This is a genomic window from Bradyrhizobium sp. Ses1 (assembly GCF_059512365.1).
The window spans coordinates 1-55,673 of sequence record NZ_JCAMOQ010000037.1 but is presented as its reverse complement, the minus strand read 5'-3'; the positions used below and the strand labels follow the sequence as shown (position 1 = coordinate 55,673).

53 protein-coding genes and 3 pseudogenes (1 of these 56 running past the window's edge) are annotated in these 55,673 nt (G+C 63.2%); 20 read left to right on the top strand and 36 right to left on the bottom strand.

Annotation, left to right across the window (positions count from 1 at the left end; genetic code table 11):
* Positions 1-329, bottom strand: the 5' portion of a protein-coding gene (locus tag AC5ZG5_RS31585; protein WP_456645113.1) for an SDR family oxidoreductase. The gene continues 517 nt to the left of window position 1, outside the view; 329 of the gene's 846 nt are visible here — the first part of the coding sequence; it begins with the start codon at positions 327-329; its stop codon lies beyond the left edge, outside the window.
* A 320-nt stretch (positions 330-649) separates the two neighbouring features.
* Here AC5ZG5_RS31585 and AC5ZG5_RS31580 point away from each other — a divergent pair, with 320 nt between their 5' ends.
* The 3 genes from AC5ZG5_RS31580 to AC5ZG5_RS31570 all read left to right on the top strand — a co-directional run bounded on the left by AC5ZG5_RS31580 (position 650) and on the right by AC5ZG5_RS31570 (position 2,401).
* Positions 650-1,129 (top strand): helix-turn-helix transcriptional regulator, encoded by a 480-nt coding sequence (locus AC5ZG5_RS31580; protein WP_456645112.1) that lies wholly within the window; start codon positions 650-652, stop codon positions 1,127-1,129.
* 579 nt (positions 1,130-1,708) lie between these two features.
* Positions 1,709-1,873 carry a hypothetical protein gene (locus AC5ZG5_RS31575; RefSeq protein ID WP_456645111.1) on the top strand — a complete coding sequence of 55 codons (165 nt, stop codon included), beginning with the start codon at positions 1,709-1,711 and terminating at the stop codon, positions 1,871-1,873.
* A 39-nt stretch (positions 1,874-1,912) separates the two neighbouring features.
* Positions 1,913-2,401 carry an integrase core domain-containing protein gene (locus AC5ZG5_RS31570; RefSeq protein ID WP_496165485.1) on the top strand — a complete coding sequence of 163 codons (489 nt, stop codon included), beginning with the start codon at positions 1,913-1,915 and terminating at the stop codon, positions 2,399-2,401.
* A 57-nt stretch (positions 2,402-2,458) separates the two neighbouring features.
* Here the strand turns inward: AC5ZG5_RS31570 and AC5ZG5_RS31565 are convergent, their stop codons facing one another.
* Entirely contained in the window at positions 2,459-3,094 is a 636-nt protein-coding gene (locus AC5ZG5_RS31565) for a TetR/AcrR family transcriptional regulator (protein ID WP_456645109.1), read from the bottom strand.
* 369 nt (positions 3,095-3,463) lie between these two features.
* Here AC5ZG5_RS31565 and AC5ZG5_RS31560 point away from each other — a divergent pair, with 369 nt between their 5' ends.
* Genes AC5ZG5_RS31560 through AC5ZG5_RS31545 form a run of 4 tightly spaced genes read left to right on the top strand, consistent with a single transcriptional unit; the run spans position 3,464 to position 6,577 of the window.
* Complete coding sequence (locus AC5ZG5_RS31560; RefSeq protein WP_456645108.1) at positions 3,464-4,312, top strand: ABC transporter ATP-binding protein; 849 nt, start codon at positions 3,464-3,466, stop codon at positions 4,310-4,312.
* Positions 4,313-4,318: 6 nt separating this feature from the next.
* Positions 4,319-5,116: an ABC transporter ATP-binding protein gene (locus tag AC5ZG5_RS31555; RefSeq protein ID WP_456645143.1), complete on the top strand. Its 798-nt coding sequence runs from the start codon at positions 4,319-4,321 to the stop codon at positions 5,114-5,116.
* A complete protein-coding gene (locus AC5ZG5_RS31550; RefSeq protein WP_456645107.1) occupies positions 5,103-6,215 on the top strand; it encodes an AMP-binding protein in 1,113 nt (370 codons plus the stop codon). Before AC5ZG5_RS31555 ends, AC5ZG5_RS31550 begins: the two co-directional genes overlap by 14 nt.
* Positions 6,209-6,577 (top strand): type 1 periplasmic-binding domain-containing protein, encoded by a 369-nt coding sequence (locus AC5ZG5_RS31545; protein ID WP_456645106.1) that lies wholly within the window; start codon positions 6,209-6,211, stop codon positions 6,575-6,577. Before AC5ZG5_RS31550 ends, AC5ZG5_RS31545 begins: the two co-directional genes overlap by 7 nt.
* 24 nt (positions 6,578-6,601) lie before the next feature.
* On the opposite strand, the gene AC5ZG5_RS31540 is transcribed toward AC5ZG5_RS31545, so the two are convergent.
* The 7 genes from AC5ZG5_RS31540 to AC5ZG5_RS31510 all read right to left on the bottom strand — a co-directional run bounded on the left by AC5ZG5_RS31540 (position 6,602) and on the right by AC5ZG5_RS31510 (position 14,828).
* A complete protein-coding gene (locus AC5ZG5_RS31540) occupies positions 6,602-7,789 on the bottom strand; it encodes an enoyl-CoA hydratase-related protein (protein WP_456645105.1) in 1,188 nt (395 codons plus the stop codon).
* 49 nt (positions 7,790-7,838) lie between these two features.
* Positions 7,839-9,149, bottom strand: a complete 1,311-nt coding sequence (locus tag AC5ZG5_RS31535) for a TRAP transporter large permease (protein WP_130226829.1) — start codon at positions 9,147-9,149, stop codon at positions 7,839-7,841.
* Positions 9,146-9,646 (bottom strand): TRAP transporter small permease, encoded by a 501-nt coding sequence (locus AC5ZG5_RS31530; RefSeq protein ID WP_456645104.1) that lies wholly within the window; start codon positions 9,644-9,646, stop codon positions 9,146-9,148. The genes AC5ZG5_RS31535 and AC5ZG5_RS31530 overlap by 4 nt, the downstream gene beginning before the upstream one ends.
* A 7-nt stretch (positions 9,647-9,653) precedes the next feature.
* On the bottom strand, positions 9,654-10,688 hold the full coding sequence (locus AC5ZG5_RS31525; protein WP_456645103.1) for a TRAP transporter substrate-binding protein: 1,035 nt from the start codon (positions 10,686-10,688) through the stop codon (positions 9,654-9,656).
* Between the two features lie 416 nt (positions 10,689-11,104).
* Positions 11,105-12,673 (bottom strand): acyl-CoA synthetase, encoded by a 1,569-nt coding sequence (locus tag AC5ZG5_RS31520; RefSeq protein WP_456645102.1) that lies wholly within the window; start codon positions 12,671-12,673, stop codon positions 11,105-11,107.
* A gap of 339 nt (positions 12,674-13,012) precedes the next feature.
* Positions 13,013-13,570, bottom strand: coding sequence for an aromatic-ring-hydroxylating dioxygenase subunit beta (locus AC5ZG5_RS31515; RefSeq protein ID WP_245474780.1), 558 nt, complete (start codon positions 13,568-13,570; stop codon positions 13,013-13,015).
* Position 13,571: 1 nt separating this feature from the next.
* Positions 13,572-14,828 carry an aromatic ring-hydroxylating oxygenase subunit alpha gene (locus tag AC5ZG5_RS31510; protein ID WP_456645101.1) on the bottom strand — a complete coding sequence of 419 codons (1,257 nt, stop codon included), beginning with the start codon at positions 14,826-14,828 and terminating at the stop codon, positions 13,572-13,574.
* A gap of 170 nt (positions 14,829-14,998) precedes the next feature.
* Here AC5ZG5_RS31510 and AC5ZG5_RS31505 point away from each other — a divergent pair, with 170 nt between their 5' ends.
* The gene (locus tag AC5ZG5_RS31505; RefSeq protein ID WP_456645100.1) at positions 14,999-16,210 is read left to right on the top strand and encodes an NAD(P)/FAD-dependent oxidoreductase; all 1,212 of its coding nucleotides are present in this window, start codon (positions 14,999-15,001) and stop codon (positions 16,208-16,210) included.
* 31 nt (positions 16,211-16,241) lie between these two features.
* Here AC5ZG5_RS31505 and AC5ZG5_RS31500 read toward each other — a convergent pair whose 3' ends face one another.
* Positions 16,242-16,946 (bottom strand): TetR/AcrR family transcriptional regulator, encoded by a 705-nt coding sequence (locus AC5ZG5_RS31500; RefSeq protein ID WP_456645099.1) that lies wholly within the window; start codon positions 16,944-16,946, stop codon positions 16,242-16,244.
* 426 nt (positions 16,947-17,372) lie between these two features.
* Here AC5ZG5_RS31500 and AC5ZG5_RS31495 point away from each other — a divergent pair, with 426 nt between their 5' ends.
* On the top strand, positions 17,373-18,449 hold the full coding sequence (locus tag AC5ZG5_RS31495) for an MBL fold metallo-hydrolase (protein ID WP_456645098.1): 1,077 nt from the start codon (positions 17,373-17,375) through the stop codon (positions 18,447-18,449).
* Here the strand turns inward: AC5ZG5_RS31495 and AC5ZG5_RS31490 are convergent, their stop codons facing one another.
* The 16 genes from AC5ZG5_RS31490 to AC5ZG5_RS31415 all read right to left on the bottom strand — a co-directional run bounded on the left by AC5ZG5_RS31490 (position 18,450) and on the right by AC5ZG5_RS31415 (position 36,258).
* Positions 18,450-19,670: a CoA transferase gene (locus tag AC5ZG5_RS31490; protein WP_456645097.1), complete on the bottom strand. Its 1,221-nt coding sequence runs from the start codon at positions 19,668-19,670 to the stop codon at positions 18,450-18,452.
* A gap of 1 nt (position 19,671) precedes the next feature.
* Entirely contained in the window at positions 19,672-21,375 is a 1,704-nt protein-coding gene (locus AC5ZG5_RS31485; protein ID WP_456645096.1) for an acyl-CoA dehydrogenase family protein, read from the bottom strand.
* Between the two features lie 53 nt (positions 21,376-21,428).
* A complete protein-coding gene (locus tag AC5ZG5_RS31480) occupies positions 21,429-22,688 on the bottom strand; it encodes a phytoene desaturase family protein (protein WP_456645095.1) in 1,260 nt (419 codons plus the stop codon).
* A gap of 144 nt (positions 22,689-22,832) precedes the next feature.
* Positions 22,833-23,066: a 3-hydroxyacyl-CoA dehydrogenase family protein gene (locus AC5ZG5_RS31475; RefSeq protein WP_456645142.1), complete on the bottom strand. Its 234-nt coding sequence runs from the start codon at positions 23,064-23,066 to the stop codon at positions 22,833-22,835.
* Positions 23,044-24,372 (bottom strand): 3-hydroxyacyl-CoA dehydrogenase NAD-binding domain-containing protein, encoded by a 1,329-nt coding sequence (locus AC5ZG5_RS31470; RefSeq protein ID WP_456645094.1) that lies wholly within the window; start codon positions 24,370-24,372, stop codon positions 23,044-23,046. Before AC5ZG5_RS31470 ends, AC5ZG5_RS31475 begins: the two co-directional genes overlap by 23 nt.
* Positions 24,369-25,163: an enoyl-CoA hydratase/isomerase family protein gene (locus AC5ZG5_RS31465; RefSeq protein WP_456645093.1), complete on the bottom strand. Its 795-nt coding sequence runs from the start codon at positions 25,161-25,163 to the stop codon at positions 24,369-24,371. Before AC5ZG5_RS31465 ends, AC5ZG5_RS31470 begins: the two co-directional genes overlap by 4 nt.
* Before the next feature lie 4 nt (positions 25,164-25,167).
* Positions 25,168-26,370 carry an acetyl-CoA acetyltransferase gene (locus AC5ZG5_RS31460; protein ID WP_456645092.1) on the bottom strand — a complete coding sequence of 401 codons (1,203 nt, stop codon included), beginning with the start codon at positions 26,368-26,370 and terminating at the stop codon, positions 25,168-25,170.
* Positions 26,371-26,384: 14 nt separating this feature from the next.
* Positions 26,385-27,860 (bottom strand): 3-oxoacyl-[acyl-carrier-protein] synthase III C-terminal domain-containing protein, encoded by a 1,476-nt coding sequence (locus AC5ZG5_RS31455; protein ID WP_456645091.1) that lies wholly within the window; start codon positions 27,858-27,860, stop codon positions 26,385-26,387.
* Positions 27,857-28,783, bottom strand: coding sequence for an alpha/beta hydrolase (locus AC5ZG5_RS31450; RefSeq protein ID WP_456645090.1), 927 nt, complete (start codon positions 28,781-28,783; stop codon positions 27,857-27,859). The genes AC5ZG5_RS31455 and AC5ZG5_RS31450 overlap by 4 nt, the downstream gene beginning before the upstream one ends.
* Complete coding sequence (locus AC5ZG5_RS31445) at positions 28,780-29,520, bottom strand: SDR family NAD(P)-dependent oxidoreductase (RefSeq protein WP_456645089.1); 741 nt, start codon at positions 29,518-29,520, stop codon at positions 28,780-28,782. The genes AC5ZG5_RS31450 and AC5ZG5_RS31445 overlap by 4 nt, the downstream gene beginning before the upstream one ends.
* Positions 29,521-29,524: 4 nt before the next feature.
* On the bottom strand, positions 29,525-30,349 hold the full coding sequence (locus tag AC5ZG5_RS31440; protein WP_130226815.1) for an enoyl-CoA hydratase/isomerase family protein: 825 nt from the start codon (positions 30,347-30,349) through the stop codon (positions 29,525-29,527).
* Between the two features lie 248 nt (positions 30,350-30,597).
* On the bottom strand, positions 30,598-31,764 hold the full coding sequence (locus AC5ZG5_RS31435; RefSeq protein WP_456645088.1) for a CaiB/BaiF CoA transferase family protein: 1,167 nt from the start codon (positions 31,762-31,764) through the stop codon (positions 30,598-30,600).
* 72 nt (positions 31,765-31,836) lie between these two features.
* Positions 31,837-32,991 carry an acyl-CoA dehydrogenase family protein gene (locus tag AC5ZG5_RS31430; RefSeq protein WP_130226813.1) on the bottom strand — a complete coding sequence of 385 codons (1,155 nt, stop codon included), beginning with the start codon at positions 32,989-32,991 and terminating at the stop codon, positions 31,837-31,839.
* A gap of 146 nt (positions 32,992-33,137) precedes the next feature.
* Entirely contained in the window at positions 33,138-33,632 is a 495-nt protein-coding gene (locus AC5ZG5_RS31425) for a hypothetical protein (RefSeq protein ID WP_130226812.1), read from the bottom strand.
* A complete protein-coding gene (locus AC5ZG5_RS31420) occupies positions 33,629-34,735 on the bottom strand; it encodes a phosphotransferase family protein (protein WP_456645087.1) in 1,107 nt (368 codons plus the stop codon). Before AC5ZG5_RS31420 ends, AC5ZG5_RS31425 begins: the two co-directional genes overlap by 4 nt.
* Entirely contained in the window at positions 34,705-36,258 is a 1,554-nt protein-coding gene (locus AC5ZG5_RS31415; RefSeq protein ID WP_456645086.1) for an acyl-CoA synthetase, read from the bottom strand. The genes AC5ZG5_RS31420 and AC5ZG5_RS31415 overlap by 31 nt, the downstream gene beginning before the upstream one ends.
* Before the next feature lie 262 nt (positions 36,259-36,520).
* On the opposite strand from AC5ZG5_RS31415, the gene AC5ZG5_RS31410 reads away from it, so the two are divergent.
* The 3 genes from AC5ZG5_RS31410 to AC5ZG5_RS31400 all read left to right on the top strand — a co-directional run bounded on the left by AC5ZG5_RS31410 (position 36,521) and on the right by AC5ZG5_RS31400 (position 39,941).
* A complete protein-coding gene (locus tag AC5ZG5_RS31410; RefSeq protein ID WP_456645085.1) occupies positions 36,521-37,750 on the top strand; it encodes an ABC transporter substrate-binding protein in 1,230 nt (409 codons plus the stop codon).
* Between the two features lie 46 nt (positions 37,751-37,796).
* Entirely contained in the window at positions 37,797-38,912 is a 1,116-nt protein-coding gene (locus AC5ZG5_RS31405) for an Rv3169 family protein (protein ID WP_130226808.1), read from the top strand.
* A gap of 132 nt (positions 38,913-39,044) precedes the next feature.
* Positions 39,045-39,941 carry an acyl-CoA thioesterase gene (locus AC5ZG5_RS31400; protein ID WP_456645084.1) on the top strand — a complete coding sequence of 299 codons (897 nt, stop codon included), beginning with the start codon at positions 39,045-39,047 and terminating at the stop codon, positions 39,939-39,941.
* 968 nt (positions 39,942-40,909) lie between these two features.
* On the opposite strand, the gene AC5ZG5_RS31395 is transcribed toward AC5ZG5_RS31400, so the two are convergent.
* The 3 genes from AC5ZG5_RS31395 to AC5ZG5_RS31385 form a co-directional block, all read right to left on the bottom strand.
* Positions 40,910-41,899: a tripartite tricarboxylate transporter substrate-binding protein gene (locus tag AC5ZG5_RS31395; RefSeq protein WP_456671244.1), complete on the bottom strand. Its 990-nt coding sequence runs from the start codon at positions 41,897-41,899 to the stop codon at positions 40,910-40,912.
* Positions 41,900-42,074: 175 nt separating this feature from the next.
* Positions 42,075-43,187 carry an isocitrate/isopropylmalate dehydrogenase family protein gene (locus AC5ZG5_RS31390; RefSeq protein ID WP_456645082.1) on the bottom strand — a complete coding sequence of 371 codons (1,113 nt, stop codon included), beginning with the start codon at positions 43,185-43,187 and terminating at the stop codon, positions 42,075-42,077.
* A 23-nt stretch (positions 43,188-43,210) separates the two neighbouring features.
* Positions 43,211-43,834: a GntR family transcriptional regulator gene (locus AC5ZG5_RS31385; RefSeq protein ID WP_245474778.1), complete on the bottom strand. Its 624-nt coding sequence runs from the start codon at positions 43,832-43,834 to the stop codon at positions 43,211-43,213.
* Positions 43,835-44,199: 365 nt separating this feature from the next.
* On the opposite strand from AC5ZG5_RS31385, the gene AC5ZG5_RS31380 reads away from it, so the two are divergent.
* The 4 genes and pseudogenes from AC5ZG5_RS31380 (at position 44,200) to AC5ZG5_RS31365 (ending at position 48,000) form a co-directional block, all read left to right on the top strand.
* Entirely contained in the window at positions 44,200-45,102 is a 903-nt protein-coding gene (locus AC5ZG5_RS31380; RefSeq protein ID WP_456645081.1) for a LysR family transcriptional regulator, read from the top strand.
* 101 nt (positions 45,103-45,203) lie between these two features.
* Positions 45,204-45,455, top strand: a pseudogene (locus AC5ZG5_RS31375) (NAD(P)-binding domain-containing protein); the annotation flags it as partial.
* 49 nt (positions 45,456-45,504) lie between these two features.
* Positions 45,505-46,491 (top strand): annotated as a pseudogene (locus AC5ZG5_RS31370) (NAD-binding protein); the annotation flags it as partial.
* 153 nt (positions 46,492-46,644) lie between these two features.
* The gene (locus AC5ZG5_RS31365) at positions 46,645-48,000 is read left to right on the top strand and encodes an NAD(P)H-dependent oxidoreductase (protein WP_456645141.1); all 1,356 of its coding nucleotides are present in this window, start codon (positions 46,645-46,647) and stop codon (positions 47,998-48,000) included.
* A gap of 278 nt (positions 48,001-48,278) precedes the next feature.
* On the opposite strand, the pseudogene AC5ZG5_RS31360 reads toward AC5ZG5_RS31365, so the two are convergent.
* Both AC5ZG5_RS31360 and AC5ZG5_RS31355 read right to left on the bottom strand, forming a co-directional pair.
* Positions 48,279-48,592: pseudogene (locus AC5ZG5_RS31360) on the bottom strand (ISL3 family transposase); the annotation flags it as partial.
* Between the two features lie 330 nt (positions 48,593-48,922).
* A complete protein-coding gene (locus tag AC5ZG5_RS31355) occupies positions 48,923-49,354 on the bottom strand; it encodes a hypothetical protein (protein ID WP_456645080.1) in 432 nt (143 codons plus the stop codon).
* Between the two features lie 230 nt (positions 49,355-49,584).
* On the opposite strand from AC5ZG5_RS31355, the gene AC5ZG5_RS31350 reads away from it, so the two are divergent.
* Positions 49,585-49,854, top strand: a complete 270-nt coding sequence (locus AC5ZG5_RS31350; protein ID WP_456645140.1) for a TRAP transporter small permease — start codon at positions 49,585-49,587, stop codon at positions 49,852-49,854.
* Positions 49,824-50,441, top strand: a complete 618-nt coding sequence (locus tag AC5ZG5_RS31345) for a hypothetical protein (RefSeq protein WP_456645079.1) — start codon at positions 49,824-49,826, stop codon at positions 50,439-50,441. The genes AC5ZG5_RS31350 and AC5ZG5_RS31345 overlap by 31 nt, the downstream gene beginning before the upstream one ends.
* On the opposite strand, the gene AC5ZG5_RS31340 is transcribed toward AC5ZG5_RS31345, so the two are convergent.
* Together AC5ZG5_RS31340 and AC5ZG5_RS31335 are read right to left on the bottom strand one after the other, a co-directional pair.
* Positions 50,416-50,838, bottom strand: coding sequence for a type II toxin-antitoxin system VapC family toxin (locus tag AC5ZG5_RS31340; protein WP_130226796.1), 423 nt, complete (start codon positions 50,836-50,838; stop codon positions 50,416-50,418). The genes AC5ZG5_RS31345 and AC5ZG5_RS31340 overlap by 26 nt on opposite strands.
* Positions 50,835-51,089, bottom strand: coding sequence for a FitA-like ribbon-helix-helix domain-containing protein (locus tag AC5ZG5_RS31335; RefSeq protein WP_130226832.1), 255 nt, complete (start codon positions 51,087-51,089; stop codon positions 50,835-50,837). The genes AC5ZG5_RS31340 and AC5ZG5_RS31335 overlap by 4 nt, the downstream gene beginning before the upstream one ends.
* Before the next feature lie 356 nt (positions 51,090-51,445).
* Here AC5ZG5_RS31335 and AC5ZG5_RS31330 point away from each other — a divergent pair, with 356 nt between their 5' ends.
* Positions 51,446-52,690 carry an integrase core domain-containing protein gene (locus AC5ZG5_RS31330; RefSeq protein ID WP_456645078.1) on the top strand — a complete coding sequence of 415 codons (1,245 nt, stop codon included), beginning with the start codon at positions 51,446-51,448 and terminating at the stop codon, positions 52,688-52,690.
* Positions 52,687-53,277, top strand: a complete 591-nt coding sequence (locus AC5ZG5_RS31325) for a hypothetical protein (RefSeq protein WP_456645077.1) — start codon at positions 52,687-52,689, stop codon at positions 53,275-53,277. Before AC5ZG5_RS31330 ends, AC5ZG5_RS31325 begins: the two co-directional genes overlap by 4 nt.
* 188 nt (positions 53,278-53,465) lie before the next feature.
* Here AC5ZG5_RS31325 and AC5ZG5_RS31320 read toward each other — a convergent pair whose 3' ends face one another.
* The 3 genes from AC5ZG5_RS31320 to AC5ZG5_RS31310 all read right to left on the bottom strand — a co-directional run bounded on the left by AC5ZG5_RS31320 (position 53,466) and on the right by AC5ZG5_RS31310 (position 55,550).
* Positions 53,466-54,008, bottom strand: coding sequence for a c-type cytochrome (locus AC5ZG5_RS31320; protein ID WP_456645076.1), 543 nt, complete (start codon positions 54,006-54,008; stop codon positions 53,466-53,468).
* A 184-nt stretch (positions 54,009-54,192) separates the two neighbouring features.
* The gene (locus tag AC5ZG5_RS31315; RefSeq protein WP_456645075.1) at positions 54,193-54,669 is read right to left on the bottom strand and encodes a hypothetical protein; all 477 of its coding nucleotides are present in this window, start codon (positions 54,667-54,669) and stop codon (positions 54,193-54,195) included.
* A gap of 113 nt (positions 54,670-54,782) precedes the next feature.
* Positions 54,783-55,550 carry a sulfite exporter TauE/SafE family protein gene (locus AC5ZG5_RS31310; protein ID WP_456645074.1) on the bottom strand — a complete coding sequence of 256 codons (768 nt, stop codon included), beginning with the start codon at positions 55,548-55,550 and terminating at the stop codon, positions 54,783-54,785.
* Between the last annotated feature and the right edge of the window lie 123 nt (positions 55,551-55,673).

Genomic DNA, 55,673 nt, shown 5'->3' with positions numbered 1-55,673 from the left:
AATAGGCGGCGAACTGCGGCCGGATCGCTGACATCGGCCTGCACCCAGATGGCACGTCCGCCAGCGGCTTCGATCTCGCGAACGACGCCTGCGGCCAGGTCGCGGTTGGCCACGCAATTGACCGTGAGCGCGTAGCCGTCCCGCGCGAGACGCTTGACGGTCGCGGCGCCGATGCCCCGGGAAGAACCTGTCACCAGCGCCACCTTGCTGTTCGATACCTGCGCCGACCGAGTGGTTTGAGCGCTTGCCGGGCCCATCGCCATCATAGCGGGAGCCAGAGCCGCCGCTGTCAGCACAGTCCGTCGCGGCACATCGTTTCGTCCAGCCATCGGAGTTCCTTTCCTGCTCGGGAAAACTGTCGGGACGTTCCATACCGCTTGGGCCGGTTCGGAGCTTGCCAAGCTATGCGCAAAACTTGCCCAATCCTGCAGCTTGGGTGATTTTCGCTCGCGCCCCCGCTATGATCGATCCGGATCGCTGGAGAGACGCATGGACGCACTCAAACAGGCCGTACGGACCTATGCTACCGCCCACGCAAACGCTGACGGGCTTGCACCGACTCCCGTTCCTGGGCTGCGGATGATGTGCGTCGAGGCGACGCCCGGCGCTGGACCGGCCCGAAGCGACGCCGCTTCTGCACGACGGGATCATGCGGGAGCTGTATTACTGGCTGCTGTCGGGGCAGCACCGCGAGGCGCTGCGGGCCCTTGCCGATCCGGCCAGCTACGCGAGCCGTCTCGGTGCGGCGATCGCAATCCTGAGGGCGGAATACCGATCGTGCATCCGAGTCGAGCGGCTGGCGGCGGCGGCGGGCATGAGCCTCACCGCCTTTCACAAGTATTTCAAGCACATGACATCGCTCACGCCTGGGCAATATCAGAAGCGGCTCCGGCTAGTCGAAGCGCGCCGCCTCATGCTTGAACAAGGCTTCTCGGCAAGCAGCGCCGCATTCGACGTGGGCTACGAGAGCATCTCGCAATTCACTCGCGAATATGGCCGCCTGTTCAAGGCGTCGCCGAAGCGTGACGTCCTCCGCGTGCGAGACTGGCCAAAGAAGTCGAATGGAGCAATCCATCCAATTCCTGCTGCTCAACTGGTCGCGGAATGGAGCAGCGACACCAATAGTTGACATGTGAGTGTCGTTCGCATTCCTCAAGCGCCTGGGCGCGCGACAAGTTCGTTCGGAACCTTGGCCCATTGAGGACGCGATCGCGAAGCATCACGCGGCGGCGGTGTGTGCCAACCGGTGCGCCGAAATCGCCATCCACAGGCCAAGAGTCGCCGGGAGACCACCGATCAGGAACACGGACGAATAGCCCGAGTGATCGGCCAGCACGCCGAGGAGCGACTGTGTGTACCGAAAACCTTATCCGGGTTGATGACGTAATGGAATCGCCTAAGCTGACGGAATGATCGGGCTGCTCTGTTTCGTACTGGCCGTCTTGGCTTTGCCTCTCAAGTCGAAGAGCCGACTTGAAGCAGAGAATGCGGCGCTCAGACATCAGTTGATTGTCTTGAGGCGTACGATGCGGAGTCGCGTCCGGCTCACCAACGATGATCGCTGGTTCTTCATTCAGCTGTATCGCTGGTTTCCATCGATCTTGCAGGTCCTCACGATCATCCGGCCCGAGACGGTCGTGCGTTGGCACCGGGCCGGCTTTCGCGGCTATTGGCTTGGAAGTCGCGCCCGATCGGAGGGCGGCCGCCGATGGATACGAGGCTGCGCGCGTTGATCCGGCGGATCAGCGTCGACAATCCGCTGTGGGGCGCGCCACGCATCCACGGCGAACTGCTCAAGCTCGGGTTCGACGTCGCGCAGTCCAGCGTCGCCAAGTACATGGTGAAGCGACGCGGGCCACCCAGCCAGGGATGAAGCATCTTCTTGTGTAATCACGCGCCAGACATTGCCGCCATGGATTTGTTCGTTGTTCCCACCGTCGGATTCGATCTGCTCTATGCTTTTGTGATCGTCCGACTCGACCGCAGAGACCTGGTCTGGATCAACGTCACAGCAAATCCGACGGCGGAATGGGTTGCACGTCAAATCACGGAGGCATTTCCTTGGGATGAGGCTCCGCACCACCTCATCCGTGATCGCGACCGGATCTATGGCAGCGTCGTCACGCGCCGATTGCGCGCCATGGGCATCCGGGACAAGCCTACCGCACCAGCCTCGCCTTGGCAGAATGGCTTTGCCGAACGGCTGATCGGATCGATCCGGCGTGAGTGTTTGGACCACGTCATTGTTTTGCGCGAGGCGCATCCGCTCCTTGAACAAGGACGCGCCGATTTCTCGCCCGGTTCAGCGAACCGATGCGATCAGTTCACGCCCCATCCTGGGCGGACTTCATCACCACTACGCCCGAGCTTAAGTTTTCGGTACACACACGGCTCGCTTTGAGCATCGGAAAGAAAAGCGTCCAGACGACGATGGGCACCGCCCCGCCGTACGAGGTGCTCACGCGCCTTGCCGAATGGTGTTCTTCTTTAGCGCTTGAGACATGGGCGCGACAAATCCATACAAGAACAGGTCCACGATCATATCGGCGAATTCGGTCGGAGTTATGCCGCCGGCCGGGTCGAACCAAGTGTGGCTGAAATTCAGGATGCCGAACAGCATCATCGTGTAGATCTTCTTGGTCCGCTTGACGATCTTGCCTTCCTTGTCCAGCCGGATCAGGAGATCGGAGACGATATCGACGATCTGCCGCTCGAGCGACTTGATCATGGCCTGCTCGGATTCGCTCAAGAACGACAGGTCGTTCAGAATCAGCCGCTGCTCGTTCGATGAGCGGGCATTGAGCTCGACGATGGCGCGGATGGCGGCGCGAAACTGGTCGAGCGTCGTGGACTTGCTGGTGATCGCGGCTTCGACGTCCGCGATCATCTGCCGGACATGTGCATCGAGGATCGCGAACAGGATCGCTTCCTTGGATTGGAAGTAGTGGTAGAGGGCGCCCCGCGAAAGCCGGCACGCTTCGGCCAATTCAGCGATCGAGGCGCGCATGTAACCCTGCTGAGCAAACAGCTCGCAGGCGGCGGTCAGAATGCCATGCTGGATATCGTCGTAATTCTCAGAGCGAGTCCGCGCCATCGCAACCTTTAGTTCCGTCCGTGAATTCAGAGGAATCGAAATCAAATTCCCCTACTTTTTTGGTTACTTCCGACCCCGGCGAGGCGCAATGATATTCGGCCCGGAGAGCACGATATCCCGCGAAATCCAGCCAAAAATTATTTGAACGGCCGGCCGGATTATATTATATTGCGAGCAAATAGCAATTTGACCGGCGGATCCCACCGCAGGCGCTGCTTTGGGGAGGGATGTCGTGCAGAAACTCGAGCGAAATACCATTGCGATCGACGCTGTGGCGGGCGGACCTGACTGGGCCGCGCAACCCGCTCGCGGCGGCGATGTTTGCCGGGCGCGGCCTGCCTGCATGCTCTGATCAGGTAGCCTCCGGTCATGACGATCTCCACCCAGGCATCCCCGAGCAGCGATCCGGCTCCATTGGCGCAAGAGGGCCCGCTGGAATTCCGCAACATCCGCGTCGTCTATGACAACGCGATCGAGGCGATCCGCGACGTGAGCATCGCGGTGCCAGCGGGCGGCATCGTCGCCCTGCTCGGCTCGAACGGCGCCGGCAAATCGACGCTGCTCAAGGCGATGTCCGGGATCCTGTACACCGAGGAAGGCGAGCTCGAAAACGGCTCGATCAGCTTTCGCGGCGAGAGCGTGGGCCACCTTGCCCCGGACGAGCTCGTCCGGCGCGGCATCGTGCAGGTGCCGGAGGGCCGCCGCGTCTTCCCCGCGCTCACCATCGACGAAAACCTGCAGATGGGAGGGTACACGCGAAGCGCCGCCGAGACCCGCACACAGCGCGAGAAGGTGTTCGCCCTGTTTCCCCGCCTCTACGAGCGACGCGACCAGATCGCGGGCTACATGTCGGGCGGCGAGCAGCAGATGCTGGCGATCGGCCGCGCGCTGATGACAGGCCCGGTGCTGCTGGCGCTCGACGAGCCCTCGCTCGGGCTCGCGCCGCTGATCATTGACCGCATCTACGAGGTGATCGCGAAGCTGCGCAACGAGATGAAGCTGACAGTGCTGCTCGTGGAGCAGAACGCACAGCGCGCGCTCGACATCTGCGACTGTGCCTACATTCTCGAAACCGGACGGGTCGTGCTCGACGGCACGCCGCGCAAACTCAGCGCCAACGAAGACGTGCAGGAATTCTATCTCGGCGTGTCGGGCTCCGGCAGGAAAAGCATGCGTGATGTCAAGCACTACAAGCGGCGCAAGAGGTGGCTCTCGTGAGCCCCCCTGCTCTCGGTCGAAAACCTCAGCAAGAGCTTCGGCGGACTCAAGGCCGTCGCCGACATCAATCTGTCCGTGATGGCCGGTGAGATCTGCAGCGTGATCGGTCCCAACGGCGCCGGCAAGACGACCCTGTTCAACATGATCAGCGGCGTCCTGCGTCCGAGCGGCGGACGCGTCGTGTTCGACGGCACGGACATGTCCCGCGTATCGCCCCCGCGCTTCGCGGCCATGGGCATCGGCCGCACCTTCCAGAACCTCGCCCTGTTTAAGCACGGCACCGCCGTCGAGAACATCCTCACCGGCCGCCACACCCACCTTCGCTCCACCGTTCTCGATGCCGTGCTCTACTTCGGCCGCACGCGCAACGAGGAGATCGAGGCCCGGCGCTACGTCGAACGGATTATCGAATTCCTCGAGATCGAGCATATCCGCGACGCCGTCGTCGGCACGCTCTCCTACGGGCAGCAGAAGCGCGTCGAGCTCGCCCGCGCGCTGGCCTGCGAGCCGAAACTTCTGCTGCTGGACGAGATGGTGTCCGGCATGAACCAGGAGGAGACCGAGGACATCGCGCGTTTCGTGCTCGATATCCGCGACGACCTCGGTATCACCGTCGTCATGATCGAGCACGAGATGCGGATCGTGATGGACATCTCCGACCGCGTCCATGTCCTGAATTTCGGCCGCAAGATCGCTGGCGGCACGCCCGACGAGGTGCGGCGCGATCCGGCCGTCGCGGAGGCCTATCTCGGCGGACATCGCTCGCAGGCGCCGGCAAAGGCGGATTCCCATGTCGGTGCTTGATATGCTGCGGACGGTTCATTCGGCGCCATCTATGGATGCAAAGTGCGGTGCCGGCGCCCGCGAGGCAACATCACTCGCAGCACTGGAGCGCGCGCTGCAGAACGCGGCCATCACCATTCCGCAATTGCTGCGCGAGCGCGCAGCGCTGCACGGCGACGGGCTGGCGCTGCGCGAGAAGGAATACGGTATCTGGAACCGCTATTCCTGGCGCCACTATTACGAAACCGCCCGCGCGGTCGCGCTGGGCCTGCTCTCGCTGGGCATCAAGCCGGGCGACCGGGTGGCGATCGCGGGCGAGGATACGCCGGAATGGTTCTATGCCGACCTCGGCACCCAGATGATCGGCGCCATCGCGGTCGGCATCTATCCGACCAACCCGTGGGTCGAGCTGCAATATATCGTCCGGCACTCCGGCTCCCGCATCGTCGTCACCGGCGACCAGGAGCAGACCGACAAGGTGTTGGAGGCCATGGCGAAGGAGGGCGGCCTGCCCGCGCTCGAGGCGATCATCTGCATCGACATGAAGGGGCTGCGGCACTACCGCCAGGAGCAGCTCGTGTCGTTCGACAAGCTGTGCGAGCTCGGCCGGACCTATGCCGCCGAGCATCCGGAAGCGAACGCGACGCTCGACCGCCTGATTTCGCAGGGCGCGCCCGACGACACCTGCATCCTGGTCTATACGTCCGGCACCACGGGCCCGCCGAAAGGCGCGATGCTCACCAACCGCAACCTCATCTACTCGGCCTACACCTATGCCGGGGCGGTCGGCATCGCCGACAAGCAATTCGAATCCGTCTGCTATCCGCACGCGCTCGATCTCGGCACCGGCCGCGACGTCGTCCGCATCGGCTCCATCGGCGTGCGCACCGGCCAGATCGCCGTGATCGCGACCTTGGTGCTGCTGCTCGCCGGCATCTGGGCCTTCTTCCGCTACTCCAAATTCGGCGTGGCGATGCGGGCGGTGGCGGCCGACGACCGCACCGCGCTCTTGATGGGCATCATCATCGCGGAGAACGTGGCGATGATGAAGGAGCTGGAGAAGCTCAACGTCAAGCCGGTCACCGGCATCTTCTGGCCGGGCCGCATCGAGCCGTGCTGAAGCTGATTGGGCCGGCCGGCGACGGCATCTACGCGGTCGACTGTGTCGCGCCCTTCGCGAGCGAGGCCGGCAAGGCGTTCCTCGAAAAGGCCAGGTCGCTGGTGTCAGAGGCGGAGTTCAAAGGCATCAACCGCTACACGATGACCGGTTACGCCGCTGCCAAGGTGCTGATCGCCGCCATCGGACGCTGCGGCAAGGACCCGACCTGGGCCTGCACCGTCACTGAACTGGAGAAGACCTCGAACGTCGAAACCGGCGTGATGGCCCCCGTTAGCTTCGGTCCCGGCGTACGCTTCTCCAACCAGAAGCTGAAGATCATGCAGGCGGATTTCTCCAGCCTCAGCTTCAAGCCGGTCGACTAGGCCCACCGGCCGTCGAGACCCCGGTCAGCTTCCCCGGAATTGCGGGCGACGCTTGGCGGCGAAGGCAGCTATCCCTTCCCGCGCGTCGTCCGTTCCGGCAGCGACGACGATCGAATCGACCTCGGCCAGGAGCTGCTCCGCAAGGCCGGTCTCGAACGACTGACGCAGCATGCGGCGCATGGCGCCGAAGGCCCGCGTCGGGCCGGCGGCGAGCTTGGCGGCGATGCCGGCAGCCTCCGCCTCGACCGCCTCGTCGGGAACGAGTCGCGAGACCAGCCCGTAGTCAAGAGCCTCCTGCGCGGAGAGACGGCTGTTGAGCAGGAACAATTCCTGCGCACGTCTCAGCCCGACCATCCGAGGAAGAAACCAGGTGTTGCCGCCGTCCGACGTCAGGCCCAGCGCACCATAGCCGAGCGCGAACCGCGCATCGGCCGCGGCGATAACGATGTCGGCGACATAAAGCAGACCGAGACCGCCGCCGGCCGCGGCGCCGCGAACCGCAGCGACGACCGGGGCATCCATGCTCGTCAGCCGCTCGATCGCCAGATGATACGCGTCGATCATGCGGCGAAGCTTGTGCGGCAGCCGTTCAGGAGGGGTCCCTGCGAACAGGCTGACGTCGCCGCCCATGGTGAAGTTAGACCCGTTGCCCGAGATTATGACAGCACGAACACCGGGGATCTCGACGATCTGTGACACGGCCTCGGCCAGATCCTTGGCCATCTCCTCGTTGATGGCGTTGCCCTGGTCGGGGCGATTGAGGCGCAGCGTCGCGACGCCGTCATTGACATCGAGCAGGACCGTTCGCAATGGGCTGGCGGCATCGCGCCAGCGCGCCGTATCGGTGTATTGCTCAAGCGCGCGGATCCGTCCGTCTTCGAAGGTCAGGAGATGCGCAAAGGCCGCATCGAGGGCGGTGCCACCCTGCCTACCCTCGCCGCGATAGCGCCCCGTGACGAGCAGGCGGTCCGTTCCGATCTCGAGAAAGCGCTCGGGCTCGGCGCGCGCGGTGAAATGCCGGGCAATTCCTCCCCAGCCATTGCGCCGCATCGTAGATGGGCTCTCGTGCCGGCCGCCGATGCCGAACGGCATGCCTTCGGCGATCTGGCCGACGAACTCGGGATGAAGCAGGGCATCGAGCTGCTCCCGATCGCCCGCGGCGAGGGCCATGTAGAGAGACCGCGCCAGATCCTCGGTTGATCGTGCTTGCATTGGCGATGCCTCCTTCAATTTGACCCACTCTCCGACCGCTACATTCCGTTCACGGCGAGACCGCCGACTTGAACAGCAGGTGCGGCAGCCACAGCGACAATGACGGGAACGCCGTGATCACGACGATCAGCGCCAATATCGCGACGATAAAGGGAATGACGCCCAGCACGAGCTCCATCATCGCGATATCAGGCACGACTGATCGCAGCACGAACAGGTTGACACCGATCGGCGGATGGATGAGGCCGATCTCGATGACGAGCGCGAGCAGGACACCGAACCACACCGGATCGTAGCCGAGTGCCTTGACGATTGGAAAGAAGATCGGAACCGTCAGGAGGATCAGCGACAGGCTCTCCAGCACGCTGCCGAGGAGAATGTAGAGTCCCACCATGAGCATGATGACGCCGAACGGCGGCAGCCGGCTGCCGCCGACGATCCGCAGCAGGTCTTCGTGGATCCCGGTGAGATTGACGAACTCGCCGAAGATGCCGGCGCCCAGAATGATCGCAAACAGCATGCCCGAGGTCTTCGCCGTTTCGACCAGGATGGCGTAGATCTGCGCCGGGGTCAGCGACCGGCGAATCAGCGTCAGCGCCATCGCGGAGGACGCGCCGATGCCTGAGGCTTCGACCGCGGTGAACAAGCCGCCGTAGATTCCGCCCATGACGACGGCGAAGATGAGCGCGATCGGCCACAGCGAGCGCACGAGCTTGACGCGATCCTGCTTGGCGACGGGCTCGGCGAGCGGCGCGACCGCTGGATTGCGCCAGACCGACCATTGCACCGCGAGCACATAGGCGAGCATGGCCAGCACGCCGGGCACGATGCCGGCAGCGAACAGCATGCCGATATGCGTCTGCGTCGACACGCCGTAGACCACCATGATGATGCTTGGCGGGAGCAGAACGCCCAGCGTCCCGCCGACCGCGACGGACGCTCCGGAGAGTGAATCGGCGTAGCCGAATGCGCGCATCGAGGGAATGGCGACCCGCCCCATCGTCGCCGAGGTCGCGACGCTCGAGCCGCTCATCGCAGCAAAACCGCCGCAGGCGACGATCGTGGCCATGGCGAGACCGCCCCGACGCCGGCCGATGAACATCTGCGCGGCCTGGAACAGGTCGCCCGAGATTCCCGCCGCAGCGACCAGATTGCCCATCAGCACGAACAGCGGCAGCACGATCAGCGAATAGGACAGCGTGCTGCTGGTGGTGATGGTCGCCACCATGCTCAGCGCGGGCTTCAACCCGTTGAGCGCGACATAGCCGCCAAAGCCGACCACGGACAGCGCGGTCGCGATCGGCACCTGAAACAGGATGAACGAGAAGGCGATGAGGAAGCCCACGAGTGCGGCGATCACGACCGGGTCCCCTCTGCGGCGTGGGGCTGCGTTACGGGCCACAGCGCACGCCTGACAGCGGCGGCGGCGAAACCGACGGCTGTTACCGCGGCGAGCGCGCTCATTCCGGCAAGAACATCCACCAGCGGAATGCCGAGAATCGGCGACGCCTCACCATAGTCCATGGCGCGAAGCACCTGCCTGCCGACGCACCAGGCGATCAGCGCGAAGGCGACGACGCCGAACAGTGCTCCAATGAAACGCTGCAGGCGTTGTCCCACCGGGCCGACCTGGAGGAGGTCGACCGTGATGTGCTTCTCGCGGAAGCCGAGGATCGGGTAGACCAGGAACACCATCGCGGCGACCACGATCTCCAGCACCTCGGTCGCGGCGCTCAGCGGGCGATTGAAGAGATCGCGTCCGACGACGTCGACCAGGACGATCAGCATCAGGGCAAGCAGGCACGCCGCGCTTGCGGCTTCGAGCACCTGCTCGAAGCGTCGGGCAATGGTCAGCATCGCGCGCTCATTTGCTCGCGGCGGCGATGTCGGCGCGCAGGTCGTCGATCAGCTTCTGCGGATCCGCAACGCCCCGCTTGCGCGCCTTCTCGATCCAGGCCGTCTCGACCGGCTTGAGCGCCTGCCTGACCTCGGCGACGAGCTCGGGACTGGCGGTCTCGATCGACTTGCCGCCCTTGCGCATAGCCTCCCAAGTGACCCGGTCGCCATCCAGATAGGCGCGCCCGACGGCACGCGCGAACAGATCGCCCGAGATGCGCGTGATCGCGTCCTGGTTCTCCCTGGAGAGCGCGGCCCATTTGTCCTCGTTGATGCCCAGCGTCAGGATGGTATTGTAGAGCGCGCCGGGCACGATCGTCGCGTAGGGCAACGAGTCGATCAGCTTGAAGGAGCCGACGGATTCGGGAACGAGCAGCGTTCCGTCGATCACGCCGGAGGAGAGCAGTTCGTAGAGCTCCGATGCCGGCTTGGAGACGGGAACGGCGCCGAGCAGGTTGAGGCTCTGGGTCACGCCGGGCTGCGGGCTGCGAAGCTTGAGGCCCTTGATGTCGGCGAGCGCACGGATCGGGCGCTTGTTGTTGAAGAGCTGTCCGGTCCCGATGACGAACACGCTGAGTGGATGCACGCCCTTGTATTCGCCGTATTGGGCAAGGTGCGTCCGATAGAAATTGTTGACGACGGCGGCGTAGAGCTCGGCATTGTCGCACATGAAGGGAAGTTCGGCCACCTCCATCACGTCGAAGCGGCCCGGCGTGTAACCGTTGACGAAGATCGTGATGTCGGCCTGGGCATCGCGCGCGACGTCGAACTGGGCCGGCACGGAGCCGATCACCTTGGGCAGCATTTCGATCTTGACGCTGCCATTCGTGACCTTCGCGACTTCGGCGATCCAGGGCTCGACCACCTTCTCGCGCATCACGTTTCCGACCGGCAGCCAGTTCGAATATTTGAGCACGGTCGCGGCATGGCCGGGAGCGCCGCCGGCAACCAGCAGGCTCGCAGCCGCCAGCACAAGCACAACAAGTCGCACGAAATTCGCCAAGACCTTTTCCTCCCCGGTTCTTGTGCGCGACGGCCTTCGCTGAATGAAGGCCGTCGCGACAGGCATCATTTATAATCCGACGCGTTGGTCTATAAATGACATAGCCGTGCCGGCGGTGCAAGGCGGATTTTCCGCGCAGCGGCGCAAGCGGAGATTGGCGCTTCTCTTGCGGCGCTCACGCCCGACATAGCTTCGCCTGAGCTTGCGCGCCCGCTCTCCTGCCGCATCCTTCGGGAAGGAGGCCGTTGCTCGTTTCGCGATCGGGAGATGACGCTTGGGATGGCTCGCGGATAGCGGCAATGGCTGGCGCCGCCGCGGACAGTCGGGCTGCGGAAGCGCAGCCGCAATCGCGCTGCGCCACGCACATCTGTGTGCCAGCGCAGCGGCCGCCCGCGAAACGGAAGGCCTAGCCGGGATCAGCCGACGTTGCGGCTCTTGCCTTCCCAGTAGGACGCGCGCAGCTCATGCTTCAGGAGCTTGCCGGCACCGGACAGCGGCAGCGCATCGCGAAACTCGACGCTTGCCGGACACTTGTATCCGGCGATGTACTCGCGGCAGTGATCGCGCAATTCGGCGGGGGTCGCCTGCATCCCCTGGCGCAGCACGACCACGGCATGGACCTGCTCGCCCCAGCGCTCGCTCGGAATTCCGATCACGGCACAACTGGCGATGGCCGCGTGACGCGCCAGCGCATTTTCGACCTCAGCCGAGTACACATTCTCGCCACCGGAGACGATCATGTCCTTGAGGCGATCGACGATGAATAGATAGCCTTCGCTGTCGACATATCCCATGTCGCCGGATCGCAGCCAGCCGTCGCGGAACGCGTCGCGCGTTTCCTTCTCGCGATTCCAGTATCCCTGCATGACACCGACGCCACGCGCCACGATCTCGCCGACCGTTCCGACCGGAACCTCCGCGCCGTCAGCGTTGGTGATGCGCATGTCGACGCCCCAGGCCGGACGCCCTGCAGAGCGCAGGCGCGCACGCTCGGCCGGTTTCGAGGAGCGGTGACATGCCGCGGGCAGGATGGTGTACGGACCTCCCGTCTCGGTCATGCCGTAGCCCTGGTAGAAGTCGACGCTCGGTAGCGCTTCGAGAAGCCGGCCGAGCAGGCTCTCGTTGATCGGTGAGGCGCCATAGACGATCTTGCGCAGGCTGCTCGTGTCATACGTCGCGAAATCCACATGCTCGATCAGCCGCTGCAGCATGGTGGGAACCAGCAGCGTGAAGGTCGTCCGTTCATGCGATATCGCGTGCAGCACCTTGGCGGGATCGAACGATTCGACATAGACGGATCGGCAGCCGCGCACCAGGGCACGGATGAGGATGCACATTCCGGCCTGATGGAAGATCGGCGAGACCGCGAGGATCACCTCGTCATCGGCATAGTTGACGTCAAGCAGATTGCAGATCGCGTTGCCGATAAGCGCATTGTGGCTCAGCATGACGCCTTTCGGGAAGCCCGTCGTTCCGCCCGTATAGAACACGCCAGCGAGGTCCTCACCACCGCGCCGGACGTCGGGTTGCGGTCGCGCATCCTTCATCAGTTGCCCGGCGTGCAGCGTCCCTTCCGGAGCAGTATCGCCCTCGCCCACATAGATGATGGTCCGCAGCGAGCGGCTGCGGGAGCGAAGCTCGCCGCACCAGGACGCAAAGTGATCGTCGACCAGCAGGATGCGCGTGTCGCAATCATCGAGGGAAAACGCAACCTCGGCGGCACTCCAGCGCGTGTTGGCCGGATTGAGCGCACCCCCGCCCCACCAGACGCCGAGCATATATTCGAGATAGCGGTCGGAGTTGAGAGCGAGCATCGCGACGCGGTCGTTCTGCGCCATTCCCGCATCGCGCAGCACCGCAGCCAGGCGCGCCGTGCGATCCGCGAGCTGGCGCCAGGTCTGGCGACGATCGCCAAAGACGGTCGCCACGGCATCCGGCCCACGGCGCAACTGCCGGTGTAATCCCTCGGTTAACTGAAGCTCCATTTCTTCCCTACTCCCGCAGACATTCAGGTCGTTGGCCTGTGCCGGCCTGCGTTGTGATTATCTTATAACAATCCGACACGTCGGATTATTAAGTCAATGAAAAATGGTTGGTCAAGCAGGAGAGGAGCCAGTTGCGAAAGTTCTCGCGACCTCATCGAACTTGCGATCAACCAAAGCGCGCAAGCGCCAACTGCAATCGACAGCGGCAACGCTGTGTCCCGTACCGACCTATCATGCGGCCCGTCATAGAATCGCGCCGCCTTCTTGATTGCCGGGCATCCTGGTCCTGGCAGACCCTCCGGAGCAGGATCAAAGCGTGCGCGCCGGAGATCGCCGTTCTCAGATGAGAAAGGAGACCGTGTAGATCGCCTTGTTGTTGTTGACGAGCACGACCTTCTTGTAAGTCATCTTCAACTCGCCCTGCACCCGACGCAGCCTGTAGACGCATCGCGCGGCCCACATCGTGTCACCGCGCAGGTTGGTCTCGAAGATCTGCGAATTGCAGGCGACGCCGATGTCCGCGCCGTCCGCACGCAGCAATTCGACGTTCGCAATGATCCTAGCAAGCTGGGATGGCGGCGTCTGGGAATGACGCCGGCCGGTCTTCAACTGACGAATGCGCAGCGCAATGCGGGAGCGGTTGTCGTAGATGAGCGACATCTCGCGCTCCGGATCGGTGTCCGTGCCGTTGGCAGGAACCCAGTACACGCCGTCGTCGGTCCAGAGGGATTCCCACGCATCATATTCGTGCGTGTCCTGAAGCCTCGCCTCCCGATAGAGAAATTGCGTCACCTCGTGATGCAGATCGTGGTCGAAGGTCGTGGCGTAGGACAATTCCTTGCCCGTCCATTCCTTCAGGATATCGGGCTGGGCGATCGTTTCGGTCATGGCATTCATGTCAGCGCGCTTCCATCAGAGAACGGTAATGCTTCCAGATTTCCCGCGACGGCAGGTCGTCGGTCGAATGGCCGATGAGATAGCCATCCTCGTCGCGCCGCTCGCGGTGCTCACCGCGCTTCAGGTAGAGATATTCGGGATTCCTGATCTCGAGCCCGCGCTGGTTGCGCTCGTACATCTCGGTGTCATCCGCGAGCAGGAAACCGGCGGGCCCGACGGAGCCCATGGTCTGCTGCCGCAGCCTACGATTGATCTCCGGCGAGTCCTTGAACTGGATCGCCGTCACGTGCTGGATCGACTCGGTCGCGGACACCGGCTGGATCACGAAAATCTGGATCTCGGCGATGAACAGGTTGGGGAAGATCATGACATGGGGCATGCCATCGATCATGATCTCCCGGGCGCGCTGCTCGCCATAGGCCGCGTTCATCTGCGCGACGTAGTCGGGCAGCTTGTCGGCGGTGGTGCCGAACCAGCTCATCGGCTTGTCGCGGCGGCGGAATTCCGGGCGCGGATCGACTTCGGTGTGGCCATTGCCGAAACCGCGGGTGATGGCGACGGCATCGGCGCCATAGAGCGAGCCGATCGCACTATCGGCGACCGAGAAGATCGACGAATGGACGAAGCCTGGATGATAGCCATCGCACTCGTTCTCGAGGATGAACTTCCAGTTGGCGCGGGTGCGGTGATGCAGAAATCCCGCGCTGAGATCGAGCTCGCCGGTCGGTGAGTTGTCGCAGGCCTGATCGAGCGTGCGCGCAGCTCCGCCCAGATGTTCGGCCAGCGTCTGCCCTTCCGTCGCCATGGAGGCGAACACGAAGCCGCGATAGCTCGCCACCCGCGGAACCTTCGAGAGACCAAGCTTGGACTTGTCGGCGCCGTTATAGCCTTCCGGAAACGCGTAGTTCATCAACGTGCCGTCGTTGGCGAACGTCCACGAATGGTAGGGACAGGTGAACGACGTGCGGTTGCCTTTCTCTTGCACACACACCGCATTGCCCCGGTGCGGACAGCGGTTGAGCAGGAGATCGATGTCGCCCTTGCGGTTCCTCACCATCAGGACCGGCATTGGGCCGATCGACTTGGTTACGAAGTCGTTCTTGTTGGGAACCTCGCTTTCGTGGCCGACATAGACCCAGGTCTTGAACCAGATCTTCTCCAGTTCCTCCTTGAAGATCATGTCGTCATAATAGAGCGACCCGTGCACCATGCCGGGCTGGATCAGATCACCCCACTGGGTTCGACGGCTCGTCTCCATTCGCGCGCTCCTCATCGACAGCGGGCCGTTTCTGAGCCCTTTTAAAAAACCGGACAACCGGTTTATAAATCTGGACGACGCGGACTGTCAATCCCAAAGACCGACGCGTAAGACGGGCATCAAGGCAGGCGCGAGCGCCCTTCGCCATCAACCTTGTCGAGGAGATACGATTGAGCAGGATCATCATCGTCGGCGCCGGCCAGGCCAGTTTCGCCGTCGCGGCGCGGTTGCGGAGCAAAGGCTACGACGGCGAAATAGCCCTCATTGGCGACGAGTCGGATCCGCCCTATCAGCGGCCGCCGCTGTCGAAGAAATACCTCACCGGGGAGATGTCGCGCGATCGGCTCTATTTCCGGCCGCTGGACTTCTACGCCGATAACAGGATCGATCTGCGCACGGCGGCCAATGTCGAGGCGATCGATCGCCACGACCGGTCCGTGCGCGTCGAGGGCAAGCGGATGGCTTACGACGTGCTGGTGCTCGCGACCGGCGCGCGGCCGCGACGGCTACCCGCGTCGATGGGGGGCGAGCTCACGAACGTCCACTACGTGCGCACGCTCGCCGACATCGACGCGCTTGCGCCCGAATTTCGGCCCGGGGCGAAGCTGCTGATCGTGGGGGGCGGCTATATCGGGCTCGAGACGGCCGCGGTCGCCGCAAGCCTGGGCCTGACGACGACCGTGATCGAAGCGAGCCCGCGCATTCTCCAGCGTGTCGCCTCACCGGAAACAGCAGCGTTCCTGCGGCAGATGCACTGCGAGCGCGGCGTCCGGCTGATCGAAGGAACCGGGCTGAAGCGTCTGGTCGGTAACGGCCGCGCCGTCACGGCGGAGACCGATGACGATCATCGGCTCGACACCGATTTCGTCGTCGTGGGCATCGGCGTCGTTCCGGAAACACGTCTTGCCGTGGCGGCCGGACTGACGGTCGACAACGGAATCCAGGTCGATGCTCAGGGCCGCACGTCCGACCCTTCGATCTTCGCGGCCGGCGACTGCGCCTCGTTTCCGCACCGTGGCGAGTATCTTCGCCTGGAGAGCGTGCCGCACGCGATCGATCAGGGAAACGCCGTCGCCGACGCCATCATGGGCGCTTCGACGCCCTATACGGCGAAACCATGGTTCTGGTCGGATCAGTACGAGCTCAAGCTGCAGATCGCAGGCCTGAACACCGGCTACGATCGCGTAATCGAACGCGCGGGAACGAGGCCGGGCGCGGCATCATTCTGGTATTTTCGCGGGCCGCAGCTCCTTGCGGTCGACGCCGCCAACGACGCGCAGGCCTATGTGGTGGGCAAGCGATGGATCGACTCCGGCCAATCACCCGAGCCAGGCGATATTGCCGATCCGTCGAAGCCGCTGAAGGAGATCGCCGCGCGGTGAGCCGGCGGCGGAAGCACTTGCAGTCAGCCGGCTAGCTCGCGTCGTCGGCGACGAGCCGCGCGCGCGAACGGCGTCCCGGGCTGCGGGCCTGCTCCGGTTTCTCGGCCAGGAATCCGCGAAGGTACAGTCGCGAGATTCGATCGCAGAGCTCGTCCGGCTTGATCTTGCCGGAGGGCCTGTACCAATAGTCCGTCCAGTTCAGCATGCCGACCAGCAGCATCGCGTACGGCGTGTACACCTCGTCCGGCAGGCCCGGATTGAGCTCGCGGAGCAAAGCGCCGATCGCTGCCGTGACCTTGCGTTCGAGGTTCAGGATCTGCGTCTGCTTTGCCGTCGGCAGGAACTTGACGTCGTTCATTGCGCTGACATGGCGCTGACGCGACCGCGTCGATTTCGTCACGAAGACCTCGACGAAGCGATAGAAGCGCTGCTTCGGCGAGCTGGCCGCCGCGAATGCTGCCTCGACCTCGGCCAGCAGCCGCTCGAGGTGCTCGCGCAGCAGTGCCTGAAGCAAATCGTCTTTGGTCGGGAAGTAGTGATACAGCATCGACTTGGTTGCACCACAAAGCTTTGCGACATCCCGCAGCTTGGCACTGGGATATCCGACCTTGGCAAAGAGCGCTGCCGCGCTGTCCAGGATCGCCTGATACTTCGTGTCGTAATCGTCTGCACGCACCCGCGGCATCTTGATGTTCCTGTCTTCCTCGCGCTCGCCGTTGTCGCGATCGCTCCTCATTGGTGACGATCGTCCTGCGTGCATTCGGTGTGGTCAGCACACAGCTCGCAAAACCGAACATACGGCCTTTCCTGCCCGACGCCTAACGAAGCTGCGCCTACGCCCGTAAGCGGGCAATTCTACCATGCGTTGAGCCTCACCACCCGCGATCCTGCGCGGATCGGGAATGTTTCATATCACCCGATTCTGCCACATCGCTCCATCATAAACATGCATTGACATAATCCGTCTCGTCGGTCTTATAATTCCTGAAGCTATCAAGCGGCCAGCGGCGAGTTGAGCGTATCGTCGCGACACGAGACGAAAAATCTCGGCCTCCGCACCGGAGGCGGACCGGCTCTGGTATGAAGAAGCCTTGCACGTCAAGGGCTCCATCCGCCGGTCAGTCTCGCCAATCGGCTGGACCAAAACAACAAAGAGCACAGCATGTCGACCGACATCGTCAAGCCGGCGGAAGCCAAATTGCGGTATCCATTTCCTGATGCGCCTTGTCCCGGAGAGGTGATCGAGGTGCGGCCCGGACTGCTGTGGCTTCGACTCCCGCTGCCTTTCCAGCTCAACCACGTAAACATCTACCTGATCAAGGATGGCGACGGCTGGGTCATCGTGGACACCGGCATCTCGACGAGCGAGGCGAGAGCCGCCTGGGACAGTCTTTTTGCAGGGCCCCTCGCTGGTCTGAAGATCACGAAAATTCTCGTGACGCATTTTCATCCGGACCACATCGGACTTGCCGGCTGGCTGTGCGAGCGCTTTCATGCGCCGCTCCTGACCAGCCTCTCCAGCTACATGAGCTGCCGCGTCATTTCGCTCGATCCGCGCGCCTTCGAATCACCGCGCAACCGGCTGTTCTACAAGAGCCACGGCATGGACGATGACGCCGCAGGGATCGTCAGCACCCAGGGCCACGAATATCTGCGGCAGGTCGACCCGCTGCCCGATACGTTCCTGCGGCTGGTGATGGGCGACGCATTGACGCTCGGTGGCAAGACGTTCCGGGTCATCACCGGTGACGGCCATGTCGCGGAGCAGGTCATGCTCTATTGCGAACCCGAGAAGACCCTGCTCGCGGCCGATCAGGTGCTTGAGCATATCTCGCCCAATGTGAGCGTTTGGGCCGGTGAGCCCGATGGTGATCCGCTGGGTCACTATCTGCGCAGCCTGCGCATGTTCATCAGCGAGATGCCGGACGACATTCTTGTGCTGCCGGGTCACATGCGCCCGTTCTACGGGCTGCACGCTCGTTCGCAGGAGCTGATCGCGCATCACGAGACCCGCTGCGGCATCATTCTCGACGCCTGCCGCGACGCCGACCGCTCGGTGGCCGAGCTGGTCCCGCTGTTGTTCCACCGCGCCTTGAACCCGCATCAGATGGGCTTTGCCTTCGCCGAGACGCTCGCGCATGCCAACCGCCTCGTCCGGCGCGGCGAGCTCGACATGCTGTCCAAGGAGGACCGGTTTCTGTTTCGCCTGGCCCGGCCGCAATCTCAGTCAAACACGTAGTCACCACGGACCGTGAACAATCCCGCGGTCATGAAGACGGCCATAGGCCGCGCCGTCGATGCCGAGAACCTCGCCGAGGACTGCTTCGGTATGCTCTCCGAGCGCCGGCGCCGTTCCGGCGGCACGCGCATCGAACGCATTGAACCGCAGCGCGGAGCGTGGTGACAGCACGCGGCCGACGCCGGACTGGTCGACAGTGTCGAAAAGGGGATTTTCGACCGAGCAGGCCGGATCGGTGTGCACCAGTTCATCGATCGTTTGATAGGGAGCCCAGCAGACACCGGCGCGATCGAAGCTTGCGGCGACATCAGCGAAGGAGCGCGCAGCGATCCAGCCGCCGATCGCGGCGCAAAGCTCGCGACGCGCCAGGAAGCGGTCACCCTCCTTTGCGAGATCGAGCCCGAGCTGCACGCCGATCGCTTCGATCGTCTGGGCAAGACCGGTCGCTTCGACCAGCGAATTCCACTGCTTCAGCGTGAGGCCGATCGCGATCACCCGGCGGCCATCCGCGCATGCGAAACCACGACCGAACGCGCCGAAAAGATCGTTTCCGTAGCGGCCACGGGCGCAACCGAGTTGCGCCTCGGCGATGAATCCGAGGTGTCCCATCACGGAGAGAGCGACGTCTTCCAGCGCCAGCTTGACGTGTTGGCCCTGGCCGGTCCGGCTCCGATGCCGTTCCGCGGCCAGAAGACCGGTCGCAACCAGATGGCCGGTCGCAACGTCCCAGGCGGGGAGAACATGGTTGACCGGGGCGTCGTCGCTCACCGGCCCCGTAACGTAGGGAATGCCGACGCGTGCGTTGACGGTGTAATCGACCGCCGAGCCGCCCTTGTGGTCGCCTTGCAGGGTGACCTGAATGAGATCCGCCCGCCTCTTCTTCAGTTTGTCGTAATCGAGCCAGCCGCGCGGCGGGAAGTTGGTGACGAATAGACCGGCGCCCTCGCCCGGCGCTGATATCAGCGACATCGCGATTTCACGCCCCTCGGGATCGCCAAGGTTGAGCGCCACGGATCGCTTCGACTTGTTGAGCCCGCACCAGAACAGGCTGACGTCATCGTTGGACATCGGCCAGCGGCTGAAATCGAGTCCGCCGCCGAGGGGATCGATGCGGATGACGTCCGCGCCCATCTGCGCCAGCGTCAGGCCGCCGAGGGGAGCCGCCACGAAGGCGGATGCCTCGACGATGCGCAGATCCGAGAGGATGCCTTGTGCCAGCATGTCAGGCAGCTCCGGCGCGCAAGCCAAGCGCCTCTTCGAGCAGGCTTCGCGCGACGACCTTGAGCGCGAGGGTCTCCTCGGCGCCTTCAAAGATCGACAGCACGCGCGCATCGACGAAATAGCGGCTCACCGGCGTTTCCTCGGCGTAGCCCATGCCGCCGTGCAACTGCAACGCCTCGCGCGTGACGATCTCGGCGGATCGGCAGGCCAGAAGCTTGACCAAGCTCGCCTCCATGCGCCCCTTGCCCTGATCGATAAGCCGGGCCACGGCGTGCGACAGCGTGCGGCAGGCGGCGAACCGCGCTCCCATGCGCGCAAGCTTGGCGCGCGTCAGCGCATAGGACTGCAAGCTCGCACCGAACACCCGGCGATCTCCGGTATAGCGAATCGCGGCCCGCAAGGCGGCCCGCATCACGCCGCACGCCCGTGCCGATGTCTGAATGCGTCCGCCGACCATGCCCGACATGGTGAAATAGAATCCCCGTCCGATCCCCGCCTCACCGCCGATCACGTTGGCGTCGGGCACGAAGAAGTCCTCGAAACCGAGGTCGAACGAATGCATGCCGCGATAGCCGATGGTCGGGATCGCGCGACCGACGAGCCTGCCGCCTCCGGGCTGGCGAACATCGAAAGCGTGCCCGTCATCGGATGGCTTCTCGACCAGCATGAGGCTGAGGCCGCGATGACCGAGCGAACGATCCGGGTTGGTGCGGGCGACCACCATGAGGAGATCAGCCTTGCCGGCAAAGGTACACCAGGTCTTGGCACCGTTGAGATGCCAGCCGCCATCGACGCGCGTGGCGCGCAAGCCGAGCGAGGCGACATCGGAACCATGGTCGGGTTCGGTGATCGAGATCGCGCAGAGGATCTCGCCACGCGCGATCGGCGGCAGCCAGCGCTCCTTCTGCTCCGGTGTGCCGCCGGCGAGCAGAGCGCGGCACAGAATTTCCGGGCGTGTGATCAGGCTGCCCGCGGCGCCGAGCGAGGCCTCCGAAAGCGCCTCCGTGACGACAAGCATTCTCTGGGTGTCGTCCTCCGATTGCTGGGCCGTGCCGCCGAATGCCTCGGGAATTGCGAGCCCGAAAGCGCCTATCTCGCGCAACCCGCCGAGGATATCTTCTGGCACCGTCAGGTCGTGGCGATGGATCTTTTCGGCGAGCGGAACGACGACGTCCGCAGCCAGACGGCGGACGCTGTCCTGGACCGCGAGATTGTCGTCCGAGATCAGGGAGCCGCCGAGCTCGCCGTCAGCCTCCGCCACACCAACTCCGACAGCTTCAAGCATCGCCGGAGCCGTTGCGAGACGACGCAGAGCGATGAACCTTCTGTCCGCTCGTAACGCGCCCGTTGGGTCCTGCGCGTCGAGATCGAGACAGATCGTATCGAGCCGCTCCATCGTTGCAACGATCGCGTCGACCACGAACACGAGACCCAGGGCTGTTTCGAAGCCATCGCGCGCCAGATCGAGGGAGGCGAGCACGGCTTGCGCCGCGAGCGTATCCGCCGACGTCCACGCGAGCTCGAACGCTGCGACCTGCCGAATATCGAGGCCCGTCGAGAGGCCTCCCCCGGCCGATTGGCACAGATGCGCGAGAGACCCGGTCACGCGATCGAGCGACCGGCGAAGCGCCGCGACGCAATGGAGGGCGTCGTCGATCGCGGTCTTCCTCTGTTCGCGGGTCGCGAGAGCGCTCAACGCGGTCATGCCGCCCCCGCCTCCAGCAACGCCACCGCCTTCCTGACCGCCTCCCGCGCGGTCTAGGCACAAGCCTGCGTGCCACCATCGCCATAGTCCTTCACGGCGTCGCCGACATGCCAGAGATTGACCAGCGGCGTATCTTGCGGCAGGTCGAACCCGGCGCAGGAGCGTTGAGCCGGCCAGTCGTTGCGCATGACGCGGATGGACAGCATCTTCGCGTCGGCAAAATCGGCGAACAGCGAGCGCAGATCCGCGAGCGAGGCCTCGATCTCAGCCATCTCGTCGAAGTCGCCGATCGCAGGCTTGGGAACGGCGTAGGCGACATATTGATACCAGCCGGGCGGCGCGAGCTCCGGGCAGGTCGCCGTCAGCTCGCCCATGTTGCAGAGCCGCTGGGTCGCGCCGAAGGTCACAAGACCGGGCGCGTCGATGAGGCGCTTCTTCGTCGCGAAGTTAATAACGATGTTCGCCGACGAGCGCATCTGCGTGCGCGCCTGGTTGATGTAATCCTCTCCGAACGCCTCGGCCCCCGGCAACGCAGCGGTGGCCGCCGGACCGATATTGCTGATGACCGTCCTGGCGCCGACACGAAACCTCGTGCCATCGCGCTCGATGTCGAGCCCGATCACCCTGTCGCCTTCCACCTGCAGCCCGGCGACCGATGCATTGAGCCAGATATCGCCGCCGGCACGCCGGATGCCGTCGCCGAGGTCGTTCCATAGCCCGATGGTGCCGCGCGGACAGAACCCGAAGCGCTTGAAGGCACCCTTGACGGCGAAATAGGTCAGGAACGCGCGCGCCGGCAGCTCATCGGCATTCGCGGCAAAGATTGCGGCACAGAGGTTGCGGAAGATCGCGTGCACGGTGGCGTTCGACGTGTAGCTCGACAGCCATTCCGCGGTCGACAGCTTCGCTTCCGGCAGATCGCCGTTCCGCGCGTCGGCAAACTTGGTGCCGATCTTGGCCGCCTGCCTGGTGAAGGCGCCGAGCAGCATGCCCCAGCCGCCCTTGGCGGCATTGATGATCTTGCCATCCACATAGAAGACCGTGGCCGGCTTCGGCTCGCGTAGATCGAGCGGCACACCCAACAGCGCAAAGCTCTCCTCGAAGACTCCGCCGAGCTCGATCGCGATCGCTCCGATGTTGACGATGTGGCCGTCGATCTCTTCGCTCGAGGCACGACCGCCCAACCGTCCCAGCCGCTCGACCAGCAGCGTCTTGCGACCCGCTGCCACGAGGCGCGCGGCGGCGGTCATGCCGCCAGCACCGGCGCCGATCACGACGGCGTCATAGTGATGAAGGTCGTCATTTGCGCTCATGGCAGGTTTCCTCGGTCGTTTGAATTCATCGTTGGCCACCGTGCGGTTCCGACACCTCGGCACCCGCTCGCCGGCTTTACCGGTTTCGTCAGACCGCAAGTCCTGACGTTCGCAAGCGACCGGCGGGCGCGGCGTGCTGCACGCTCATCGCGGAGCCTCCGGGGTGAGCAGGGAAACTCCGAGCGCCGCGCGTCGCGCGATCCACGGGCTTGGGCGGTATCGCGGATCGCCGGTCGCCTGCAGTTGCCCGTTCAGGATCTGCAGGATTTTGGTGGCACCCATGCGGTCGCCCCAATGCAGGGGCCCGAAGGGATAGCCGAGCCCGATGCGCACAGCCGCCTCCAGATCCTCGACCTCAGCGATCGCGCGCTGCGCGATGTTGGCCGCGATATTGACGATCGTGGCGATGACGCGTTGGGCGATGAAACCGATGCTGTCGCCGATGACGCTGACCGGGAACCTCGTCGCTTGCCAGCAGGGCATGCGCGGCGTCACGGACCGCAGGCGTGGTGGTGACCGTCAGCATCATGGTCCTGCGCCGGACGAACGGTGTTATCGGATCGACGGCGACCGATCGTGACGGGTCAAGTCCGAGCCGGAGCGCAGCGGACGTGGCGTCCTCTCCAATGGGCTGGACCACGCAAATATCGGCCTCGGACGCGGACAAACGCCGCCTGGCTCCTGTGTTCTGCACGAGGCCTGCGAGTGCGTCACCGTCGGGCGCATCGGGATCGACCCACACGGTCAGACCGCCCGGCAGGGAGGGCGCGGACCTGCGCGCGGGCTCGACCTTCTGCCCCTTCTCGTAGCGATACCATCCCTCGCCGGTCTTGCGACCATAGAGTCCGGCCGCGACCCGCGGAGGCACCAGCGACGACGGGCGAAAGCGCGGCTCCTCCTGGAACTGCTCGTAGATCGACGTCATCACCTTGGAGGATACGTCGAGGCCCGTGAGATCGAGCAGCTCGAACGGGCCCATGCGAAAGCCCAGGCCTTCGCGCAGGACGTCGTCGACCTCCGACGGGGTCGCGACCCGCTCCTCGACAATCCGCAATCCCTCGGTGTAGAGGCCGCGGCCTGCATGATTGACCAGGAAGCCGGGCTGGTCGGCGACCACGACGGCCTTGTGCCCGGCGCCTTCGACGATGGCGCGCAAGGTGGCGACGACCAAGGGCGCCGTCCGCACCGCCGCGATAATCTCCGCCACCTTCATCAAGGGAACGGGATTGAAGAAATGGAGACCTGCGACGCGCTCGGGGTGCCGACAGGCTGACGCAATCTCCGCGACGATCAGCGACGAAGTGTTCGTGGCAAGGATGCAGTTGTCCGCGACGATACCCTCCAGCCGCCCGAACAGGTCGCGCTTGACCGCGATATCCTCGATGATGGCCTCGATGACGACGTCGCACCCTGCAAGGTCCGTGAGGGCCGCGCAGGACTTCGCGCGGGCGCGGATGCCGTCCAACGCGTCGGAAGCAAGCCTTCCCTTCGCAACAAGGCTCTCGAGCGTCGCGAACACCGCGGCAACGCCCTGAGCAGCGGCGTCGAGCTTCTCGTCGAAGCAGAGCACGGTATGTCCAGCCTGGGCGAAGAGCTGAACGATCCCGCGCCCCATTGTGCCAGCGCCGACCACGCCGATGTGCAGGGCACCGGATCGGCGAGGCGCATCTGCTTGCCCACTCATGCCCGCTCCTTTGCCGCAATCCCCAGGAAGTCGGGGGCGCGCTTCGCCATGAAGGCGGCATAGCCTTCGGCGAATTCCGAACCGGTCAAGCACACCGCCTGGTCACGCACCTCGCGCGCCAATTCGTCCTCGAGCGACCGCGACGGATCGGTGAGCCGCTCGCGCGTCCGTCGCAGCGCCTCGATCGGAAGCTGCGAAAGGCGCAACGCCTCGATGATCGCGGCATTCATGATGTCGTCATCCGCTACGAGCTGATCGGCAAGCCCTATGGTGAAAGCTTGCTCGCCGGTCACCGCTGCCGGCGACGTCACGAGCCGCCAGGCAGTTACCTTGCTGACGCGCTGCCGCAAGGTGAAAAGCTGTCCCCAATCCGGCGCAAGCCCGAGCCGGAGGAAGGGAAACAGAATCTGCGTCCGTCGCCCGGCGACGATGTGATCGCCGAGCAGGGCCATGCCGACGGCCGCGCCCGCCACCACGCCCTCGAGCGCACTGACGATCGAGAGGCCGGATTCCGCAAGGGCGCGACAGACGGCATGAACGTGCCGCATGCGTGCCTCCGCCTGCGCGTGGTCGAGATTCGCCATGGTGGGGAGGTCGCCGCCCGCCGAGAAGACGCCGTCAACGCCGCCGAGCACCAGCGCGCGGACCGAGGGATCGCCCCGCAGGCCGCCGAGCGCATCGATGAATCCCTGCCTGACGGCGTGATCGATCGCATTGCGCTTGGCGGGCCTATTGATGCGCAAGCGCGCCACCGACGGCGCCGGCCTGTCGAGGAGAACGACCTGCTCCACGATCTCAAACTCCCTCGCGGCCGATGATCGAGACCGAGCACACGTTCTGCGACGGCTGGCCGCCGAGATTGTGGATCAGCCCCAGGCTCGGATCGGCGAGCTGACGCGCGCCAGCACGGCCGTTGAGCTGCAGATAGATCTCGTAGAGCATGCGAATGCCGCTCGCGCCGACCGGATGACCGAAGCACTTCAGTCCGCCGTCGATCTGGCAGGGCACGCGACCGGAGGCATCGAACTCCCCCTCAAGCACATCCCGCACCGCGCATCCTTCGTCCGACAGGAACAGGTCTTCCATCGTGACGAGCTCGGTGATGGAGAAGCAGTCGTGTACCTCGGTCATGCTGATCTGCTCGCGCGGGCGATCGATGCCGGCCTCGATATAGGCCTTCTTGGCCGCGATCCGAGTCGTGTGAAAATAGCTGCCGTCCCAGCCGTTGCCCTGGAGCTCCCATCCGTTGGAGCAGGCGATCTGGAGCGCCTTGAACGTCACCAGATTGCGCTTGCCCATACCGCGCGCGATGTCGGGCGTCGTGACGATGACAGCCGCAGCCCCATCGGACACGCCGCAGCAATCGAACAAGCCGAGCGGCGCGGCGATGGTCGGCGCCCGCAGGCACTGCTCCTCGGTGATCGTCTTCTGCAGATGCGCCTTCGGATTCTTCGCGCCGTTCTCGTGGCTCTTGACCGAGACGTGGGCGATGGCGCGCTTGAGCGTCTTCGGATCGATGCGGTGCTTGTAGCGATATGCGGCAGCGACCTGCGCGAAATTCGCGGGCGCAACCGCGTTCGGGTACCATTGCGGGATATAGGTTCCGACGGTTGCGACCGGCAGGCCGCCATATCCGGTGTCCTTCAGCTTCTCCACGCCGACCGCGAGCGCGATGTCGCAGGCGCCCGCGGCCACTGCGTAGACGGCAGCGCGGATCGCTTCCGAGCCGCCGGCGCAGAAGTTCTCGACGCGCGTCACGCCGATGTTCGGCAGCCGCAGCGCGATGCTCATCGGCGTTCCGCCGCGGCCGGTTCCGACGTCGTCCATGTGGGTGGAGAACCAGGCGGCGCCCAATTGATCGGGCGTGATCCCCGCATCCTGCATCGCCTCGCTATAGGCCTCGAGCATCAAGTCCTCGGGGCTCGCCTCCCAGCGCTCCCCGAAACGACTGCATCCCATGCCGAGGATCGCGACCTTGTCTTTGATGCCACTAGCCACGTTTGCCTGCTCCTTCAATTGCCGTTCGTGATCGCGCCCGATGCGTCGCGCGCCGGCGTTGCCTTCCAGAAATACCGCGTGTAGCCGCGGACCGTGTCGACGTCCTTGATCCTGAAGACCATCTCCATCGCCGTTCCGGAATCGACTTCGCCGACGTCGAGATCGGTGAAATCCATCAGGATGCGGCCGCCGCCCTCGAAGTCGATCTGACCGTAGTGATGCGGCGGCGACGGATGGTAGGAGAGATATTCCGCCGACCAGCTCAGGATGTGGGCCGCCCGGTCTGCGAGCTTGTAAGGCTCCTGCGTGTCCTGCAGCGGCGCGCCGGGATCATAGGATAGGCGCGATGGCGGAAAGTGGACGCTGCCGGTGACGCGGCACTTGCCGGCTACGAGGCCAAGCAGCGCCGTGCGGTTGCGCCATGCCGTGCTGAGCGCGGTCTTGCGGTCCTGCTCGCCGCGCATTCCGCGCTCGAGCTGGAGCTGGCCGCCGAACGAGAGAAAGCGGGTATAGTTGCGGTCTTCCTTGCCGCGCGAGAGCCAGCTCGAAACGCCACGCGCGGGCTTGAAACCGGTGATCAGCGGCGTGGCCCGCAGCACGATCGCCTGGGCTCCGCTGCCGAATTGCGCGAGCACGATGACCTGACCGGGCCGGGCCCGTTCGAGAACATGCGCAAGCATGATGAGCCCGTGCGCCGCGCCGCAGTCGCCGATGCGCTCCATCATGGACGGTGCGATTGCGTTACCGCGCACGCCGCAGGCCTTGGCGACCTGCGCATCCATGCGCGAGAACGACGTCGGAAAAATGAAGTGATCGACCTTGTCGGCGGTGACCCCCGCTTCCTTCAAGGCTGCGGCCACCACGCGCGGCACGAGCTTGCTGATGCCCTCTTCGCGGACCCAGCGTTCTTCCCACTGGTAGTCGATCTCCGAGCCTGTTGCACGGAAATGGTCGACGAAATCGACCGACAGCGTCGCGGATCCGACCAGTTCCGCGAGCACATTGTTGCGGCCGATCAGGAGTGCTGCCGCGCCATCGCCATAGTCCAGCTCCTGCGTGCTCGCCGCACGCGTCCTGCGCCGGTCGGCGGCCAGTACGAGGACATCGCCCTTATAAGTGTTGCTGCGCGCGATCGCCTGCGAAATGGCGGAGAGGGCCACGCGCTGCGTTCCCCCGAGATCGGTGGCCTCGACCGTATCGTCGAGCGTCAGCGCGCCGGAAACGATCGCCGAGTTCAGCCGCTCCGCGAATGGCGGCGTGTTGGTGGCGAGGAGAACGCAACGAACGTGCGATCGGTCCTCCGATGGTCCCAGACAGTCGCGTGCCGCCGCGACCGCCATGGTGACGCTGTCCTCGTCCCAGTTGGCAAAGGCGCGCTCGCCCTTCTGGCTCGCGAACTGCGGAGCGTACCAGGCGTTCGCCTGAGCTACGGCCTCGCGTGAGAGACGAAGGCGGGGGATGTAGCCCCCGAACGCGGTGATTCCGATCATGGAGGGTTGCTTCCTGTCTGTACGCTCACGAGATGAGTCGCAATGAATTTGCCGCCGGCTGCCACCGCCTCGCGGGCCTCGGGCAAGTGGTCCGGGAATTGCTGGAAGACGTGAATCATGCCGGGCCAGATCTCCGAGCGGACGGAAGCACCGGCCGCGTTGGCGCGTGCCGCAAAGTCCTCGGTGTCGCTGACAAGCGTTTCGCGCGCGCCGACCTGCATCAGCATCGGAGGCAGCGCGCGCATGATCTCCGCGCTCGCAAGCAGGGGTGACAGCCGCGGATCCTCGGTGCTCACGTCGGGTCCGAGCGCGCCGCGCGCCATCGCAAGGATCATCGGACGCTGGTGGATCGGATCGAGCGCGGCGCGCGACTGGTAGCTCTCGCCCGATGCGGTGAGATCGGTCCATGCCGACATCAGATAGGCCGCGGCCGGAGATGGTTTGCCCTGCTGCAGGCGCGCAACTATCGCCCCTAGAGCCAACGCAGCGCCGGCTGAATCTCCCGCCAGCGCGATACGATCGGCGGGAAGGCCCGACTTCTCCAGCCATTCAAGGACCGCGATCGCATCCTCGAGCGCGGCCGGAAGCGGATGCTCGGGCGCCAGACGATAGTCCACCGCGAGAACCTGGATTCCGGCCTCCGCCGCCAGTCGCGCGATGATCTCCCTGTGAGACGTCGGCGAGCCAACGCGGAAGCCGCCGCCATGAAGATAGACGACCGCCGCATCGCGGCGGGCCGCAGCGGGTCGAACCCACTCGCAGGCAACCGCATCGGCCTGCACCGGCTCGATCGTCGCGGAGACAGAGGAGCTGAAGAGCTGATCCCAATCGGCACGCATTTGCGAAACGGGCGTGTCACGTCGCCAGCGCGAATAGACGCCGCGCACCCGATCGATGACGTCCTGGACGGGATCGCGGCTCACGCTCCGCACCCCATGCCGCCGGACGCGCCCAGCACCTCGCCCGTCACGTAGCCCGCATCAGCCGATGCAAGGAAGGCGATGACGGCGGCGACTTCCTGCGGCGTGCCGAGGCGCCCGACCAGCGTTGCCGAGGTCATAGCCGTCATCAGCTTCTCTCCGCCGTCCTCGACCGCACGCCGCAGCATCGGCGTGTCGACCGGTCCGGGCGCGACGACATTCGCCGTCACTCCCATGCGTCCGTTCTCACGCGCGATCGAGCGCGTGAAGGCGATGACGCCGCCCTTGGCCGCGGCATAGACAGAGCCGCCCCTGGAGCCCAGCCGGCCGGCTTCGGAGGCCACGTTGACGATGCGCCCGTAACGCGCCTGCTGCATTCCCGGCAGGACCGCATGAGTCGTGTTGAGCACCGCGCCGAGATTGAGCGCGATCAGGCGCGCCCAATCCTTCGGTTCCGTCTGCGTGAAGAAAGCATGCTGATCGGCGCCGGCGCTGTTGACGAGAATATCGAACGGATCGCTGTGCGCGAGCGCGGCCGATACCGCGGCGTGGTCCGTCAGGTCCACCGCGACGAATGTCGCGCCGATGTCGCCGGCGATCCGCGCGCCGTTGGCTGCATCGATGTCCGCGATCAGCACGTCCGCGCCGGTCGCCACAAGCCGAGCGGCCGTCGCCGCGCCGATGCCGCTTGCGCCACCTGCGACCAGAGCCCGCCGCCGCTTGACGTTGTCAGCCGCCATCGCCTCAGCGCCCCGTGAATTTCGGCTTGCGCTTCTCGATGACGGCAGCGAGGCCCTCGCGCGCGTCCGCCATGCCTGAGAGAACCTCCTGTGCCTGGTTCTCCTCAGGCATGGCTGCTTCTACTCCCTCACCGAGGCCGTTCCAGAGCAGACGCTTGGTGTTTGCGAGCGCCGCCGGCGCACCTGCGGCGAGTGTTCGCGCCAGCTCCCATGCCTGATCGAGCAATGCCGCGTCGGGCACCATGCGCGTGATGAGCCCCATCTCGAGCGCCTGCGCCGCGTCAATGACCGGGTTGAGCATCAGGATTTCCATCGCGCGGCGCAGACCGACCAGATGGGTCAGCGTCACGCTGACTCCGGCGTCCGGAACCATGGCCACGCGCGTTGCGCCTGCAATGAATTTTGCCGATTGTGCGGCGACGACGAAGTCGGATGCGCACACCAGACCCATGCCGCCACCGCCGGCCGCATAGCCGTGAACCGCCGACACCACCGGCGCTTTCAATCGGATCAGGCCGGTCGCAACCAGTCGAAGATACGCGGTCGCGACGCGAATATAGGCAGGCAAATCCGTGCCCTTGGCGAGGAAGGCGTGGACGTCGCCGCCGGCGCAGAAGTTCGTGCCCTCACCTGTCACGAGCACGGCGCGCACGCGGTCGTCGCCATGCAGCAGCATGATCACGCGATGAAGCTCGGAGAGAAGCTCGACGTTGAGACCATTGGCCTGGTCCGGTCGATTGAGTTTCACATGGGCAACGCCGTCCTTGTGCAATTCTGCAAGGACGGGACCGTCAGCACTGAGGACGTGGTGCTCTGCAATCTCTGTCATGACGCGTTCCCTCAAACCCTGGACATGGTCGCGGTCGCATGCCGACCGGCTGTTATGAATTAATAGTCCGGCCATCCGGTTTATGTCAACGCTGAACGAGACTTCGCGGATGGTATTTGGCTTGCGCGAGAAAGCTGCGACGGTCTCCCGGCCTCTCGCTCTCAAGATTTCCTCGATCTTTGTCCGGATCAGACCAGACCAACGACCGGCGTCTCAAACTCAGACAACGTTGCGCGGACAAAGCATGCTCAAGTTCCGTCAGTAGGCTGATAGGCTGCGCCGTTTCGCAGGAGATCCTCGATGGCGCCGGTCTCGTAGCCGACCTCGCGCAGGATCACGCGCGTGTCGCGACCCGTTGCCGGGGCTGGAGCAGGCAGCCCTCCCTCGGTGCTTTCAAATCGCGGCCCCGGCACCGGTTGCGCTCCGGCCCCCGTTATGGCGAACGTCGCGCGGGCGACATTGTGCGGTTGGAGCGGCGCCTCATTCATCGAGAGCACCGGCGTCACGCACGCATCCGTCCCGTCGAACCGCGCCACCCAGTCGGCACGGGTCTTGGAGCGGAACACGGCGGCGAGCTTGTCGCGCAGCGCCGGCCACGCCTCCGCGCGCCACTGGTCCTTGAAGGCGGGATCGCCGATGCCGCAAATATCGAGCAGGCTGCGATAGAATTGCGGCTCGATCGCCCCCACCGCGACGAACTTGCCATCGGCGCATTCGTAGGTGCCGTAGAAATGCGCGGCCCCATCGAGGAAGTTGGCGCCGCGCTGATCGCACCAATAGCCCTTCGCCGCCATGCCGTAGATCGGAGCCATCAGCAGCGCCGCGCCGTCGGCCATCGCCGCGTCGATCACCTGTCCACGTCCGGTCGCCGTCGCTGCGACAATGGCGGCCACCACGCCGAACGCAAGCAGCATTCCTCCGCCGCCGTAGTCCCCGACCAGGTTCAGCGGTGGTGGAGGCGGCCTGTCGTCCGAGCCCATGGCGTGCAGCGCGCCGCTGAGCCCGATGTAGTTGATGTCATGGCCCGCCATATTCGCGTAGGGACCGTGCTGGCCCCAGCCGGTCATCCGTCCATAGACAAGGCGCGGATTGCGGGCGAGGCAGACCGCCGGACCGAGCCCCATGCGTTCGGTCACGCCCGGGCGAAAGCCTTCGATCAGCACGTCGGCGCGTTCGATGAGGCGGAGCGCCGCCTGCACGCCGGCAGGCTGCTTCAGATCGAGCGCAAGCGATTGGCGGCCGCGGTCGACGAAGCCGTCGTTGCGGAACAGGCCGTCGGCCGCGCTGCCGCGGACCGGCGGCCGATCGACCCGGATCACACGCGCGCCGGCATCCGCAAGCATCATGCAAGCGAACGGGCCCGGACCTATTCCTGCGAGCTCCACCACGGTCAAGCTGGATAGCGGACCCGACATTCGCCCTCCCGAACCACATTGCGACTTCGCGGACAGGCGTTATGAGACCGCGCCCACTACACGCCGCCCGCCTCACATGCGCTTGGCGACTTCCTCGAGCATGACCTCGGTGGCGCCGCCGCCGATGGTCAGGATGCGCGCATCCCTCACCATCCGCTCGATCGGGGTTCCCGACATGTAGCCGATCCCGCCATGGAGCTGCAGGCAGGTGTGCACCACCTCCTGCAATGTTTCTCCCGCGAGCGCCTTCAGCATGGAAACTTCGCGAACGACGTCCTGGCCTTCGTCGACCATCTGCGCACACTGATAGGTCAGTGCGCGCACGCCGGCCGCCTTCGCCGCCATCCATGACAGCTTGTTGCGCACGACCGGCTGCTCCCACAGGGTCTTGCCGAACGCCTTGCGCTGACGCAGGTAGTCGAGGGTCACCTCGATCGCCTTGGAGCACGCGCCGGACACCAGCCCGCCGATGACGAGACGCTCGTTTTGGAACGTGCTCATGATGTAGTAGAACCCGCGGCCTTCCTCGCCGAGCAACGCGTCATGCGGGACCAGCGCGTCCTGGAAGAACAGTTCCGAAGTGTCCGAGCTCAGCCAGCCATGCTTGCGAAGCTTTCCGGAGATCGAGAAGCCCGGCGTGCCGCGCTCGACGATGAAGAGTGAAAGGCCGCGCGCGCCGCGGGCGTCCGGATCGGTCCGCGCCGCCACGACATAGATGTCGCCGAGCACGCCGTTGGTGATGAAGGTCTTCGAGCCGTTGATCACCCAGCCGGCGTCGGTCCGGGTGGCGCGGGTCTTGAGCCCGGCCACATCGGACCCCGCGTTGGGCTCCGTCACGCAGACGACGCCGACCTTCTCGCCGGCGCAGGCCGCAGGAAGATAGCGCGACTTCTGCGCCTCAGTGCCGCGATGCGCGATGTGAGAGATCGACATGTCCGAATGGACGGTCAGCGAGCTCGCCACGCCGCCGAAGGACGAGCGCGAGAGCTCCTCGGCCAGGATCACCGACGACAGCGCGCCAAGGCCGCCGCCGCCGTACTCGACGGGATGGCGCATGCCGAGCACGCCGAGCGAGCCGAGGTCGCGGAACACCTGCCGGGGAATCTCGCCGGTCTGTTCCCAATCTTCCGCCTCCGGGACGATGCGCTCCTCGACATATCTGCGGATTTGGGATCTCACGAGGACCAGTTCCTCGTCCAGCATCGCAGGTTCGGCAAATTCAAACATGGTCTTCTTCCTCGGGATGCGCAGGCCAGAGCCGGATGGCCATTAATAAACCGACGCGTCGGATTTGCAATAGTTCTGGTCCAATGCGGCCCTGTGGCGCAGGCGCGATGCAGGATGCAACCAGACGCGCGGCCGCGACGCTGCTGTCAGGCGCCTTCCTCGCCCGTGGCAATCTGATGCAGCATGGATTTCGGCGTCATCGCGAGCTCCACCTTGAGCTGCTCGCAGATCGATCGGCGCAGGAACAGTTCGATCTCGCGTGCAACTGCGGGATCCGCCGTCCTGGCATCTTCGCTGCTTGCCCAGAACAGGAGCTCGCCCAGGATGCGATCCCCATCGTCACGCAGGGCCTCGACGGCCGCGGAATCGGCTGTGGCGCCTTCCGCGCGCGGCAAAGCCGGGATCGGGGGATGCCTCATCTTGCCCGCCAGCCGTCCGACTTCGGCGAGGGCGGCGTCCTGGACGCGCACCTGTTCCAGCAACGGGCCGGCTTTCCAATCCGCCGTGAGCTTCAGCCCGTTCAGAGCGAAGATGGTGGAGAATATCTGGCCCCGCACGAATTCGTCGCCACTTCTCGGAAGCACGTGGCTTCGCAACGCTTCGATCATGCCGTCAATCAATCGGTCGAAGGATGCACTCATACCGCGGCCTCGAGCGCCCGGTCGAAGGCTCGCACGATCGAAGCCATCTGACTCGCCATCACGGCCATGCGCATGTCGTTGAACTTGTCCACCTCGAAGGCTCGAACGGCGCGCATTTGGATTGCCGCCGCCTGGTACAGGGCGAATGCCTCGTAATATGCTAGGCTTTTCTCGGAAATCTGCACACCGGAGGCACGCTGATAGCGTTCAATCACTTCGTTGCGCTCCACGACGCCATAGAGCTTCCTGCTTCGGCCATTGAACGTAGGCATCAGCGCCCAAGCCAGATCCTCATGAGGATCGCCGAGATGAACAAGTTCCCAATCGAGAATAGCAGTGATCCGCTGCTCGCGCTCAAGGAAATTTCCGATCCTGTAGTCGCCATGCACAATCGTCCGACGTGGCGGCGAGGGACAGTTGTCGAGCAGCCATCGCCCGCCCCAATCGAGCAGCGGATAGTAGCGCGCGGTCGGACGCGCGAGCGACGCGCACCAGCCGGCGATAGCACGGACCTCGTCGCGTTCGCCGCTCTCCGCATGCAAGGACGCAAGCTCGGTCCCGCGCCAGTCGAGCCGGTGCAGTTCGCCCAGGATCGAGATGAATTGGCCTGCGATGTCGCGCCGATGCTCTTCGCTCAGCTTGCTTCCGGCCCAGGGCGCGGGCACATCGCCTTCGACGTGCTCGCAGACGAAGAACGGACAGCCGAGCGCCGTTCCTTCCTGATCGAACGACACAAGCCCGGGAACAGGGACCTGCGTTCCGTTCAGCGATTGCAACGCATGGACCTGAGGCAGCACCGAATAGGGCGCGAACAGGCCGTTCGGTGGCCCGACCCGCAAGATCAGCCGGCGACTGGCTCCCGCTCCTGCCCGAGCACCGAAGCTGTAGGTGATCCAGGAAAAGCCGGACGACTTGCGCTCAAGGCCTTCGATCTCGACCTCGCTGCCCAACTCTTGTCGGAGATGCCGTTCCAGCGCGGACAGCACTGTAGGCTCGTCGAAGACGATGGCCCCTCGGGCGGAATCTTGCGTCGATTGCGCGGTTCGTTCCTTCTGCGTCACGGCGACCTGCATCAATTCACCGACCTCGTATACCCGCGCCATTTTTCCTCGCGTAGCGCGGACTTCATGATCTTACCCGAGCCGGTTAGCGGCAGCGGCTCACGCCTGATTTCGACCGAACGCGGGCATTTGTAGCCGGCAATCAACGTCCGGCAATGCGCAATCACGGTTTCCGCGTCGAGCGTGAGCCCGTCTTTCGGCACGACGATCGCGTGAACAGCCTCGCCCCATTGCGGGTCAGGCACGGCGATGACGGCGCATTCCCTGACATGCTCGTGCTGGAAAATCGCATTCTCGACCTCGCCGGAGTAGACGTTTTCTCCGCCCGAGACGATCATGTCCTTGATGCGGTCGACGATATAGACGAAGCCGTCCTCGTCCATCCAGGCGCCGTCGCCAGTGTGCAACCATCCATTGCGAAGGACGCGCGCAGATTCCGTGGGCTTGCGCCAGTAGCCGAGCATGACGCCGGCGCCGCGGATCGCGATCTCTCCGACGGTCCCGCGCGGCACTTCCTTGCCTGCGTCGTCGACGATGCGGACCTCGACGCCGGGCGCCGCGCGACCGGCCGATTTCCGCTTCGCCGCCAGGGGCCCCTCGAGCGCGTGATACTCCCAGGGCAGGATGGTCGCCAGAGCCGCGCTTTCGGTCATGCCATAGCCCTGGTGAAAGCGCCAACCCGGCAGCACCTGCATCAGCTTGATGAGAAGCGCGTCCGGCATCGGCGAGGCGCCATATTCGCAATCCTTGACGCTCGAGAGATCATATCGCCCGAACGTAGGATGGTTGAGCAGCATGTTGAGCATCGTCGGCACGAACAGGCAGTAATCCACACGGTGCTCGGCGATCGCCTTCATCGCAAGCTCCGGCTCGAATTTGGGAATGAGGACATGGGTCCCGCCGATCAGTGTCAGGGCGACCATCGGCGAGGCGCCGGCAAGATGGAACATGCCCGCCGAATGAAGATAGCGGGTGTCCTCCTTGAATCGGAGTGCGTAGATCCACACCAGCGATTCATAGATGATGTTGGCATGCGACAGCATGACTCCCTTGGGGAAGCCTGTCGTTCCGCCCGTGTAGAAAATTCCGGCGAGGTCATTGTCGGCGCCAGATGCGTCCTCCATCGGATCCTCGGCTGCGAGCTCGTCGTAGCTCAGCATGTTATTCGGCGGGCGCCCCTCATCCATGAAGACGACGGAGGCGAGCGGCCTTGACTCCTGCAACGCCGTAGCAGTCTCCGCAAATGCGGAATCCACCAGGAGAATTCTAGGCTCGGAATCGTTGAGCGCATAGGCATTTTCGGCAACGGCCCAGCGCGTATTCAGCGGCACTGCGACTGCTCCGGCCCACGCGATAGCATAGAGCGCCTCAATATACAGATCGCTGTTGAACGCCAGGATGGCGATGCGATCGCCGGGCTCGATCCCCAATCGGCGAAAGCCGGCGGCGGCGCCTGCGACCCGGCGGCAGATATCCTTCCAGGTCCGGGACCTGCCGCCGCAGATGGTGCCGACATTATCTCTGCGCAACTGTGCCGCCGAAGTCAGGGCCTGAGTAAGCTTCATGTTTCCTCCGTCAGGGCGATATTGCTCGCCCGTTTTTCCGTGCGCGATCTTTTGAAAGGTCTGCGCTGTCGCAACGGCACCACGAAATGATCCCGTCGCGCAATTGCGTCCTCCCTCGTCGCGCATCTCCAGAAAAAAGTTGATAATCCGTCCGGACGGTCTATTATTGCATGACGGCTTCGGCAGGTAAAGCGTCGAGAGAACGCAGGCCGCGGGCCGTCAGATGGTTCATCGAACGTGACGACATGGGATGGAGGAGACGATGCGAAGGGAAAGGGCAATCCTTACATTGACCGCGTGGACACTCGCGCTCTGCTGCAGCATCGGCGCAGCAACTGCGCAGAAGGCCTACGGGCCCGGTGTCAGCGACAGCGAAATCAAGCTTGGTGCCAACGCGCCCTACAGCGGCCCGGCATCGATCTATGCGAGCTTCCCGCGGACCATGCTCGCCTACTTTGCGGTGTTGAACGAGAAAGGCGGAATCAGGGGGCGGCAGATCAATTACGTGACCCGCGATGACGCCTACAGCCCGCCGAAGACGGTCGAGGTGACGAGATCGCTGGTCGAGAACGAGCAGGTCCTCGCCATCATGGCGCCGTTCGGCACGCCCACCAATGCTGCGATCCAGAAATATCTCAATTCGAAGGGCGTTCCCCAGCTCCTCGTGCAGAGCGGCGGCACGCGGTGGAACGACCCGAAGCAATTCCCCTGGACCACGCCCTACTCGCCGACCTACGTCAACGAGTCGCGCATCATCGCGCGTTACATCCTGCAGACCAAACCGAAGGCCAAGGTCGGCGTCCTCATGCAGGCCGACGACATCGGAAAGGACTTCCTGCTCGGCCTGAAGCAAGGGCTTGGCACGAAGACCGACAAGATGATCGTGAAGGAGGAATCTTATCAATCGACCGAGCCGACGATCGATTCGCAGATCGTCAATCTGAAGGCGTCCGGCGCCGACACGGTTCTGATCGCGGCCCAGAACAAGTTCGCCTCAATGGCGATCCGCAAGATCTACGAATTGGGCTGGAAGCCGCAGATCTTCCTCGGCTCGACGGCCAACTCGATCAGCGGCGTGCTGATCCCGGCTGGGCTCGAAGCCTCCACCGGCGTCCTCACCACCACATCCTACAAGACCCCGAACGATCCGAGCTGGGCCAATGACAAGGGAATGACGGACTATCTCGCCTTTACCGCGAAATATCTGCCGGGAATGGATCCCAACGACGTGATTGCCGTGACGGCATACACGACGGCGCAGTTGGGCGCGATCATCATCGAGCGCTGCGGCGACGAACTCACCCGCGAGAACGTGCTGAAGCAGGCGACCAATCTGAAGGGGATCGAGCTGCCGATGCTGTTGCCGGGAATTTCGATCCAGACGACACCCGATGACTATGCCGCGATCACGGAGCGCCAGTTCGCGCGTTTCGACGGCAAGACCTGGGTGCTGTTCGGCGACATTCTCGGCGCAGGACCGGGCAAAGACTGAGCCGGGGCGATCAATTCACGTCGAAATCGAAGCAAGGACAAGAACAATGCTGACAGCCCAGGACGACCTTATTGGCCATCAGACGCCGGCGCCATTCGCAACAGCCAGCGCGGGCGACGTACGCTTCACCGAACGCTATTGGTATACGGCCCATCCGATCGACGGCAGCGAGCTCCTTCTGGACATCGGGCTCGGCTATTATCCGAACCGTCGCGTGATGGACGGCTTCGCCGGCGTGACCATCGGCCGCAAGCAGCACAATTTTCGTGCCTCGCGCCGGCTCGGCACGCGCCCTCTGGAGACGTCGGTCGGAGGCCTGAAGATCGAGATCGTCGAGGGCATGAACCTGCACCGGCTCACGCTCGCCGATAATCCGTCCGGCATCAGCTTCGCGCTCGAATTCAGGGCAAGCTTCCCGCCGGCGCAGGAGAAGCAGAACTATCGCGAGCGCGAGGGCGTCGTCGAGGAGGATCTCGCCCGGGTCTCGCAGTTCGGGCGCTGGCGCGGCTGGATCGCGGTCGACGGCAGGCGCTTTGAGGTAACACCGGAGACCTGGTGGGGGCAGCGCGACCGCTCCTGGGGCCTTCGCTCGGAGATGCGCACCGACGAGACGCGGCCGCCGGTCGCCACACACCGCAATTTCTTCTGGACCTGGTCGATGTTCCAGTTCGAACGATCGGCGCTGTCGGTCTTCGTGAAAGAGCGAGCGCCCGGCAAAGCGCACTACCTCTCGGGCACCGAATTCCGCCGCGAAGCCGACGGCTCGATCTCGCATCGCGACGTGACCGCATTCGAGCACGCTATCGAATGGAATGACGACAAGCTCGGTCAGACCATTGCCGCCGCCGATCTCACCTTCAAGTTCGATCGCGGCGAGCCCCGCCATGTCCGGATGGTCGGCCTGCGGACCCGCTTCTATCTCAAGGCCGGCATGTATGGCGGCCTGAAGGGATGGACGCATGGCGATGATCGCGGCGAGCAGCACGCCGCGCACGATGTGTGGGACCTGGACGATGCCGCAACGCGCGCGACGGCCCGCACCCTGTCAGATCATGTCGTCAGACTCGATAGCGGCGGCGAGACTGGCTTCGGTATCAGCGAGTACGGCGTTGCCACAGGCTATCCGCTCTATCCGGCGCCGCAGAAATTCCCGGCGCTGTGACAATCAGGCACTTCCGCAGCGCGGCCTATTGAAGCGGCGCGAGCAACCACTTTCTCCCGAGAGAGACTTGGCGAGGACGGCTCTGCCGGGCTTGCCATCTTTTGTTCGATCTCGGTCACAAAGATGATGGCGATGCACGATGAGGCCTACGAGCCGTGGGACGAAGTCAACATCGAGGCCCTGGTTTCGCTCGAACCGACCGGACCGGGTCGCTACCGTAGCTGGTTCGGTGATGGCAATTTGAATGGGCGCTCCTACGGCGGCCAGATCCTCGGGCAGGCGATGATGGCCGCCACGCTGAGCGTTCCGGACGATCGACCCGCATCCCTGCTGCAACTCCTGTTCCTGCGCGGTGCCGATCCCGGCCAGCCGGTCGAGTTCGAGGTCAACTCCCTCCAGGATGGCAAGCGGTTCTCGTCCCGCCATGTCCTTGGCGTCCAGGGTGACGGCCGTCTGGTGCTGGATGCCCATGCGACATTCTGCGCGCCACAGCCCGGGCCGCGACACGCAATCTCATCGTCGGCGTCAGCAGAAGACCCCGAGAGCCTGCCGGAATTGACGACGATTCCCGATGTCCTCATGCGGCAATTGCGGCCGCTCGGCCCCTACTCCCGCCATGTGAAGCCGAGCATGGACTTTCGCATTCCCGACATCGAACGGCAGCTCTCCGAAGCGACCGCGCAATCCCGCCTCAGATTCTGGCTGAGGGGCCGGCAACCCCTAACCGCCGGCTCGCGGGCCCAGCAGGCCGTCTTTGCCTATCTCTCCGACTGGTGGCTCAATTTCAGCAGCGTCAGCGGCCACCTGCGCAACCTGCAATCGAAGGAGCCGCTCTATCTCTCGAGCCTCAACCACTGCATCTGGTTTCACCGCGCCTTCTCGCCCGATGGCTGGATGCATTTCGACACAGAGAGTCCCTGCGCCGAGGGAGGGCGCGGATTGTCCATCGCGCGTATCCACGATTTTACCGGAGCGATGATTGCGACAACGATCCAGGAAACTCTCATGGTGCATCTAGCGGAGTCCTAAAGGCGAGCGACGCGCACCATCGTCTTCAAGGACTGAATCTAGCCCACTCGGGGCGAAACGCGGCGCCCCGCCTCAAATACAAAGGATCGGTCGGAGCCAAGCTCCAGCGCAAGATTACGCGCGCGAAGTTTCAGGTGAATCAAGACTTGCGTGCACAAATACCGTTTGACCACTCTCAAACGGTTTTTCTGGCTAGGTCATTGATTTGGCGGGCGCACCAGGGCTCGAACCTGGGACCCGCTGATTATCTTTGATCTTCAGGCGCGCAGGGAGATTGGCGCATTCCAGCCCGAGTCCGGCTGGGCTAAGGACTATAGCCTTTCGCCAGATGGCCAGACCGTCACGCTCGGCTATCACGACGGCGGACGCTTTACGTATCGGACCGATGGGACATTTCTGGATCGCAACTTATGGCTGGCCAGCGGGCTTCATCTGCCCGGCGCGATCATCACCTCGTTCGGTTTCGCCATCGTCGAGGCGCTGGTCCAGTTCCTGGCCAGCGCGCGATGGGGTTTCCCTGCTCTGCTCGCCATCGTGATCCTGGTCCTCATCCGCCGGCCCGGCGGATTGTTCGGCCGGGTCGAAGTGCGGCGTCTGTGAGGTCCATGTGAAACGCGAAGATCTCGCCCACCTCCTGGTCTGTGAATAAGCGCCGAACTTTGACCCCTAAGGGCTTCCAACGTTGACCCTGCACGACATGAATTTTCCGGCGACGGTTCAAAGGTTTCGATATTATCGGCTGGGGTCAACCTCGGCGCCGATAGGAGGTCAAACAGCGCGCCGAATTACAGCGACAGGCAATCGCGAATTTTTCTGGAATAGGCCGCATTCGATCGGCGGCGGTCGGATGCGCGGCGATGATGTTCCATAGAGGTTGATTTTCTGCCGACCGAACTTCACCGAAACACGCGGGCACCTTGTCATGGCCCCTGGGGCGGGTTCGTCGCAGCGGTGGTTATCAGCAAAACCTAGTCGGCGATGCTGATGCGAGCATCCGTGATGACCTTGGACCAGCGGTCAACTTCGGATGAAACGAGTTTCTTCAAGTAGGCCCGCGATTGATTTTCGCGTGCAGGAACGACGGCTCCCAGCTTCTCGAGACGATTGACCGTGTCCTGATCGGCCATGGCTTTCTTGTATGCGTCCTCCAGCTTGTCGATGATGTGGGCCGGGACGCCCTTCGGTGCGAAAACCGCCGTCCATGCATCTGCCTGATACGCTTTGAGGCCGCCTTCTTCGGACGTAGCGACGTCGGGCAGGACTTTCGACCTCTGCGAGGACGCGACGACGAAAGCCTTCACCGTGCCTGCCGAGACCTGCGGCGCGACGGTGATGACCTGATCGCAGGAGTAGTCGATCGCTCCGGACATGAGATCGGTCATCAATGGACCATTGCCGCGATAGGGCACTTCAGTTGGTTTGCTGCCGACCAGGATGTTGAGTAGGGCGCAAGTCAGATGGGCGTTCGAGCCGACGCCGGAGTGACCAACCTTGAGGTCCGCGCCTTTCTGCTTCATGAGCGCGATGAACTCCGGAAAGGTCGCGGCGGACAAATCTTTTCGAGCGAAAACGACGATCGGTGCGGACGCGGCGAGACCGATCGGTTCGAAGTCCGTACGTGGATCGTATTTGCGCTTCTCGTACAGCGCGAAAGATGAGGCGTGCGTGCCCATGTGCCCCGTGAGCAAGGTGTAGCCGTCGGGCGCTGCCTTCATCACACGGATCGATCCGGTCGTGCCGCCAGCACCGGCCACGTTCTCAATGATAATGGGCTTTCCCAACTGCTTGCTCATGCCTTCCGAGACGATCCGCGCGATCACGTCCGTGGCGCCGCCGGCGGCGAACGGCACGACCATCGTGATCGGCCGAGTGGGGAAGGAGCTCTCAGCGTAGGTCGCCGATGCCATCACTGAAATCAGAACCGAGAATCCGGCGGTCAGAATCGTCCTAACGATCATTTCTACCTCCCTTCTTTTTTGGTTTCGGCGGGGCGCAAATTGATCGCGTCCCCGCCGACCTTGTCAGGTCACACTAGGATAGGTTCTGGCGGTCAGAACTATTTTCTCGACATGGTCGCATTCGTCACCGGCGATGGCTGGTCCCAGTTAGTTGATCCGGCGCTTCCAGCCGACGTCAGGCGAGGGCCCGGATCGCCTCGGGCATGGCTGCGATGGTTGCGCGCGTCATCTCGGCGCACCCCGATCCACCCTTGAGTTCGATGGGGACGTTCCCGGCAGCGAAAGCGGCTTCGATGGCGCGCTCGATCAGACGTGCGCGCAACTCCAATCGCTGGTCCTCGTATTTGTCGGCCAGCCAATCCAACATCATTGCGCCCGAGAGGAACATGGCGCACGGGTTCGCCTTGCCCTGTCCGGCGATATCCGGCGCCGTCCCGTGTGCAGGCTGAAACAGTGCATGGTTATCGCCGATGTCCGCCGAGGGAGCCATTCCCATGCCGCCTACAAGCCCGGCAATGAGATCCGACAGAATGTCGCCGAACATGTTCTCGGTGACGATGACATCGACGGTCCAGGGCGCCTTGACAAGCGTGAGCGCCATCGCATCGACGTAGGCATGGTCGCTCGTGACGGCGGTGTGCGATGCCGCAACTTCGTCGAACACCTTCCGAAAGAAGGCCATCGAGCTGAAGACGTTCGCCTTGTCCACGCAGGTGACGCGCGCTGATCCGCGGCGGTCCTTGCGGCGCTTTGCGAGCCGGAAGGCGTATTCGCTGACGCGCGCCGTCCCCTCGCGGGTGATCCGCATCGTATCCAGGGCCTCGCGATCCTCGATGACGGTACCTGTACCGCGTGCGTAAAAGAGGCCCTCAGTCTGTTCGCGGACGAGAACCAGATCGGTTTGGCGCGATCGGTCGTCGCTCAGGATTTGAGGCAAACCCGGAAACCAGCGTATGGGCCTGATCCCGGCATAGAGGTCGAATTCCATGCGCAGGTCGAGTTGCGGAATGATTTCGGTGCCATCGGGCAAGCGCACGTCCGGCCATCCCATCGCACCGAACAAGATCGCGTCGGCCGAGCGGCATGCGTCGATCGTGGATTTCGGCAATGCATCGCCGCTCTCGAGGTAATATTGCGCTCCCGCATTATGCGTCGTGAGCCGAAGTTTAGGGCCCTCGGCGACGTTCTCGGTTGCCGCGAGCAGTTCGATGCAGGCCGCCGCGACCTCGCGTCCGATGCCGTCGCCCGGAAGAACCGCAATATCGAGCGTGTCGTTGTGTGTCGCCATGTCGAACCTCCATGGTGGTGAATTCAAATCTGGTTCAGGCCCACTCGCGCCAGGAGAGCGAGCAACTCGCGGCCCGCGCGTTGCCTGTGAGACCTGTGAACGTTGTGCGCGGCTTCAGGATCACCTCGGCGGATTGCGTCCACGAGTGCAGAATGTTCTTCGGTCGATGCCGTGGGGATCGCGCGCATCCGTAAGGTCACCATGCGTGCCCGGTGAACTCGATCCATGAAGTTCAGGACCACGGCTTCGAGCTTCCGGTTGCCGCAAAGCGCGAGCAGGGCTTTGTGGAAATCCTCGTCGGCGCAAGCCCATGCGTCGAGATCTCCGGCCAAAAGCGCGCGCTCCATCGACGCCGTCGCGGAGACCAACGGGGCGAGGTCCTGCGTCGATAGTGAACGTTGCGCAGCGAGTCCGGCCGCAGTCGCCTCGAGCGAGGTCAGCACCTCATAGATCTCGCGCATGTCATCCGCAGAGACAGGCAGGACGCGCAGTCCGTGACGGGGAACGACGCGTACCAATTCCTCCTGCTGCAGCTTCATCATTGCCTCGCGCACAGGCGTCCGGCTCATCTTCAAGTGATCGGCAATTTCTTGCTCGGTGGCTTGGAATCCGGCGGGCCACGCGTTGTTGAGGATGAGGACGCGCATCGCCTTGTGCGCCGCATCCGAACGACTTGCGCGGGCCCTAGGCGTTGCGACTGTCGCTGAGTTTCCAGAACGAGGAATCCGGGCCCTCACCTTCGGAGCGGACTTGCCGCGGGTCTCGTGTGTTGTCGGCGCACGGCCGCGGCGTCCTGCTGATGTTCGAGACGAAGCCATTCGAGCCATCCGGTGTCTCTTTACCGTCACATTATGCATGCGATAACGTATACGTAACTGGTGACTCCGGCAAGCCGCTCGAGGCGGTGGCTCCGGTGCCGATTGAAACGAGGGCAGGTTTCCGCGAGAAAGTATTCGACGGAGCCTCGACGTTACGAGGCGGTCTCCGCGTCCAAGGAAGCGTCTTCGCCCCAATGGCTCATCTCGATCTCATTTCATTGCGGCTGTTCGCTTCCGTGGTTGAGCACCGCAACATTGCTCAGGCCTCTCGCGCGAACAACATCGCTGCGTCGGCCGTCAGCAAGCGGGTGGCCGATCTCGAAGCACGCTTCGGCGTCGCATTGCTGTATCGGCTTCGCGACGGGATCGAGGTCACGCCGGCGGGCGAAGCGCTTTACAGATACGTGCAGAGCATCTCGCGAATTGCCGAGGACATGGATGCCGAACTGAGCGAGTTCTCGTCAGGCGCGAAAGGCCTGGTTCGGCTGTGGGCCAACACCTCGGCGGTGACCCAGTTTCTTCCGGAAGACCTCGCATCCTATGTGGCTCAGTATCCCGAGGTCCGCATCGATCTGCGCGAGGACACCAGCGACAGGATCGTGCAGGCCGTCGGCCAAGGAACGGCGGATATCGGCGTGATATCCGATCAGATAGACCACTCCTCGATCGAGACCCGTTTGTACCGGCGCGACACCTTGATGGTGATCGTGCCAAAGGGGCACGAGCTCGACGGCCGCGACAGCGTCCGCCTCGGTGAAACCGCGTCTTATCAGCATGTCGGGCTGCAGGCGGGCAGTTCGCTCCAGGCGAAGATCCTGACGGAGGCGAAGACTTCGGACATCGACATCCGGATGCGGGTGCAGGTGTTCGGTTTCGACGGCGTCCGCCGGATGGTCGAGGCCGGGCTTGGGGTCGCCGTCCTGCCGGAAAGAGCGGTATTGCCCTATATCGAGAAGGGCGAATTTGCGGCAATGAACCTCAATGAACCGTGGGCGCAACGCTCGCTGCTGGTGGGATATCGCGAATTCCGGTCGCTACCCGTCGTGGCCCGCGCCATGATCGAATGTTTCGCGCCTGGTGAAGTCCCTAGTCCGTAGCCATCGTGATTGGCGTTGGGCGGCGTTCCCATCCAGTGATGCAACGCTTCTTCCGGAAAAGCTAGGTTCGCCCAAAGGCGATCGTCACCGACGGGATAAGCATGATCGAACGAACCAAAATCGGCTTTGTCGGCCTTGGTCAGATGGGGCGCCACGTGGCGCGTAACCTGATGAAAGGCGGAGATCCGACCATCGTTTGCAACCGTAGTCGCGACACCTTCGCGTCATTCGAGAGGGCCGGGGCGAAAACGACCACCAATTATCTCGATCTAGCCTCCTGTTCGGTCGTCTTCCTGTGTCTGCCTGACACTGCGTCCGTTGACGGCATTCTGCTTGGAAGCAACGGCCTTGCGGCGAACCTCGCACTGGGATCGATCGTCATCGACCTCAGCACGAACTCGCATGCCGCCGCTGTTAATTCCATCCCGAATGGCCGCACCCGCCGAAGTCTTGCCGATGGCGGTGAAGCTCGGTCTCGATCCCGACCTCGTCGCCGAAGTCGTCAACGGCAGCACGGGCAAAAGCTACGCGTCGGAGGTCTTCGTGCCGAACATTCCCAAGGGCGAGTTTGAGTCGGGCTATCCAATGAAGGCTGCCTATAAGGACATGATCTGCGCCGCCACGTTGTCGGCCGGGCAGCGCATCCCGCTTCCCGTTCTGGCCGCCGCGACTGCCACCTATCAGCAAGCACTGCAGCAGGGACACGGCAAACTCGATAAGGGCGCGATGATCCTTCCGAACGAAAAGCTCCTGCAGGTCGAATTCCGCATGGAGGATTTTCACGCGGCAGGCGGCGTCGGCGCCGTGTTGCGTGAACCGAAGCCGCTCCTGCATCTGGACACGATCGATATCGAAGGCGTCACTCTTGCGGAGCGCCTCGCGGCGTCGCTGGACTGGATTAATCGCTCGGTCATCCCTAGCGCTGATGATCCCGTCTCCGAGGTCGGCGGCCTGATCGCCCTGAAGAGATCGCTTGCACCGGACGGCGCCATCTTCAAGCGTGCAGCAGCATCGCCGGAGCTGTTCGAGATCGAGGGACGCGCGGTGGTATTCACCGGCCTCGAGGATCTCAGCCGCCGGATCGACGATCCCGATCTCGACGTCAAGGCAGACGATATCCTGGTTCTGCAGAATGCCCGTCCGGGGGGAGCGACCATGCCGGAGGCGGGTTATCTTCCGATCCCCGAGAAACTGGCTCGGCAGGGCGTCAAGGACATGGTCCGCATTTCGGATGCCCGCATGTCCAGAACGGCTTTCGGCACGATCGTGCTGCACGTCGCTCCGGAAGCCGCAATCGGCGGCCGTTTGGGTGCCGTTCGCACGGGAGATTGCATCCGGCTCTCGGTCGCGAACAAGACGATCGCCCTTCCCGTTGACGACAGCGAAATCGCGCAGCCGCTGGCGTCCCATCGTCAGCCGAGCGTTCCGAAACGCGGATACGAAGCGCTATCGAAGCGTATTGCAGGCCGCTCATGGCTGCGATTTCGATTTCCTCGTTGGGGACGTCGAAGGCGGCCAGGACAATCAATCGGAGACGTGCTGATGAACTTCTTCAAGATGTTGCAGACGCGGGAGGCCAATGGTCGGCCCATCCGCGTGGGTCTCATCGGTGCCGGAAAGTTCGGCTCGATGTACCTTGCCCAGGTACTGAAGACGCCGGGCGTTCATCTCGTCGGCATTGCGGACGTTGCTCCGGCACGTGCGATCGAGAACCTCGCCCGGGTCGGTTGGCCGTCCGAACGCCATGCAGCCAAATCGCTCGACGACGCGCTTGGCAATGGAACGACGTACCTGACGGATGATTGGCGCGCGGTCGTGGCCCGCCCCGAGATCGGGATCATCGTCGAATGCACCGGCAATCCGATTGCGGCGATCGAGCACTGCCTCGTGGCGTTCGAACACGGCAAGGACGTGATCAATGTCACGGTGGAAGCCGATGCGTTCTGCGGGCCGATGCTCGCCAAGCGCGCGGAGGCCTCGAATGTCCTCTACAGCCTCGCCTACGGTGACCAGCCCGCGCTTACCTGTGAACTTGTCGATTGGGCACGCGCATGCGGCTTCCCAGTCGTGGCGGCAGGGCGCGGGCATAAATGGCTGCCTGCCTATCGCAAGTCGACCCCGGAGACGGTTTGGGACCATTGGGGCGTCACCGCGGAGCAGGCGGCGCTCGGCGGCATGAACCCGAAGATGTTCAACGCGTTTCTCGACGGCTCCAAGCCTGCGATCGAAAGCGCGGCGATCGCGAATGCGACCGGTCTTGATGTGGCCGATGACGGGCTGAGCTTCCCTCCGGGATCGGTCGATGACATTGCCGCGGCGATGCGGCCCAAGGCCGAAGGCGGCGTGTTGTCGCGCAAGGGACTCGTCGAGGTCGTGTCCAGCCTTCGCCCGGACGGGACGCCGATCCCCAACGATATCCGGAAGGGCGTCTGGGTGAGCTTCGAGGGCGACACCGAATACATCCGGAGATGCTTCAAGGAATATCAGGTGATCACCGATCCGAGCGGTCGCTACATGAGCTCCTACAAGAAGTGGCACCTGATCGGTCTGGAACTGGGCATCTCGGTTGCGTCGATCGGTCTGCGCCGCGAAGCGACCGGCGTGGCTACGGCCTTCAACGCCGATGCGGTCGCGACGGCCAAGCGCGATCTGAAGGCGGGGGAAGTGTTGGACGGCGAGGGCGGTTACACTGTGTTCGGCAAGCTCGTTCCGGCTCGAAAGTCGCTCGCAAGCGGATATCTGCCGCTGGGCTTGGCCCATGGCATCAAGTTGGTCCGCGACATCCGGTCGGACGAGCCGATCACCTGGCAGGACGTTTCGTGGGACACGAAGTTGCCAGCGTTTGCTCTCCGCAAAGAACTCGAAGCCACCTTTGCGAGGGCGAGCGCCGCAGAGTAGGCAAAGCCGAAATCTTTCCGGACAATGGATGCCCGAAAGCGGGCCATGACAACCATCACGGCCCGATTGCTGCACATATTCGTGGCGAATTGCGTCGTTGCCGATTCCGTGTGCGGTCGGTATCAATTTTGCCAACGTGGGGTAGCGCGAGGCCTATTTCAAATGGTTGGCCGACCCTGCCAAATAGTGCGCTCCCGGAGGTGGTGATGAGCGCAGCGACAAACTCCACGACATTTCCTGTCATTCGGCTTGCAATACGGGCTCCGACGCAGCTCCTTTCATTCTGCGCCGATCAACCTGGCTTGAAGCAGATCGATTTTCCCGCGGCCGTACATTTGGTGTCTGACGAGCTTGAGGCGCGTGATCTGACCTTCAGTCTGTCCGTTGGACCAGGGCAAAGCGATTGCTGCTCGAACCGCCGCTTCATCTTTCGCGACGCCGCTGGCGAAACGAGGCTGGCGCGGGCGCGCTCGATCCATGGGATGAGGCCCGCCTCGGTCTTGCGCCGGATCATCAGGTGGAATTCGGCGATGATCTCGCGTGCCTCGACCAGGCTTGGTACGCCGGCCTCGATTGCTATTCGGCGTAGGGTCCGGAGACCGATCGGCGTCTTAAGTGATTGATTGATCTCGCAAGCGTAGGGGTCAATGTTGGGCGCCGCTTCACACCCTGGCGCGTTGACAGGCGAAACGGTACCTGCTGGGCAAAGTGCGTCCCTCAAATTGATCGCCGCTGTCGCCGTTGGGTCTCCCTCACGAATCCGGGGGCCAACACACGTCTGCGCTAGTCTAGTATCCCTCAACCCGAGTACGGCCGGTAGGCCGGGTGATCCTGCTTCAAACGTTGGAGCAAATGCCCGAAGGAAAGACGAGACGGCGAATGCATCGCGAAGCTTGCCATGTCCACTTTTCGACTTTGAGCTTCACGCTGGAGCCGTCGTCCAGATCGAGGTCAATCGCGCGGAATTCCTGCTTGGCTTGGTATTCGGCGCGGGTCCCGACAATCGATGAATAAGACACGCCCTGGCTATGTCGGCCAGAAACAGCCCATTCTCACCGACGAAGGCGATCTCATCGGAGTCCTCTGCGATCGTCTGCACGCCGAGCACGGCCCCTATGCCGGTGGCGTTAGCCGTCAACCAGCCGTTTGCTTTCTCGACAAGATCCGGCCGCACGGCCGCTGATCGAAAGCCGTAGGAGTTTTTCAGGTACTTTTTGGTGCAGAACTGCACGTGATCGACTGGCATCTGTGGACTCCAGCTGACCGGCAGCACGATGATTTCAGTAGGGCCGATAGTTTCAATCCTAGCGCCGTAACGTAGCTCGAGAACGCGCACAAGTCTGTCGTTTGTCATTGAGCCCTCGATGCATGAACGAAGCGCTCAATTAAAATGAGTTGCGAAGAAAGTTGTGGTCCTGTCCTAGCGCTCCAAGCTGAACGATCGTTTTTCGGTCGACGCATCCTGGAACATGTCGATATACTCGGCATGACGCAAGCCACTATGGCGCCCACGCGACGGTTCGCCAGCCTCGGCCCGAAGCAGTTCTCGTCGACGGGCTCGGCGCGTTGGTCTTGGCTTTGAACGTGATCGTGGTTCTGCTTTCGGTCTTCTACCGATATGCGCTCCACGAACCTATCGAATGGGCCGAAGAGGCCGCTCGCGTCCTTCTGATCGCTGTCACCTTCATCGGCGCGGCGTCCGCACTGCGGCGCGATCAACTGACCGGCATCGAGGCGTTGCTCGCGAAGTTGCCGGGCCATATTCACGATTACGGCAAGGCGTCGGTACCCTCATCACAGTTGTGGTGGCCGCGAGCCTTGTGGTGCTCAGCATTCGGCTCGGCTATGCGGTGAGCGGCCAGGAAAGTCCCGGCGGCTACCCGCAGTGGATGTTCGTCTATCCCGTCACCATCGGCGCAGCGGCAATGACGGTGTTTGCCTTGGGCAAGGCAGCCTCAATTCCCATCCGGATCCTCGTCACGGTGCTGGTGCTTTCGGCAGTGGTCGTGGCCATGGTCGTTTTGTTTTCAGGCAGTTCGGGCGGGGGACTGGCTCTTGGCGTGTTGGGAGTTTCCGCCTTCACGCAACTCCGCGTAATAGACTTCGCGCAGGAAGATGCGCTGATGCTCAGGGGCGAGAGCATCAAAGTAAGCGAGGTTCTCCTCTTCCTGCCTTCCTGTCTTCCTGCCTTCCTGCCCATAACGGGTCTTCAGCCAGCCGGCGAGCTCCTGCCTGTAGTTCTTCATCGCCTTGCCCGGCTGACCAGCCAGAGGCTTCGTTGGATCGGCGAGGTTCACAGGGTCGAGATAACGATCACGCACTCCGCCCCAGTTTGCGCCAGCCATGCCCGCAGCCATGACGATAGACGCGCCGGGACGGACGTCGCCGGGAACGTAAGCACCGAGCGAATGGAGGTCAGGCGCTTGTGTTCCAAGGATTGATGACAGAGATGCCTGCTGCATCGAATGCGCTGGCGTCGCGCGTCGCCACGATGAAGTCTCGCGATGCAGCGATCGCTGCGATGTAGCCATCGGGCGTCGGGAAGCCCTTGCCTGCGGCGCGAGCCCTGACTGCCAGATCAGCATACTGGCGTGCGGCGTCAGTATCGAATGGCAAAATCCTGTCCGCGAACAACTCCATCAGGCCGTTAAGCGCCTCAGCCAACCTGTCCTTGCGCTTGCCGGGTGCAAGCGCGTTGATGCCGAAGAGCAACTCGGCGACGGTGACGCTCGATATGTAGATGGTTTCCGCGACTTGTTCATCCAGCCAACGAAGGACATCTGGATTCGGCTGCGGTTTCATCGCCTCCGAGACGACATTCGTATCGAGGACGATCATTCAAAGCTCATCGGCTCGGCAGGTTTCTTCTCGCGACCGCGCGTCAAGGCATCGAGGTCCTCATTCGTAAGCCCGATGCGGCGGCCGAGGTCAGTGAGTGCGGTACCCAATCGGACACGGCGTTCGGGACGGACGGCAGCTTCGAGGATTTCGCGCATCTCGGCCTCGGTACTGCGACCATGATGGGCCGCGCGCACCTTGAGAGCTCGGTGGGTCGCCTCGGAAAGGTTTCGGATTGTGACAGCGGGCACGATGGCACCCCAAAATTGACGATGGCATTGATAGCAATATATATAATTTGCTATCATTTTGCAAGTCGGACGGGGGGCGCTTGCGCCGCATCGGTCTTGAAACTGGCGAGTTCCCAATCTCGACTGGTAACAGCGTTGTCGCCGTCACGGGCAAAAAAGGGCGTCACCTCTTTCGTGCACTTGAGCCGGACCCCAGACATCCTGCTCGTCCACTCGTTGTCCTTTCGAGTTTCGGAGCCGGTAGAGCGCAACCGTTCAGTGCAGAAGTTCAGCACGGGGCCGACGCTTTCGACCCCTGTGTGTACCGAAAACCTTATCCGAGTTGATGACGTAATGGAATCGCCTAAGCTGGCGGAATGATCGGGCTGCTCTGTTTCGTACTGGCCGTCTTGGCTTCGCCCCTCAAGTCGAAGAGCCGACTTGAAGCAGAGAATGCGGCGCTCAGACATCAGTTGATTGTCTTGAGGCGTAAGATGCGGGGTCGCGTCCGGCTCAGCAACGATGATCGCTGGTTCTTCATTCAGCTGTATCGCTGGTTTCCATCGATTTTGCAGGTCCTCACGATCATCCGGCCCGAGACGGTCGTGCGTTGGCACCGGGCCGGCTTTCGCGGCTATTGGCGTTGGAAGTCGCGCCCGATCGGAGGGCGGCCGCCGATCGACGCGAGGCTGCGCGCGTTGATCCGGCGGATCAGCATCGACAATCCGCTGTGGGGTGCGCCACGCATCCACGGCGAACTGCTCAAGCTCGGGTTCGAGGTCGCGCGGTCCAGCGTCGCCAAGTACATGGTGAAGCGACGCGGGCCACCTAGCCAGGGATGGCGCACCTTCTTGTGTAATCACGCGCCGGACATTGCCGCCATGGACTTGTTCGTTGTTCCGACGATCGGTTTCGATCTGCTCTATGCTTTTGTGATCGTCCGGCTCGACCGCAGAGGCCTCGTCTGGATCAACGTCACAGCAAATCCGACGGCGGAATGGGTTGCACGTCAAATCACGGAGGCATTTCCTTGGGATGAGGCTCCGCACCACCTCATCCGTGATCGCGACCGGATCTATGGCAGCGTCGTCACGCGCCGATTGCGCGCCATGGGCATCCGGGACAAGCCTACCGCACCAGCCTCGCCTTGGCAGAATGGCTTTGCCGAACGGCTGATCGGATCGATCCGGCGTGAGTGTTTGGACCACGTCATTGTTTTGGGCGAGGCGCATCTGCGTCGGGTCCTGCAATTCTATGCCGACTATTACAATAACGTCAGAACGCATCGATCCTTGGACAAGGACGCGCCGATTTCTCGCCCGGTTCAGCGAACCGGTGCGATCAGTTCACGCCCCATCCTGGGCGGACTTCATCACCACTACGCCCGAGCTCAAGTTTTCGGTACACACAAGAAGAACGGCTTGAGCGCGACGAAGCTGGCGGCATACAAAGGTCTCATCCACTTCTATCGTCAGCTACTGGGGGCCACATCGGCGAAGGCACTCCACGACTTTCTTACGTCGACGGGAAAGACGGTCCTCGACTGTCGGGTTGTGACCCAAGTGGATACCCCAAACGAGGTGTTGACACTTACGGACGGCTGGTTGGCGACATCGAAGTGACGGTGAACGGCCAGGCGGTAAATCTGAATCACTGGCTGGTCGAGCATGGCTGGGCATATCCTACGTTCTACTCAAGCATGACCAATGACGAAATCAATGCGCTTCTCGCCCTTGCAAAAACCGCACGGTCAAAGAAGACGCTTGTGTGGAAGTTTCTGTCCAATACGATTGGTCCCTTCGATTTCAATCTGCGCGAACCAAAGGTCGGCGACCTCAGCGTGCTGGCCACGGACAAGGGACCTGCCATCTTTCCCAAGCTTTATCGGCGCTATACCAACTGGTCGGCGCGCAAGAAGGCGCAAGTCACAGGTCAGAATTTCCAGGCGTTTCTAGCGGCCGGATCCGGCGGAAGGCCCGACATCTGCTTCGTACTCGCTGATTTCCTGGCCACTGGCGTCCATTCGGCGATTCCCCACAACTTTGCCGACTTTGTGTTGGGCGGGAAGACAACCAAGTTCGCCCCGACAGCTTGGTTTTCAAGGAGGCGCCTTCCACGTTGCTCGGGCCGGACAACAAACCCATCACCCACTTCTGAGTCTAGTACGCGCGATCATCGGCCCAATATCCTCGCGCATGGTCATGATTGACCTCCTTCAAATGTTGCAGGGGAAGGGAGTCCCTGGGCCCGGACCCACCACCAGATCAACAGGGGGAAGTCCGCCCAGGAACCAGACCAGAGTCCGATTGGCGTCGGCCACCAATGGTCTTCAGCCGTCCTCGGCGGAGATCATCGAACGGCTCCGACTGGACCGCCTCGTTGCATCTGGCATCTCTCCTAGAGTCGTGCGAGGTAGTGCGCCAGCGCCGAGATATCGTCCTGGCTCAGGGGATAGGCGACCTCGGCCATCGCGGCTACACCGCCGCCGGATCGAACGCCGGCTTTGTAGTCGTGGAGCGCCTTCGCAAGATACTCCTCGCGTTGACCCGCAATGCGGGCGACAGCCTTGCTGCCAGCGTAGTTGTCGCCGTGACAAGAGGCGCACCGCCCGGCCGCAGCCGCCTTCTTGCCGGCTTCGGTCAAGTCGGGATGATCGTCGGGCACCTTCGCCGCGACTGGATCGGAAGGCTTGAGCGAAGAGAAGTAAGCGCTGAGGTCGCGGACATCTTCGTTGCTGAGTTGTTCCGCGATTGGTCCCATGACCTCATTCTTACGCGCACCGCTGCGGAAGAAAACCAGCTGCCATTGTAAGAACTGATCAGGTTGCGCCGCCAATGACGGCGTGTTCTCGGTGGCGGAGACACCTTTGTCACCGTGACACCCCGCACAGGCCTCTGCCTTGTTCTTTCCGGCCTCAGCTTCCGCCGCAAGGACTTGCATTGGTGCGAAGGTCACTAGTGCAACAAGGACTAGTAGCGACGTCGGTCTAAGACATTTCATCCCGCCGCTCCCTCGTCCGCCAACAGCATCTCGCACGGTCGCGACCCTCCGCTGGTTGACCATTCTGCCGGAAGCGGGCCCGCGAAGCGTATGGCAAAGCATGTTCGCAAACACACACCACGATTTATTCCTTCGTAAGCTCAACAATGGTCCTCTCTCCATTGATGGTCTCCACGGTGAACTCGACCTCGTCGCCATAACGAACTGAATCGAAAAGCAAACCGTCCTGTACCTTGAAGTCCGCAGTCGTGAGAGATGTCAGGCGCACGGTGATCCGATCATGGCGCTGGTCCACCTCCGCGACGACTCCTCGCAACTTTTCTTGCGGCCTAGCTCGGATTGCCAGCGCCGGAGTGAGATCGTCGAATTGGCTCGTCAGGACCTGTTGGTTTGCCTCACGATCCAAACTGATCGCCGGTGCATCAAGAGGACGCGACGCGACATGCGCCGGAGCGAGTAGCGCGGCTGAGATCCCGAGAGCCCGGATGCTGACGCGGCTTATCCGGAGCAGGCTTGCTATCCGGATGCGCGACAGGTTTGCGCAAACGTCGTTATCGCGGGCGAAAAGTGGAATCCGAGAAGAGAAGTTGATGGCAGACATGCGGCGTCCTTGGTGAAGTTCGGACGCGATTCTTGGGCATGTCGCCTCGTGGGGGGATCGCACGCCCCCATAGATCGAATAGACCGATTGCCGTCGCTGCTGTCAATCGGCTGTCAGATAACCAGCAAGACTCCCGAAATCAGCAACAAAGCGAGGACGATCTTTCGGAACATCGCTTCGTCAATGGAGTCAAACAGTCTCAGCCCAAGCCATGTTCCGATTAGCAAGCACGGCAAACCCATCACGAAGAGTTTAACAGTCTCGCTGGTCACCGTTCCCTTTCCTCCAAGCCAGAGCGCTGACATGAGGAAGGTCGTAACGGCAACGGGCTGGAATATTGTGCGTTGAAGGTCCTTGGACCAGCCGCGCAGGCCGCACCAGATCGTCACCAGTATGCCTGCTAAGCCGGTCAGGCCTCCAAGGACGCCGTTGAGGAAGCCAACCGCAGCGTCGGCCGCGCTCCCTCCGGTGGAGATCGGTTTTAGGCTGGGTCGGAGAAGTGCGTAGAGACTGTACGCAGCGAGGAACGCACCAACCGCGATGCGGATGGTTCGAGGATCGGACCAAGTCAAGAGAGACACGCCCGTCGGAACCCCGAGAGCGGCGCCGACGATGAACGGCAGCAATTTGCTCCCATCGAGCGCGCGGCGCAGTCTCCAGACTGAGTAGCCTTGCACCAGAAGACCGAAGCCGACGATCAATGTCGCGCTCTGCAGCGGCGTGAGGATGTAAAGCCATAGCGAAGCCGCCACAAGCCCAAAGGCAAAGCCCGAGAGCCCAGCAACAAATGCACCCGCAAAGGTCGCAAGCAGAAATAGCGGAAGTTCAAAAGTGGGCCCGTCCATGCGCTCGCTCCATAGTAAAGCGAGCAGCGCTTGCATGGGGCCACCATTTTACGGGGAGGCTGCGACGTCCCCGATCAGTAAACTAGGTCGCGTGGACAGTTATCTTAGCCAGAGCAGAGTTGCGGCGATAGCGACGACAGCGAAGTAATTTCGTGCGGT

Bases quoted from the DNA above. Each gene is read 5' to 3' on its own strand.
- AC5ZG5_RS31575 (WP_456645111.1), top strand. From the start codon at position 1,709: ATGGATACGAGGCTGCGCGCGTTGATCCGGCGGATCAGCGTCGACAAT.
- AC5ZG5_RS31565 (WP_456645109.1), bottom strand. From the start codon at position 3,094: ATGGCGCGGACTCGCTCTGAGAATTACGACGATATCCAGCATGGCATT.
- AC5ZG5_RS31520 (WP_456645102.1), bottom strand. From the start codon at position 12,673: ATGGAGCTTCAGTTAACCGAGGGATTACACCGGCAGTTGCGCCGTGGG.
- AC5ZG5_RS31405 (WP_130226808.1), top strand. From the start codon at position 37,797: ATGCTGACAGCCCAGGACGACCTTATTGGCCATCAGACGCCGGCGCCA.
- AC5ZG5_RS31495 (WP_456645098.1), top strand. From the start codon at position 17,373: ATGTCGACCGACATCGTCAAGCCGGCGGAAGCCAAATTGCGGTATCCA.
- AC5ZG5_RS31440 (WP_130226815.1), bottom strand. From the start codon at position 30,349: ATGACAGAGATTGCAGAGCACCACGTCCTCAGTGCTGACGGTCCCGTC.
- AC5ZG5_RS31570 (WP_496165485.1), top strand. From the start codon at position 1,913: ATGGATTTGTTCGTTGTTCCCACCGTCGGATTCGATCTGCTCTATGCT.
- AC5ZG5_RS31470 (WP_456645094.1), bottom strand. From the start codon at position 24,372: ATGAGTGGGCAAGCAGATGCGCCTCGCCGATCCGGTGCCCTGCACATC.
- AC5ZG5_RS31395 (WP_456671244.1), bottom strand. From the start codon at position 41,899: ATGATCGTTAGGACGATTCTGACCGCCGGATTCTCGGTTCTGATTTCA.
- AC5ZG5_RS31560 (WP_456645108.1), top strand. From the start codon at position 3,464: ATGACGATCTCCACCCAGGCATCCCCGAGCAGCGATCCGGCTCCATTG.
- AC5ZG5_RS31430 (WP_130226813.1), bottom strand. From the start codon at position 32,991: ATGTTTGAATTTGCCGAACCTGCGATGCTGGACGAGGAACTGGTCCTC.
- AC5ZG5_RS31425 (WP_130226812.1), bottom strand. From the start codon at position 33,632: ATGAGTGCATCCTTCGACCGATTGATTGACGGCATGATCGAAGCGTTG.
- AC5ZG5_RS31420 (WP_456645087.1), bottom strand. From the start codon at position 34,735: ATGGCGCGGGTATACGAGGTCGGTGAATTGATGCAGGTCGCCGTGACG.
- AC5ZG5_RS31445 (WP_456645089.1), bottom strand. From the start codon at position 29,520: ATGGCGGCTGACAACGTCAAGCGGCGGCGGGCTCTGGTCGCAGGTGGC.
- AC5ZG5_RS31480 (WP_456645095.1), bottom strand. From the start codon at position 22,688: ATGAGCGCAAATGACGACCTTCATCACTATGACGCCGTCGTGATCGGC.
- AC5ZG5_RS31485 (WP_456645096.1), bottom strand. From the start codon at position 21,375: ATGACCGCGTTGAGCGCTCTCGCGACCCGCGAACAGAGGAAGACCGCG.
- AC5ZG5_RS31330 (WP_456645078.1), top strand. From the start codon at position 51,446: ATGATCGGGCTGCTCTGTTTCGTACTGGCCGTCTTGGCTTCGCCCCTC.
- AC5ZG5_RS31365 (WP_456645141.1), top strand. From the start codon at position 46,645: ATGAACTTCTTCAAGATGTTGCAGACGCGGGAGGCCAATGGTCGGCCC.
- AC5ZG5_RS31315 (WP_456645075.1), bottom strand. From the start codon at position 54,669: ATGTCTGCCATCAACTTCTCTTCTCGGATTCCACTTTTCGCCCGCGAT.
- AC5ZG5_RS31380 (WP_456645081.1), top strand. From the start codon at position 44,200: ATGGCTCATCTCGATCTCATTTCATTGCGGCTGTTCGCTTCCGTGGTT.
- AC5ZG5_RS31500 (WP_456645099.1), bottom strand. From the start codon at position 16,946: ATGAGGAGCGATCGCGACAACGGCGAGCGCGAGGAAGACAGGAACATC.
- AC5ZG5_RS31530 (WP_456645104.1), bottom strand. From the start codon at position 9,646: ATGCTGACCATTGCCCGACGCTTCGAGCAGGTGCTCGAAGCCGCAAGC.
- AC5ZG5_RS31490 (WP_456645097.1), bottom strand. From the start codon at position 19,670: ATGCTGGCACAAGGCATCCTCTCGGATCTGCGCATCGTCGAGGCATCC.
- AC5ZG5_RS31340 (WP_130226796.1), bottom strand. From the start codon at position 50,838: ATGATCGTCCTCGATACGAATGTCGTCTCGGAGGCGATGAAACCGCAG.
- AC5ZG5_RS31435 (WP_456645088.1), bottom strand. From the start codon at position 31,764: ATGTCGGGTCCGCTATCCAGCTTGACCGTGGTGGAGCTCGCAGGAATA.
- AC5ZG5_RS31390 (WP_456645082.1), bottom strand. From the start codon at position 43,187: ATGGCGACACACAACGACACGCTCGATATTGCGGTTCTTCCGGGCGAC.
- AC5ZG5_RS31510 (WP_456645101.1), bottom strand. From the start codon at position 14,828: ATGGAGACGAGCCGTCGAACCCAGTGGGGTGATCTGATCCAGCCCGGC.
- AC5ZG5_RS31580 (WP_456645112.1), top strand. From the start codon at position 650: ATGCGGGAGCTGTATTACTGGCTGCTGTCGGGGCAGCACCGCGAGGCG.
- AC5ZG5_RS31385 (WP_245474778.1), bottom strand. From the start codon at position 43,834: ATGCGCGTCCTCATCCTCAACAACGCGTGGCCCGCCGGATTCCAAGCC.
- AC5ZG5_RS31455 (WP_456645091.1), bottom strand. From the start codon at position 27,860: ATGATCGGAATCACCGCGTTCGGGGGCTACATCCCCCGCCTTCGTCTC.
- AC5ZG5_RS31515 (WP_245474780.1), bottom strand. From the start codon at position 13,570: ATGAATGCCATGACCGAAACGATCGCCCAGCCCGATATCCTGAAGGAA.
- AC5ZG5_RS31550 (WP_456645107.1), top strand. From the start codon at position 5,103: ATGTCGGTGCTTGATATGCTGCGGACGGTTCATTCGGCGCCATCTATG.
- AC5ZG5_RS31410 (WP_456645085.1), top strand. From the start codon at position 36,521: ATGCGAAGGGAAAGGGCAATCCTTACATTGACCGCGTGGACACTCGCG.
- AC5ZG5_RS31540 (WP_456645105.1), bottom strand. From the start codon at position 7,789: ATGCAAGCACGATCAACCGAGGATCTGGCGCGGTCTCTCTACATGGCC.
- AC5ZG5_RS31320 (WP_456645076.1), bottom strand. From the start codon at position 54,008: ATGCAAGTCCTTGCGGCGGAAGCTGAGGCCGGAAAGAACAAGGCAGAG.
- AC5ZG5_RS31415 (WP_456645086.1), bottom strand. From the start codon at position 36,258: ATGAAGCTTACTCAGGCCCTGACTTCGGCGGCACAGTTGCGCAGAGAT.
- AC5ZG5_RS31355 (WP_456645080.1), bottom strand. From the start codon at position 49,354: ATGACAAACGACAGACTTGTGCGCGTTCTCGAGCTACGTTACGGCGCT.
- AC5ZG5_RS31400 (WP_456645084.1), top strand. From the start codon at position 39,045: ATGCACGATGAGGCCTACGAGCCGTGGGACGAAGTCAACATCGAGGCC.
- AC5ZG5_RS31310 (WP_456645074.1), bottom strand. From the start codon at position 55,550: ATGCAAGCGCTGCTCGCTTTACTATGGAGCGAGCGCATGGACGGGCCC.